Source organism: Acidobacteriota bacterium, assembly GCA_038040445.1.
GTDB lineage: Bacteria > Acidobacteriota > Blastocatellia > UBA7656 > UBA7656 > Onstottus_A > Onstottus_A frigus.
In genome coordinates, this window is record JBBPIG010000012.1 from 1 (window position 1) to 57,671 (window position 57,671).

Sequence of the window (57,671 nt, forward strand, 5' to 3'; positions counted from 1 at the left end):
TGCCTGCCTCTTCTAGCGCAACGCAAAGCAGGCAGGGATGCCTGCGCTCCCAGGTTGAACCCGCTCGGACCTTGATGCCACACCCAGCCATTTTCAAATCGATCGTCAAGCCAATCGCGGCAGCATTTGCGTTCATTCAGGGCGCGGGCGCGGCTGCGTGGACCTTTCCATCGGTGCTAGGCTCGGCGATGCTGATCGCCTGGGCCGCCGAAGCCGCGCAGTTTCTGATCTCGCAAGGGCTCGCTCTTGCAATGCTGGCGTGGCTTCAGACGTTGCCGGAGTTCGCCATCGAAGCGGTCATCGCCTGGCAAGCCGGACTTGTTGCCGGCGATCCCAATATCACTCCCTCGGTGAAGCTACACGCGACCTCTTTGATGACCGCGAACCTGACGGGGAGCTTGCGTCTCCTGGTTGGGCTCGGCTGGCCGATGATCTACGCCACCGCTGCGATCTTTTATCGCAGACAGAGCAAGAAGCGGCTCAGAGAAATCAAGCTCGAACGCGAGCACGCGATCGAGATAGTCTTCCTGCTCGTGGCTATCGCTTATTTCGCGGTGATCTGGCTTAAGGGCACGCTTAGCTGGGTTGATACAATAGTCTTGTCGGTGATCTACTTCGTCTATCTCTACTTTCTCAAGAAGATTCCGCCTCAGTCAGAAGAGAGGATCGAAGACCTGGATCGCATCCCGCGATTCATCCTGCGCCAGCGCCGGCCGCTTCGAAACGCGATGATCGGGGCGATGTTCGCGGGGGGCGGGTTGATTCTGTACTTCGCGGCGCACCCGTTTCTTGAGAGCCTGAAAGCTATTGCCATCGGGCTCGGGATTTCGACGTTCGTCTTTGTTCAGTGGGTCGCGCCTTTCTTGTCGGAGTTCCCCGAAAAAGTTTCCGCGTTCAACTGGGCGCGGCGGGTGACCAGCGCGCCGATGGCCTTGATGAATATGGTCAGCTCGAACATCAACCAATGGACGATGCTTGCTGCGATGCTTCCGATCGCATACGGGTTTGCGCTCGGCCGCGCGGATACAATTGATTTCGATTCGCATCAAGAGCTCGAGGTACTGATGACAATAGGACAGTCGCTGCTTGGCGCATTGTTTCTGGCGAACATGAAATTCACCTGGTGGGAAGCGGCGCTGCTATTCACCCTTTGGGCCGCTCAGTTCGTGCTTTCAGGATTCGAAAAGCCTATCGATCCGGCGATGCCTGACAACAACTTCGCGGTGCACGTCGCCGGATGGCTATCGATCTCAGCCGATCAGGTCCAAGGCTTCGCCCACCACGGTAAGGAAGTTATTACCGCTTTGTATTTTCTCTGGACGGGCGTCATCATTGCTATCGCGGTCAAGAGCCGAAGCCAGTTTGAAGCGTTTGCTGTTTTTCCAAAGCTGATGCGAGAGCATTGGTAGAGTGATGCGTGAAGAGTGATGCGTGATGCGTGACCGGATGGATGCTGATGAACGCGCACTTCCACCTCGTCCGGTCACGCATCACGCATCACGCATCACGTTTCACTCTTCACGCATCAATCCGGGGTCACAGTCATGATCAAGACCATCCTTGTGCCAACCGATTTCAGCGAGCACGCCCAGAGAGCCTTTGAAAGAGCGTCCGATCTGGCTCGGCAGCTCGACGCGAAACTCTACTTGTTGCACGTTCAAACAGGAAGCGACTTAAGGATCGCAGTCAGAGAGGGCTTGCTCGCCGGAACTTCCACTGACGAAGAGGTTCATAAAGCCGTGGAGCAGTTAACCGAGCAGCGCTTCTCCACGTTGTGCGGAGCCGACCCTTCACAACTCCCGATTGAACACACTTGCCGGCGAGGCGAGCCGGGCGCGGTGATTGTAGCTTACGCGAAGGAGATTGGCGCCGACCTGGTAGTAGTTGGAAGGCGCGGCGCGGGTTTGCTCGAAGAGATGCGCGAAGCAGTCATCGGGTCTGTTACTGAAAATGTTATCAAGAAATCCCCGTGCCCGGTTATGGTTGTCAGACGCGAACACTAGCCCGAACGGAGAAGATCGAGGATCGAAGATCGCGATCCTCCGTCCTCTATCCTCGATCCTCTATCCTCGATCCTCTATCCTCGATCCTCTATCCTCGATCCTCAACGCCCGGCATCTCATTCGCACCGGAGCGCGACCATCGGGTCGACCTTCGTTGCTTTGCGCGTGGGTACATAACACGCCACCATCGCGACGGTACCCAGCAACACCGAGATTCCCACAAAGGTGAGCGGATCGGTCGAAGTGACCCCGTACAGAATCTGCGCCATCGCCCGGGTCATCGCAAAGGCGCCTGCAAGTCCGATGACGATGCCGATGAGAGTTAGCGTCAATCCCTGGGTGATGACCAGCCTAAAAATATCTCGAGCCTGGGCGCCCAACGCGATGCGAATGCCGATCTCGTGAGTGCGCTGGGAGACGGCGTAGCTCATCACCGCGTAGATGCCTACCCCCGCAAGCACGAGCGCAAGCAGCGCGAAGACCGCCATCATCGACGACGCCAATCGCTTGGGCGACATTCGAAAAGCGATTACTTGCTCCATCGGTTGGACGTTGAAGACTGGCAGCGTCTTATCGAGCGCGCTCACTTCACCACGCACTGCAGAAGTGAGTTGCGCCGGGTCAGAGGCGCTGCGAATCACCAGGGATATCGAGCGCCATACCTCCTGCGTGTAAGGGGCGTAAATCTGCGCCTCGAGTTTGTCATCGAAGTCTGCATTCATCACATTGGCCGTCACGCCGATGATCGACACTGCCGGACCGCGGGGTTGTGCGAACTGCTGTCCGATGGGATCCTGGCCGGGCAGGAACTCGTTCACGAACGCTTCGTTGACCAACGCGACGCGCGGTGAATCGCCGCGATCCTGGCTGGTCAAGTTACGGCCTTTGATGAGCCGGGTACCGATGGCTTCGAAATAGCCGGGCGTAACCGGAGTGTACAGGACGTTTGGTTGCTTACCTTGCGGAAAAACGGTCTGCCCGATTCGCTCGATGCCATGGCTGTTGTTGAACCCGCCCATAGGCAGATTGCCAACCCCACCGACGCGCGTCACACCGGGCAACGCTTCGATGCGATCCAGAAGCTGGTTGTAGAAGCTGAGTCGCGTCTCGACCTTACCGTATTTTTCATTTGGCAGCGAAACTTCCATAGTCAGGACGTTTGTCGGCTTGACGCCGAGGTCCGATCGTAGCAATTCGACGAAGCTGCGAATCATCAACCCTGCGCCGATCAGCAGCACCAGCGACAACGCGACCTCCGCAACCACCAAAATGTTGCGCGCGCGATTGTGCGACGCCTTGCCCGATGAGCCTTTGCCGCCTTCTTTCAAAGCTTCGTTGAAATTCGTCTTGGTGGATTGCATCGCCGGAACCAGCCCGAAGAGCAGGCCGGTTAACACCGACACGATGAGCGTGAAGACGAACACTGTTCGATTGATGACAAGGTTATGCCAGCCGGGGATGAACTTGGAAAAATCGTCGGGGATGGCGCGTGAGAGCGCTCCTACGCCCCAGACCGAAACCAGCAATCCGAGCGCGCCGCCGGCCAGACTTAGAAGCAAACTCTCGGTGAGCAACTGGCGAACGAGCCGCCACCGGCTCGCGCCCATTGCCAATCGAATCGCGATCTCTTTCTGCCGGGATGCACCGCGCACAAGCAACAGATTTGCGACGTTGGCGCACGCGATCAGCAGTACGAAGCCGACAGCGGCCAGCATCACCGGCGCGTACATGCGCGAGCCGCGCGTTGCGTCTTCCGTCATTGAAAGGACGTTGACGCTTCGTCCGGCGTTGGTTTCCGGAAACTGCTCGGCCGCGCGCGCCGCAATCCCCTTGAGGTCTTCGCGAGCTTGTTCGCTGGTCACGCCCGGCTTGAGCAAGCCCATCACTTGCAGATAATGATCGCCGCGGTTGGTCAGGTCTTTTGCGTCGAAGACGATGGGCGCCCACATCTCGCCGCCGTTGAACGGATAGTTGAACTGCGGCGGCATCACGCCGATCACGGTGAAGTTCTTGCCGTTGACCCGGATGGTTTGGTTGACTATGTTCGGGTCCGCGCCGAAGCGGCGCTGCCAGAGATTGTGCTTCAGAACGACGACTTGTTGCTTGCCCGCCTGGCCTTCATCGGGCGCGAACGTGCGGCCATACATCGCCCGGACACCGAGCGCGTCGAAAAAGCTCGCCGACACGAGGTAACCCAAGAACCGCTCCGTCTCGTCGAGCTCGGTCAGATCGAAGTAGCGCTGGCTGATGGCAACAACCTGTTCGAAGGTTTGATTCTGCTCACGCCAGTCGTTGACGTTGGCTGGCGCAACCGAGCCGCGTTTGAAGCCAAGTTGCGGGTTGGCTTCCCAAAGCATCAGCAGCCGGTCCTGATTCGGAAAAGAAAACGGATGAAACAGCGTCGCATCCATAGCGCTGAACGTGGTCGTGTTGGCGGCGATGCCAAGCGTGATCGCAAGCAGAGCCACTGCTGTGAACCCGGGACTGCGCAGCAGCATTCGGATTCCAAAGCGGACGTCTTTGATGACAGTTTCCATAATCATATTTTCGATTTCCGATTGGCGATTGCCGATTGCTTCCGGCGCGCTGCTGAGATCCGCGAGGCCGCCATGATTGCGACCAGTTCGTTAGCGTCCTAAGCAAGGGCTCGACCTTGCCGGCGGGGAGAAGGCTTCCCCCGATGATCAATTCCATCCAAAAGGCGCTCTCATCAGCTTCTTCTTCTACGACCCCAATCTTGGCAATGAACTCCGCCCGCGATCGACCCCGACAGCAAGCTCGGTAGTTAGATCCGACTCCAGTGCCGCTGCGCACGAGTTGGTTGCCAATCGCCCGTCCTGAAACGGTCTTTGGAAGAGCCTCAACCAAACTCATAACTCTCAATGCAAATCTTTTTGTTCTCGCTTTCAGCTCGGCCTTATTCATTATGTTTCCGATTTCCGAGTGGCGATTGCGGATTGCTTGTTCACCTTCAGCGTGAAATCGGCAATCGCAAATCGGCAATCGGAAATCGGAAATCAATGTATCACTCATACCTGAGCGCGACCATCGGATCAACCTTTGCGGCTCTGCGCGCCGGCATGAAACAGGCTGCCAGAGCCACAACCGTCAGCAGCACCGCAGTGACAACGAATGTGATCGGATCGGTCGCGGTGACCCCGAACAAGAAGCTCGACAACAAGCGGGTCAGCCCGATCGCCCCGCCCAGCCCGATCGCGATCCCGATCACCGCGGGCAACATGCCCTGAGCAACAACCAGCTTCACTACATCCCCTGAACTTGCGCCCAACGCTACGCGAATCCCGATCTCGCGGGTGCGCTGCACCACCGAGTAAGCTACGACGCCATAGATGCCGATCACCGCCAGCACTAATCCTATCACTGCGAACAACCCGAGCAACGCGGTGTTGAACCGATCCTGCGCCAGCGACAGCGAAACGATCTGTTCAAGCGATTGAATATTGGTCACCGGCAGCAACGGATCGACGTTAAGCATCTCCCGCTTCACGGTAGACGTCAGAGTCAGCGGATCGATAGCCGTGCGTAAGGCGAACTTCATCGTCACATACTGGCGGGCTACCAGCAATACCTTGTCGGGCACTTGCGCCAACGGCACAAACACCGCGGCAGGAGCGGGCGAGCTTAGCCCGAATTGTTTCAAGTCGCCGACCACTCCAATAACCTGGCACGATCGGCCGTTCGCAGCGGAGCGTTGAACGATTAACCGCTGACCGAGCGGGTCGGCTTCCTTGAACACCTGACGCGCATATGTCTCGTTGACGATCGCCACCGGCTCCGAACCGGCCATGTCCGTCTCGGCGAACTCGCGTCCTCGTTTGATCGCCATCCGCATAACCTGGAAGTATTCGGGCGTGATCATGCGGTACTCGGTTGAGCGCTCTGAATTTGGGCGCCCCTCGACCTCGACCGTCAGATTGAGCCAGCGGCTCAGGGGCAAATTGCTGGTGACCGCAGCGGCCTCAACACCGGGTATCGCCTTGAGCCGTTCGAGCGACCGCTGGACATAGTCGGTGTGCTTGGCCGTCGTTTTGTATTGCTCGCCATTTGGCGCGACCTCGAAAGTCAGCACGTTGCGCGGATCGAAGCCGGGGTCAACGCCGCGCAAGCTGGCGAAGGTGCGAATCAATAAGCCGGCGCCGATCAGTAACACGAGCGCGAGCGCAATTTCCGACATCACCAACGCGCTGCGAACTCGCCCGCGATCATCGCCAATCGCTCCTTTTCCTCCACCCTGCTTGAGCGAGTGGTTGACGTCGACTCGAGCTGCTTTGATCGCCGGCGCCAACGCGAACACCAGACCGGTGAGCACCGATGCGCCGAACGCGAAGCCCAGCACTCGCCAGTCGAAACCGATTTCACCGGTCCGCGGAATCAGATCCGCCGGTATGAAAGCCGCGATCATCTCTACTCCCCATTGAGCCAGGAGCAACCCCGCAAGTCCGCCAACAAGCGCGAGCACGACGCCTTCGGTCAGCAACTGCCGCGCGATCCGAGACCAACTTGCGCCAAGCGCCTGACGCACAGCCATCTCCGAACCGCGTCCGGCAGCTTGCGCCAGTTGTAGATTGGCGACGTTGGCGCACGCGATCAAAAGCACAAAGCCAACCGCGCCCAACATGATCAGCAACAGCGGGCGCGCCTCAGCAGTCAGGCTTGCAAGATAGGGCTCGACTCCAATGCCGTCTTCCTGACGCCAGAGCATCTTTGGATACGCTTCGCCGAACCTGTCAAAGACCCCTTTCATATCTGCGACGGCTTGCTCTTGCGACACGCCCGGCTTGAGTCGCGCCAGCACGGTGTAGTTGTGCCCCTCCTCGCCGCTCGCTGGATTCGTCCGCATCGGGAACAGCAGGGCTGCCTGTGCGCCGTAGCGAAAGCTCGGCGGCATGATGCCGATGGCGGTGTAATCTTTGCCGTTGATCAAAACAGTCTTGCCGACCACCACCGGATCAGCGCCGAAACGCCTCCGCCATAAACCGTCGCTGAGAATAACCACTTGTTCGCCGTTGGGCGAATCTTCCTGTTCGGTGAAGTCGCGCCCGATAACCGGATGCACGCCAAGCACGCGGAAGAAATCAGCCGAGACCTTCACGCCGCTTACGAACTCCGGTTCATTCCCGCCCGACAAGTTCACGCCCGAGCCCATTCCGGTTGTCGCGGCGACGCCCTCGAATGACCGGCTGTGATCTCGCCAGAACACAAATTTCGGTTCGCTCGCGGCTGAAAGGGCCGACCCGGCCCTGGTGGGCGATAAAGCCATGATCCGGCCGGGTTCTGAATACGCCAGAGGACGCAACAGCACCGCGTTGACTACCGAGAAGATTGCCGTGGTCGCGCCGATGCCGAGCGCGAGCGTCGCAACGGCGATCAAGGTAAAGCCCGGCCGCTTGAGCAGCATCCTGAATCCATATCGCACGTCTTGCAACAAGGTTTCCATGATTCACCTTTTCTCAGGGTTCCGGGTTCAAGGTTCAGGGTTCCGGGTTCAGAGTTCAGAGTTCCGGGTCCACGGTTCTACGTTCTGACACTCGTCGAAGCTGATAAATAAAACGTCAACCCTGAACCCGGAACTCTGAACCCTGAACCTAGTTACTATTCACATCTGAGCGCCGCAAGCGGATCAATGCTTGCGGCCTTGCGCGCGGGGAGATAACCCCCAAGCAGAGTCGCCGCACTCAACAGCACCCCGGCTCCAACAAATACAATTGGGTCGCCGGCCTTCACGCCAAACAGCAGCGATTCCGTCAACCGGCCAAGCCCGTAAGCGGCTGGCAACCCGACCACAAGTCCCACCAAAGCCAGCACGACGACTTCTCTTAAGATGAGCCACGACACAATTCCCCGAGTCGCTCCCAGCGCCATGCGAATGCCGATTTCGCGGGTGCGCCGCGTCACCGTGTAGGCCATCACGCCGTACAGTCCGATTGAGGCAAGCAACGCCGCCAGCAGCGCAAAGCACAGCGAAAGAAACGTCAGGAACTTGTCGGCGAACAGCGATTCGTCTATTTGCCGTTCGAGCGTCTTTAGATCGAACACGGGCAGATTGCCGTCCAGTCGTTGCACTTCGCGCCTCAATCCCGCGGACACAGCACCGAGCTCCTGCCTGGTCTTCACGTAAAAAGTGATATTCCCAACCGTCTTGAACTGGGAGTAGGGCAGATAAACGAAAGGTCCCACCTTGTCGCGAACGGTGGCGTGCTTGTTGTCCTTCACCACGCCTACGATTTCGATATCCGGACGAACCTTGTCGCCCGCGCCGAAGGTAAAATGCGCGCCCATGGGGCTTCGATTGTCGAAGAAGCGCCGGGCCATGGATTCGTTGATGATCGCGACCTTCGAACTGCTCGTTGTGTCCGCCAATCCAAATTCGCGCCCTGCCAGAAGCGGAATCCCCATCGTGGAAAAGTAGCCGGGCCCGATCCAGTTCTGGTGGGCTTCCATCTCTTCTTCGTCCTGTGCCTGGTATCCTTCAACGGTGATGTTGGCGGACGAATTGCTGTTGGTGAACACGGGTATCACAGCTTCGCCAACAGACTCGACGCCCGGCTGTGATATCAGATTCTGGTGAAGCTGATCCAAAAATGCGATGGTGCGTTGCGGCGTATAACCATTCAGTTCGGGAGCGATTGAGAAGGCGACGAGATGATCGGCGCGCAGTCCGAGGTCGAGATGCTGGAGGTTGTTGAGACTCCTCGCAAACAGCCCCGCGCCCACCAGCAGCACCGTAGTCAGCACAACCTGCGAAACGACCAGCCCCTTGCGGAAACGCACCTGCGAGAGCCCGCCGGAAACGCTGGACCCTTGCTCGCGCAGCGTGCTTTCGAGGTTCAACCGCGTCGCCTTCATCGCCGGCATTAGCCCGAACAACAGCCCGGTCAAAACCGAAAGAGCGATGGTGAAGATGAGCAGCCGAAGATCGAGACTTGATGAGAGGCCAACCGCCCCGGTGCTTTCCGGAATAGCTCCAACCAGCAAGCTGATTGTCCACGAGGCGACCAGCAGCCCGGCTCCTCCTCCGATCACGGACAGCGTGAGACTCTCGACGAGAAACTGCCGCACCAGCCGCCAGCGACCCGCGCCTACCGCCATGCGTATGGCAATCTCTCGCTGCCGCGCAGCGCCACGAGCCATCAAGAGGTTCGCTACATTGGCGCAAGCGATCAACAACACCAGCCCTACCATGCCCATCAGCACAAGGAGAGGTTCCTTCGCATCACGCTGCAGAATCGGCCTGCCTCTCGAGCCAGGATCCAACAACATTCGCCTCTCAAGAAAGCGTTGCTGCATCTCCGAGGAAAACCTTCCCATCAGCGGAAGTTCTTCTTCGAGTATCTGGCGGTAGACCGGAGCGAGTGCATCCTCGCCCTGTGCAGGCGAAAGTCCCGGCTTCAACCTACCAATGATTGCGAGCCAAAAGTCCTTGTGGTCATTCAGCCCGTCCCAGTTCGGCGTCATCTGGGCTTTCATTGTTATGGGAATAAAAAGGTCAGGCGTTTGGCCGACCTGCACTCCGTCGAAACCGGAGCGCGCCACTCCGACGACAGTCATCAATGTTCCGTTTACGATAAGCGTCTTGTTGAGAATACCCGGGTTGGCTCCAAAGTGGCGGGTCCAGTAGCCGTGACTCAGGACGATGACCTGACCTTCGCCGGCAACGCGATCATCGTCCTGGGTGAATACGCGCCCAAGCGCAGGGCGAACCCCCAGAACGTCGAAATAGTTTCCTGATACCAGCTCGCCGTTGGCGCGTTCCGTCTGGCCTTCGCCCGCAACGCTCAGAGAAACCGCGAATCGCGCCAGCAGCCCCGCGAAGACGTTGTTTTTATCCCGCAGCTCTTTGTACAGCGGATATGAGAGTGAGGCGGCCCCATCGCCATCGCTCGACACTCGTCCCTGTTTTGGTCCGGGTGAGCGAAGCACAACCAACTCTTCCGGTTTCTCGACCGGCAAAAGCCGCAAGAGTATTTGATCGGCCAACGAGAATATCGCCGTGTTAGCGCCCAACCCGAGCGCCAGCGTCACAACGGACACGATCGTGAAGCCTGGATTCTTAAGCATCACTCGCAGCCCATAGCGAAGATCTTGCAAGAAATTGTGCATAGCCTCTCCCGGTTTTAATCGTGTCAGTCAAATCGGTTTGGCAAACCGTAGAAGCGCTCGCGATTCACTTTCGTTAGTGAGAGCCGAAACGCCCAGGTTGCACCAAAAACCGTATGCCTTCACTACCAAACGCCGTGCCACCCCGCCAGCAAAAAAGGGCCGCTCGGAACTCGACATGACAAAGTCCTTCCTGATGGTCTTGCTCCAGCCGTGTGCGATTATGGGATGGACATTCTCAAAATCAAAAAGCTCCCCTTCCCGTCGGCGGCCCACGGCCCCCAAACCAGCAGGTTCGCTCTGCGATTGAATTTCCTACTGAGCGTAGCTCGATCTAAGCTTGACGCCCCAGCGTCCGTTTTCTTTTGTCAGGATGTACAGCGATTCATATGTGCCGATTTTGCTCCCGTCGGCGCGATATCGCGTGAACTTCGTATCGACGTGAACCTTATCCCGAGACGCATGAATGATGCGCCGGCGATCCCACTTGCTGTGGTGCCAATCGCTGCCTGCTGAGGCCCAGACCCGCGCCGCATCCTGCATCCCGGGCCGCTCCAGTACTGTCATCTTGCCGCTGGCAAGACGATAGTGTGGGAAACTAAAGGTGCCCTCCCAGCCAGCGAGATCCTTTCGATTCCACGCGCTCATATAATCGTCCAGTACCTTTGTGACTTCAGCTTCGATCTGATGATCTGGACGATTCGTTTCATTCTGATGAGCGTAACCGGCTCCGGTCATCAGCCCGATGATTAGCGAGATGCTCATGATGGTTTTCATTCGGTGACCTCTCTTGAACGTGTGTGCGCTGGATTATGTCTCTTGGTGTTAGTTGTCGAATCTTCACAGGATTCTGTGTGTACCTGAGGTTCACTCTTCGAACATCAAGCTGATATCCCGAAAGCTCACGATTCCCTCGCCGAAAGTGAACGTTCCGTGATCTCGCATTTCTTCAGCAGCTCTCAGAAACGCGCCAAGCGCGACTCGAGAGAGCACGCTGCCGACGCTGATGCGCCTCACTCCGATCTCCGAGAGCTCGGCGAGACTTAGTTGAAAGCCTGCGAGTCCCATCAACACATTCACCGGGCGATCGACGGAACTGACTACCGCGGCGATATCTTCCTTGCTCGCAAGTCCCGGCGCATAGAGAACATCCGCACCCGCCTCCTGATATGCCTGAAGCCGCTTGATCGTGTCGTTCAGATCGCGCCTTCCGAACAGGTAGTTTTCTGCGCGTCCCGTTAACGTGAAAGGAAACGGAAGAGCGCGGGCGGCCTCCGCGGCGGCGCGGACGCGGTCAGCCGCCCGTTCCAGCTCATAGATAGGAACATCCCGGCGCGTCGTGGAATCTTCGATCGATCCGCCGACAAGCCCCGCCGCAGCGCCAAGCCTGATGGTTTCCGCGGCCGTTTCGGGATCATCCCCAAAGCCGTTCTCGAGGTCAGCGCTCACTGGCAGATCCGTTGCCGCGGCGATATCGCGCACGTGAGCAATCATTTTGTCGCGGCCGACGGTGTTGTCCCGCTGCCCGATGGAGAACGCGTAACCGGCACTGGTGGTCGCCAGGGCCTCAAAGCCCAGATGCGCAAGGAGCCGCGCCGTGCCAATATCCCACGGATTCGGAATGATGAACGCGCTGTCCCGTTCGTGAAGCGCGCGAAAATTGATTCCTTTTTCTTCTTGAGTTCGCATGATTTCTTCCTTCGAGCGACCGTCTCAGGAGAGCGCCGCCAAATGCTGCTCGATCCAATCCGTCAGTTCCGCTCGCGACAGTTCGCCGCCCGCGACTTTCATAAACACGGTTTCCTGTTCATCAATTTCGGCCTCGACCTCGAGGCCGTTTATTACGAGAAATACTTCCATTGCCGCGTGACCAATACGTTTGTTGCCGTCGTTGAATGGATGATTCTGAACCAATGAGTGAGCAAGCGCCCCGGCTTTCGCGGCCGGAGTTCGATACAGATCGACGCCATCGAAGGTCATCATCGGCTGTGCTACAGCAGATTCAAGGGCGTTCAGATCACGCAGGCCAGCGGCCCCGCCAGATTGAGAAATGACGAGGCGATGCAAATCCATCACCTGCTCGAGTGTCAGGTAGCGCATCAGGCAAGACGCCGATAGAGTTCGGCATTTTTGTTTAGAACATAGCTGGCTGCAGCAACAAAATCCTGGTCAAGTCGCACCAACATCTCCTCGACGCTGATCTGCGCAAGAGACTCCGGCGTAATACCTAACTTCTCGGCTGCCTCCTGGAGCTTGGAAGCAGTCTGATCGGGCAACTCGACTTCCAAAGTGTGCATAGCGCTACTCTACCGTACCGCGCCGACGCGTTCAACGTACGAGCCACTATGAATTCTCGATCTTGGCAGACAACATCTTCGCGACTTCGGGCGGCAGGCCAGTCGGATCAACCAACATATCGTAGAGCTTCAACCAGTGCGTGTGCGCAAGCTGATGCAACGCGAACGAAGTCTGCATTGCTTGCACGCGACCCTGCGCGTCTTCAGCTACATTCACTGCCTCTTTTGTCAGCTTGAGAGCAAAGAGCGATTTCGTTGTGATCTTCCTGGCCATCTCAATTGCGGCGTCTTGGAGCTTGTCGCGCGGAACGATCTGGTTGACCATACCGAGTTGTTTCGCCTCCGCTGCCGAAAACCAATCCGAAGTGAACAGCAGCTCTTTAGCTTTCCGCGCGCCCAGTTCCCAGGGGTGAGCGAAGAACTCGACGCCGCCGATGCCGAAGCTGACAACCGGATCGCAAAACTGCGCGTCGTCACTGGCGATGATGATGTCACACGGCCAGATCAACATGAGACCGCCGGCAACTACCTTGCCCTGGACCGCCGCGATAGTTGGCTTGGGAATGTTGCGCCAACGTTCGCAGAAGCCGAGGTAGATCTCCTTCTCGCGCGCCATCTGGGCTTCAGCGCCGGCACAGGTGAAGCCGCACCAGGTGCCAACTGTGCCGAATTCAGACATCTTCTGATAAGAGTCCCGTTCACGGAGATCATGGCCCGAAGAAAAATGCGGCCCGTTCGCCGCGATGATAATGACTTTGATGTTGTCGTCCTGCGCGGCAATATCGAAGGCGTCGTTCAGCTCGTAGAGCATTCTGGTGTCTTGAGAGTTTCGGGTTTCGGGTCGGTTCAACACGATACGAGCGATGTGCTCGGCTGGGTTCTCATACAGGATGGTCTCGAAATCGGTCATAGAGCCTCCAAAATCTCACTAGAGTCGAGAGCATGGTTCATCTATTGCTCCGTTCTTAACAGCGTCTTCGATCAAATTCAGCTCAATGATTGATCACGCTACCGATTTGCACGTCAATCGTCAATGGGGTCCTCCTACGCGCGGGTTGATGCCACCAGTGGCGTCCTGATTGAAAGCAAGAACCTTTAGGATTAAACTGGGCCAGCTTCTGGACCCTGAGGAAGGCTGATGGTCTCAGAGACAATCTCGCATTACCGGATCATTAAGACAATCGGCGCAGGCGGGATGGGCGAAGTCTATCTCGCCGACGACACAAGGCTGCGCCGTAAGGTAGCCCTTAAACTCTTGTCCTCTGATGTAACTCAAAAGCCAAATCTCTTGCACCGCTTCGAGCAAGAAGCTCAAGCCGCATCAGCACTCAATCATCCAAACATCCTGACAATCTATGAGTTTGGCGAAGAGAAGGGCACGCACTTCATCGCTACGGAATTCGTAGATGGCGAGACGCTGCACAAGAGAATAGCTCGCTCTCAGATGAGCATTCGCGAGGTGCTGGATGTAGCTGTGCAGACAGCCAGTGCATTAGCGGCAGCGCACGCAGCAGGAATAATCCATCGCGACATCAAGCCGGAAAACATAATGCTGCGATCTGATGGCTACGTGAAGGTGTTGGATTTCGGGTTGGCTAAGCTAATGCAGCGGGAGAAAGTGACGACGACAGAAACCGAAGTCCCGACGATGATGAACACAGCGCCCGGCCTGGTGCTCGGCACCGTCTGTTACATGTCACCAGAGCAAGCCAGCGGTCTTATGGATGTGGATGGGCGCTCTGACATCTGGAGTCTCGGCGTGGTGATCTATGAGATGCTCGCGGGCCGTGTGCCATTTGGATTTGAGGGGGCCACACCCACTCAAGTCATCTCACTTATTATCCAAAAGCAGGCCCCGCCGGTCAGTCAGTTCGCACCTGTGGTCCCCGAAGAGCTGAGTGGGATAGTCATGAAAGCTCTCGAGAACAAGAAAGAGGATCGTTACCAGAGGGCGGAGGATATGCTGGGCGATTTGCGGCGTCTGAGTAGGCAATTAGAGCGCGACTCCGAAGACGGGCTGACGGTGACGCTAGACTCAGCCGGCCGCGGAACGTCTCCGCAGCGTAGCGTGCCCACTCAGTCCGCAGCATCGCAGCATTCAAGCGCACTGATGATGCTATCGGATGTGATTCGCCGGCCACGTCTCTCGGTCGGCTCTTCTATTCTTGCTATAACGGTGACGGGACTGATCGTCTGGGCTGCCCTGTACTGGTGGCGACCTTCCCCGCATCAACCAACGGCTGAAGCGCGTTTCTGGTATGAGAAGGGAGAGCACGCGTTACGAGACGGCACCTACTATCAGGCGAGCAAGGCGCTTGAGCGAGCCGTCGAGCTGGATGACAAATTCGCACTCGCACACGCGCGATTGGCCGACGCATACGCAGAGATAGACTACACCGACAAGGCGAAAGATGAGTTGTTAGCCGCGTCATCGCTGGTGCCAGATCGATCCGCGCTTCCGAAGACCGACGCAAAATACCTGGATGCCATCGCGGCAACCGTAAGGCGCGAGTTCCCCGCCGCCATCGAGCACTACCGCACGATCGCGGAGCAAGCGACGGACTCGGAGAAACCGAACGCGTATGTGGACCTGGGCCGCGCGTACGAAAAGAATGAGAACATCGAGAATGCGATCGCGAGCTACCTTGAAGCGTCGAAGCGCGATCAGCAATCAGCAACGGCCCTCCTGCGGTTGGCAATCCTCTACGGCCGGCAACAGAATTTGAAAGAGGCCACAGAAGCATTCAATAAAGCCGAAGCGATCTATCAGGCTTTGAGCAATCTGGAAGGGGTCACGGAGGTGGTCTACCAGCGCGGCGTCCTCCTGAACAAAATAGACAAGCTGGCCGAGGCGCGCGTGCAATTGGACAGAGCCCTGGAAATAGCGCGGACCACTTCCAACAAGTATCAGGAGATAAAAACGCTATTGCAATTGAGCAGCGTCTCTTACAGCGGAGGAGATACCGCGCGAGCCAAACAGCAAGCAATGGAAGCGATAAATCTGGCGCAAGCCAACAACATCGAGGACCTTGCGACAAACGGGTTGATTGAGCTCGGCATTACATTTTTGCTTCGTGGCGAACAAGCGGATGCGGAGAAATATTTCAAACAGGCGCTTGACTTTGCGCAGAGGAGAAAGGCGCGTCGTAGCGAGGCGAGGGCTTTGATGATGCTAGGAAGCTTGAATCAGCAACGGCGCAATGCCGACGAAACAATACGCTACGCGGAACAAGCGCTCGCTTTTTATCAGCCGGGAGGGTATCGCAAAGAGACATCGCAAGGCCTTATCTTGCTGGGACGCGCCAATCAACAAAAGGGAGACTATGCGGCTGCACTCCAGATTTTCGAACAACAGCTTCAAGTTGCCAACGAACTAGGCGACCCATCGCAGGTAGCTTCTTCGCAGTTGAGTATTGGCCTCTTGCTTATGGAACAACAGCAGTACCCGGCGGCGCTTCCCCACTTCGATGAGAGTTACAAGATCGATGAGTCACTGGGGGCAAAACAAAGGATAGGAGTTGACCTGCTCAACCGCGGCACCTTGCTGTGGCTTTTGGGACGTTACCAGGAAGCGCGGGCCGCTCTTGATCAGGCGTTTTCCATAGCAGACCGCCCTGAGTCCGGCTATAAGCGATTGTTGGCAGGCGTGTACCTGTCATATGCCCAGATGGCGCTGAGTGAGCGGCGCTTTCCGGAAGCCAAGGCAAAGGCTCAACAAGCCTCCGAGGTAGCGGGTACGCAATTCGAGGAGTTAGCCCTTCAGTCCAGATATACAATTGGCTTAGCCCACGTACTTTCCGGTGCCCCTCAAGCAGGCAGGCCGCTGTGTGAGCAAGCAGTGGCAATGGCGAAAGAGAAGAGCAATCCCGGACTGCTTGCCAATGCGCTGCTTGCGCTTGCGGAGGTAATGCTCAAAGCCGGCGACGCCCAGAACGCATCAACGACGGCGCTGCAGGCGCAAGCGACGTTCGCGCGTTCAGGACGAAGAGACTCCGAGTGGCATGCGTGGTTGATTGCGGCACGCGCAAGCCAGCTCGCAGGCAACGAGCCGGTGATGCGTGATTACGCATCGCGTGCCGCCGGGTTGCTCTCAGAGCTTCAACAGAAATGGGGGCCGGAAGCATATGGCAGCTATTTGAGCAGACCGGATATTCAGTCCTGCCGTCAGCAGATAGACCAAATACTTGCGAAGAGCAAATGAACGGGCACCCACCTCAAACGAGAGACTTACATCATTCCGAATTGCAGAATTGATGGCTGCTCTGAAGTTGCCGCGCATCACTTTCGAACTCCGTCCTCATCGATCCCTGAATAGGCACCGGCCGGCCGCAAGCCGAGCCACGCGTCCCAACTCGGGGTCAGGAACAACTCGGCGTAGATCCTCTCATTCAAGCTCGCAACGTCGGAACTCACAGCTCCGCTCGCGAGCCACCGGTGAATCCGAGCGCGAAACACATACTCATTGCGAACGGTGTCTTCGGCAACCGCACGCTCAAGAGACGTGACTGCCGCTTGAAGCGAGGCGCCGGACAGCGATGGGTCTTTGAACAACATCAACGCGCGCGTCGCCTGATCCAAAGTCGCGTCCTCGGCGTGCAACCCGGCAATCATCGACCAGCCAGCGTCGCTTCCAATTGAGTCCAGCGACTTCGGATTGTCCGACATGCTGCGGAGTATGGGCCGCTCAACCATCACAGATTTGGAGATCGCAGCGGCGGCTGCCCTCTGAGCGCTCGGCGGGCTTGAACCGGCGCTCGCGGGTTTAGGAATCTCGCGCGACGGCGCCACTCGAAGGCCGGCTCGCTTCACGTCGATGAGCCACGCATTCTCTAATTCGACTAGTCGCGAGTCGTGATATCGACGCAGCGCGGAGTTGCCCTTGTCATCTGCTCGGAGCGCAGCCAGGCTCGCCGCGACCGAGGATGCGCGAACCAGCTCGCGCAAGAACGCTACCGGGCCGTAGAGACCGGGCAGCGCGTCGATCACGCGGCCATCGGAGTCGAGCACGTAGTGAATGCTGTTGCCGGTGAGCGTCCGTTCCATCTTGCGCCCGTCGCCAAAATCGATCGTCACTCGAGGGACCGGCCGCACCGATTGCCAGTGCAGAACGTAGCGTTCACGCAAGAGCTTGGACACCCGTTCGTTTGCATAGAGCGTGATTCGAAAGAGGCGGCTATTGGCGCAACTCAAATCTTCGTCCAATCTCCCGAGCAGTCGCAACGAGAGGATGGGCTTGCCTTGCGCTCGCGCGGCAGACTTAGCTTGCTCGAGGTCTGTGTACCAGTAAAGCCGCGACGCGTAGCAATCCTTCTGTTGGCAAATCGAGTCAAGCGCCGCCAGCACTTGATTGTTTTGCGCCGGCCGCAAGCGATCGCGCGAGTCGCCGGGTGTGTAAATCGCCGCTTCGATCTCGGGGCGATTCGCTTCAAGAAAGGCGCGCAATCCTTCAGGCCCCATCGATCGCAGCTCGGCAATAGCATTCGCTGATTCCCCTTTGTGAGCGGCTAGTGCTCGTCGCGCGATTGATTCCATCGAGTGCTTGGTTGATGAATCGGCCAGCGGCGTTGGTGGATCAGGCAGCGCTGTTGGTGAAAAGGCCAGCGCGGTGCTCGACATCGAAAGGGCAACGACCATCGCCAACAAGTTTTTTGGCAACGAGTGTCTTGGCATAAATTCTCTCCGATTGCGAATTGGGGTACGGGCGGGCAGTCGAATCTGCAAACGCGACCACGTCCGGCTTGTTCCGGTTTCTTAGCTTGTGGCTCCGATGTGTGAATCAGGCGGACAACATCGTCGGGACATGGGAACCATTCACCGCTGATTAGCATAGACGCGTGCCATCTTTTCTTTAGGGATGTATAGCACGAAGCTGCCTTGATCCCCAGGATGAGCAGCGGCTGCCAGCGCACGGGCCTCCTCAGACCTGTCATCGGCGAACACTTGCTCGCCAGCCACACAAATGAATTTACCCCGATACTTCTCGTAGACTTCCGTGGCGTGAGTTCGAAGCCAGGCAACGTTTCGATCAAGCTCCGCACGGCGAATCCGCGCCTTAGATACCTCTGCCGGATCGGTCACTTCTTCCATCACAATTGCTGAAGTTCTCTCCACGTCAACCCCCGAACCACAAGTGCATCAGAACCTTCGAAACGGAATCTCGCCGGACCCTTTTTGTGTGCGATGACTCCTCTACCCTACCTTTCATGCAATGAGTCGTCAACGCTACGCCGAGCCGGTCCAGCCGCTGTTCGTCTTTGCGCAGAGATGTAGGCTCGTTCGGCAAAACCGCTTGTAAAAAAGAAACCTAAATTCCCGGATCATCGCTTATAATGCCCGGCGAAGGCTTGGCAGACAAATCACCAAAGAAGGAGAGTCCCGGATGAAACCAACCAAGGCAGTGGGTATTTCTGTACTTATCTTGCTGGGGTTTCTGGTCGCCGCTACTAACCGCGTAGCTGCCCAGGGGACCAATCCTCAGTCCACCTCGAGCGACGGCCCCGTAGTCACAGCATACGGAGGAAACCTCGAGCTGGATGACATAGTTTGGGTTGAGGTCCAGCACCTCTCCGACTGGGCGGAAAAGAACGATGCCTCGAAACTCGTTCCGTATTTGAACGGCCGTGCGATTCGTGGGAACTATCCCGAAGAGATTCACACCGCAAAGAACCAACTCCAATTTCATTTACGGATCACACCTGAGAATAAAGCCGTCTGGGTCGATTTGCTGGGCGCACCGCAAGACATTCGCAAAGCGGTATCCCTTAGTGTGGGGCTGGAAGGTCAGTCGCCGTTCGATTCGGTCTTCGAGAATACCCCAGTCACCCTTACCGTGATTTCAGCCTGGTACGGGGTCGTCGCGTCGATCGTGGTTCTGGCGACGCTGGTACTACTGCTCTGGCTGGCGCGAACTACCAACCTCATCCGTGAGCCGGGCCCGGCGCCGGTCAGTGGAAAGCTCAGGCCTTACAATCTGGGCCGCACTCAGATGGCATTCTGGTTCTTCCTGATCGACGCATCGTACGTGGTCATCTGGCTGATTACCGCGTCGCTCGATACGATCACGCCGTCGCTGCTCGGGCTTATGGGGATTAGCGCCGGCACCGCTTTGAGCGAGGCCCTGATCGATTCCGGCAAGGACGCCGCGAAGACCGGGCAATTGCAGCAGCTCACTGCCGAGAAGCACGCGCTGGAGCAGAGCATCCCCGAGCTTCAGTCGCACGCCGCGGCCATTAACGCGAAGACCACAATGTCGCCGGATGATCTTACCAACCGCGACAGCTTGAACAGACAAATCCAGGAGAGCCGGACGAGACTTGCCCAGCTCGATCAGCAAATCAGGGCGCTCAACCCGCAAGCCTCAGCGGGCGCCTCCATAGGCTTTCTGCGAGACATTCTCGGCGACTCGAGCGGGTATAGCTTCCATCGTTTTCAGATTTTCGCCTGGACCATTGTGCTGGGGATTATTTTTGTCTCCTCGGTATACAACGGGCTGACCATGCCGGAGTTCAGCACGACGTTGCTTGGGTTGATGGGGATCAGCTCCGGGACCTACATCGGTTTCAAATTCCCTGAACAGAAGTAAGCCGAGCGCAAGGGGTCGATCCACCGGAGCGGGGATGACGGCGAGCCTATCCCGGTTTTAGGAGTCCCCGACCCGCAAGCGTGATTTTACTAGCATTCGGCGGCGCACTGTGATATATACCGCGCGTCACTCAAGCGGCTCGCACGATTTGCCGCCGGGATCTTCGGCAGGTCCGCCGAAGAAGCAGTGACAAACAATCAACAAAGCAGTTCGGGGAAACCGGTTCAAAGGATGCAGAAGCGGACGGAGGAACCGAAATCTGAGAGGGGCCTTTCAGGTAGTTGGTGACGTGGTTATCCCGCCGAAAGTAGGAATGACATCTACTTCAGTTCGGCATAACAATGGAGGAGCAATGAGCCATTCTCGAAATAAGTGGTGGTTGCTAATAGCCGGAACTTTGATAACTCTCGCATTCGCCTCGGTCCTGGTCGGTCAATCCAGCCGCGCGACCGGCGCGGCGGGCCTGGCTTTTCGAAACAGCGTGGACAAGCCGCCTCCCAACTGGCGCGGTCCCACCTTCAAGTTGAGCCACAACTACCCGCGGACAAAACCCAAATGCGAAGCTCCGTGGCTCAAGCGCCAGGTCTCGTTCACCTCTCCGAATCCGAAATGGGAGGATTGGGAAGGCTACGTGCAGGACATAATAGACTACGTCAAACAGGACCAAGTCTTTACCGATGGCTGGAACGTGGACGTCAAGGGTCAAACTCGCTGGTACCACGTGCCCTGGATGGCGTATGACGGCGAGCGAGGACGCGAGTTCGTGCACGGGTTGACCAATGAACTCTCCACCGCGCTCTCGAAGTTCATAGCGTTGGGCCGCGGAACCGGCAAGCACACTCTTCCCGGGGCGAAGCCCACGCCTCTTTTTGAAACGTGGTCCGTAGGCATGTACAACCCCTGCGGCGGGTGGTCGATAGGAAAGGTGTTTCCGCCGTCGGGCGAGCCAGCCACCTATGCGGAATCGGGCAAGAATTTCGCGCGGGGAATGCCGTTTCCTGAAGGCACGGTGGTCGTAAAGATTCTTAATACCACTGCAACCGAAAACGACGTCCCCTACTTGAAAGGCTCCACCACATGGAAGGCAAACGGCCACAAACAACACACGCCGACTGAATACTCTACTTGCGAGCGGCAGGTGCGAGACGTCCACCTGGTCCAGGTCGATCTAGCAGTCGTTGACAGCCGCTCTCCTACCCGTTGGGTGTACTCCACGCTAGCCTATGACGGCAGGGACTACGACGACAGCAAAAAAGGCGAGTCTATCTGGCGCCGGCTGCGGCCACTGGGCGTGCAATGGGGCAACGATCCAAAAAGCTTCCCCGCCGTCCCCGAGTCGCAAAGCCGGCCGCTGCAGGAGACGGTGCTTGCGCCCATCAATATATTCGAGCACTACGGCTGCCAGAAACGGCTGGCCGGCACGGTGGATCAGTCCAACTCGAGCTGCGTGAGCTGCCACATGGGCGCCTATGCCGCGCCGCCGCCCTACCTCAATCTCCAAGGGCAAACTGTACCGCCGATCTTCAACTTCTGCGGTATGTGCACGCAATACAATCCAGCGAACGCTCAGTACTTCTCGGACTACACGTATCCAGCTACATTCCCCGGAAATCAGTTCACGAGCGCGATTCCGCTCGATTCGTCCCTGCAACTGGCGGTGGCGTTCGCTCAGTATGCGACCTACAAGAATTCGCACGCGCTGCCGCTCGCATGTCCGGATGCCAGAAGCTCTCGCAGTTCCGATAGGCGCTAGTTTTTTCGAAAGGGACCATTCATGTCATCAACCCCTGAGACCGCCGGGCAATTCGCCGCCGATTTACGGTTCTGTCTGAACGGGTCAGACCTCGTCATCGAGTCAGTCGATCCCACGGTTCTGCTGGTGGACTGGCTGCGCTCTCCCAGCGTTGGTCTGACTGGCACAAAGAAGAGTTGCGCCCAGGGAGGCTGCGGCGCATGCACCGTGATGCTGTCCCGCTGGGATCAACCACAGGAACGTGTGGAATACCTGGCAATCAACTCGTGCCTTCGTCCGCTCTGTTCGTTGGATGGCATGGAAATCACCACCACGGAAGGCACGGGAAGCTGCCGCAGCAAACTCAGCCCCGTTCAGTACCGGATCGCAAAGGAGAACGGTTCTCAGTGCGGCTTCTGCACGCCCGGGTTCGTGATGAATATGCATGCGTTCCTCGCCACGAACCAGGAGCGGAACATGGGTCAGAAGGAGATCGAGGATCTCTTCGATGGCAACCTTTGCCGATGCACCGGGTACCGCGCGATTCTCTACGGCATGAAACACTTTGCCAGCGACTGGGGACCGGAAGACGAGGCCGGATGCTTGCACACCGTGGTTGACCCCGCCGAGCGCGTGCCGCATGCCCAGAAAGTGCACACATCTTTCCCCAGGGATTTGAAACGCCCTCCGCGCGCAGTGCACTACTCAAAGAACGGATACCACTGGTTTCGCCCCATCACCCTTGAACAGGTGCATGCCATCCTGGCCGAGCACGGGAGTATCGCGGAGGTGAAGCTCGTCGGCGGGAACACCTCGATCGGCGTGTACGACCGCTTTGTGGAAGATCCCCACGTGCTAATCGACATCTCCCAACTCGATGAGCTGCGTGGAATCGAAGTTGGGGAAGCCGGTCTCTCGTTCGGATCGGCAGTCACTTATGGCGAGCTCCTCAGCGAACTCGAGCGGCTGGTAGCAGACTCACCCCCCGAGCAACAGGCGGGCGTCGAAGCTCTGCGGTATATGGCGCGGCGGACCGCGGGCACGATAGTCCGCAACGCGGCTACGGTAGCCGGAAACACGATGCTGGTGGTGAGGCACATCCGGGAAGGCGAACCATTTCCTTCGGATATGTTCACTGCTCTCGCTTCGCTCGATGCCGCAGTCGAAGTCAGTCTCGACGGCGGAAAATCCATCGAGTTGCCGATCCTCGAGTTCGCTCACCAGTATCAGGATTCGAAGGAGCTACAAGACGGAGTACTGAAGCGCTATCACGTGCGGTGGACTAAACCGAATGAGTACGCCCGCACCTACAAGACTGCGCTGCGGGAAGAGAACGCGCATTCGATCGTGAACGCCGGCCTGCGGATCCGCTTCACCGATGGCGGCACGGTGGAAGACGCGGCCATCGTTCTGGGCGGCATCGGGCCGGTGGCCTTCCACGCGCGATCGGCCGAAAAGTTTCTGATCGGCAGGGCATGGGACGACAAGAGCTTGAAGCAAACGTTGAAGCGCGTGCGTGACGATGTTGCGGCGAATTTCAGGAAGAATCGGAAGCGCATGCGCGGGCTGCCCTATGAAGGATTCACCGAGGAGTACCGGACTCATCTGGCGGAGAGCTTCTTTTATCAGTTCTTTGTCCACGTTGCCGAGAAGCGCGCACCCGGCAGCATACCGCCGGACCTGCGATCGGCCGGCGAACGTCCCGTGCGCCCGGTCAGCAAGGGCAAACAGAGCTACGAAAAGTACAAGGACGAGTATCCGGTCGACCTGCCGCTCGTCAAGCTGGCCGCCTTCCTGCAAGCCACCGGCGAGGCGTGCTACACGCAGGACATCGCGGGGCCGGAGCGGACGATGGAATCCGCGGTGGTCACCAGCTCGCAGACGCTGGCCTCCATCGCCTATCGCATTCCCGACGGTGATAGCTATTGTCCGGTGGACGTCGACGGTCTGATTGCTTACTTAAAAACCCGGTATACCGGTTTTCAGGACTACGTCACTGCGAGCGACATCCCGAAAGGCGGCTCGCAAAGCGCTGAAGATCCCATCTTCGCAACAGACAAAGTCACCTACTTCGGACAGTGCATCGGCGTGGTGTTGGCAACAAACGAGCAACTCGCAATCGATATCGCCCATTTCATTTCAACCTCGTGCATCGAGTACACGCCGGCCGGGACCGCCATCCTGACCATAGCCGATGCCATTCGCAAGAAATCGATCTTCAAGGATTTGCCGCCGTATCCAGTCCACATCTGGAAGATTCGGCGGCCGGCCAGCGATATCTCGTGGACCAAAGCCGACAAGGCGGTCATCGACGGAATCCCCTGCCGGGTGGTCAGGGGGACACAGTTAAGCGGCTCGCAGATTCACTTCTACATGGAGACGCAGGCGTGCGTCGCCGTGCCGGGCGAGCGCGATGAGATGGTGGTCTACCCATCGAGCCAGAGTCCAGACTCCGTGCAAGGTGGCGTCCGCGGCATCCTGGCGGTCCCGGCCAGCCACGTCGACGTCAAGATCCAACGCGTGGGTGGTGGTTACGGCGGCAAGACCACCCGCTCCCCGTATGTAGCGTCCGCAGTGGCAGTCGCGGCCTGGAAGCATCATCGGCCGGTGCGGTTGGCCGTGCGCCGCGAAAACGACAGCGCAATGATCGGCCACCGCCACCCCCTGTTCAGTAAGTACGCCATAGCCATCGCCGATACCAGCGACCCCCACGAGAAGGGCCGCATCCTGGGTATCTCGACTGATTTCCATGCCGATGGCGGCGCTACCTACGACTGTTCGTTCGTGGTGATGGACTGCATTCAGCTCCGCTGCGACAGCGCGTACATGGTTCCCAACTATCAAACCTCGGGAGATGTCTGCCAAACAAACAAAGCGAGCAACACCGCAATGCGTTCGATGGGTTTGGTGCAGGGAATGCTGGCGCAGGAGGACGCGATTGAAGCGGCCGCGCACCGCATAGGGATGCTTGCCGAAGACGTCCGCGCAAAGAACCTCTACCAGCAAGGGCAGTTGACACCCTTCGGACAAGTCGTGGACTACTGTTATCTCGACGAGGTCTGGAAGCGCATAGCGAAGCTTTCCGATTTCGATCGCCGTCGCGCCAAGGTCGAGCAGTTCAACCAACAAAACCGCTGGCGCAAGCGGGGCATCTCGATGATTCCGGTGAAATACGGCAGTGGCTACAACGCGGCGTTTCTCGAGCAGGCCGGTGCGCTCGTGGAGGTCTATGACGAGGACGGCAGCGTCCTCCTGCGCCACGGCGGCGTGGAGATGGGTCAGGGGCTGCTGACGAAGGTCGCGCAGATCGCCGCGCGTGAACTGAACCTGCCGCTCTCGCTGATCGAGACCAGCGCGCTCGATACACAGGTGGTGCCCAATCCGATCAGCACCGGCGCCTCGACCGGCACGGCGTTCAACGGCGCCGCCGTCCAGGAGGCCTGCCGCGTTCTTCGCAGAAGGCTCGAGGATTACTGCCTCGACTTGCTGCAACAGAATGGGCCGGCGAAGTGCAAGAAGCAAGGCATCAACTTCTGGGACTACAGCGAAGGATGGAAGGCGACGGTTGAGGTCCAGGGTCACCCCACGCTGGTGTGGCTAAACATCGTCCAGGCGGCCGACAATGATCGCATAAATCTCTCTTCTCAGGTGCGCTTCGTGCAACAGGGCGGAGAAGCAATCGACTCCGGTTTGATCTTCAAGCAAGACGCTTCCAAACCGGTTTCCGAAACGGTCAATCACTTCACCGGGTTTACCTTCAGCGCTGCATGCACGGAAGTTGAAATCGATGTGCTCACCGGCGAAACCACCGTGCTGCGCGCCGACCTGGTATACGACATGGGCAAGAGTCTGAATCCGGCGATCGATATAGGTCAGGTCGAAGGCGCGTATGTCCAGGGTCTGGGATACGTGCTCACCGAGGATGTGATATTTCAACCGGACGGCCCCGCCCGCGGTGCGTTGAATACTGATAACACGTGGCGCTACAAGGTGCCGGCCACCACCACGATTCCGCTGGAATTCAACGTGGATCTGTTTCCGCGCTCGGATGCCCCGGAGGTCCCCGAGAACCCGTACGATCTGCTTTCGTCCAAGGAAGTCGGCGAGCCGCCGCTGGTACTGGCGATCACCGCGTACTTCGCGCTCAAGCACGCCGTCCTTGCCGCGCGGCGAGATCGTGGTCACCCGGAGTGGTTTTTCCTTGAAGCCCCGGCAACCGTTCAGCGCGTTCGCGAAGCGTGTCTGGTAGAAATCATCGATCTCAGAGTGTGAGCAGCAGAAGCATCGCCGGCCGAATAACTCTCGCGCTCAAGGAGCAAACATGAATCGAATCAAAAGACGTGACGTGCTCAAAGCCGGAGGCGCGGTGCTGGGAGGCGCGCTTCTGCAGAGCAAGACTAGAGCTCAGAATCGGCCTAGAGACTATCGGATCCTTGACTGTAAGTGGATCGAAAAAGTCATCGACGGCAACCGCGTACGGATGCGTACCTACAGCGGCGAGGTGCCCGGACCCCTGATCAAGACCCGACCCGGCGAGACCTTGCGGATTCGGGTGAAGAACTCGCTGCCGCCCTATGATTCCACGGGCTGGAACGGCGACCACAACGTTCCACATCAGCTCAATACCACCAACCTGCACCTACACGGCCTGGACATTCAGCCCCATTTGTTCGAGCCGCTGGGCACCGCCAATCCGCTTGCGGCAATGATCGCCATCGAGCCGGGCAGGCACTATGACTACAGCTTCAAGATCCCCGACGACCATCCACCCGGCCTGTACTGGTATCATCCGCACCATCACGGCTCGACCGCCGTTCAGGCGACCAGCGGGATGGCCGGCGCGGTGATCGTCTACGGCAACATAGATGAAGTTCCGGAGATCAAAGCCGCGCGCGACATTCACCTGGTGATGCAAGACCTCGGTCTTTTCCCGAGCGAGACGAATTCAAACGTATGGGTCTACGAGCCCAAGCAGAACGCCATCTGGCAGACATTCGGCGGCAACGTCACGATCTACGATCCGGCCACCCAGAAGAACACTCCCACGACGCTCAAAGGCGGTTTCTCGACCGGTGACTACGCGCTTCACTATTACCTGATCAACGGACAGGCTTTTTTCAAGGAAACGCACAACCAGAGCGCTCCGCAACAGCCAACCACCAAGCAGCTAAGCGTGCCCCGCTATACTCTTGCGCCAGGCGAAGTGGTTCGCTTCCGCATGCTCAACGGGTGCTCGGACAACATGATGCCCATCGTCGTAGAAGGGCACACCATGTACCTGGTTGCCCTGGATGGCGTCAATTTCCCGGCGCCTCAAGCGATTCCCACGCAGCCCATCACCGGCGCCAACGGGCAGGTTCTACTCGCTCCCGCAAACCGGGCTGAGTTTCTGATCAAAGCGAGCACGACCCCAAACATTTATCGAATCGTGCAGCTCGCGCAGAACCAGCAGTTCATCCAGAGCGACCAGAAGATCATCGCCGAGATCGAGGTGAAGGGCGCTCCCAAGGACATGCCGCTGCCGCAAAAGCTTCCGACTCCCTCTCGTTACTATCCACTGATTCAGCAGAATCAGGTCCAACAAATCCGAACGATCGCCTTCAGCGGAGCGTTTCCCGCAGTGATGAATCCTTACGTCGGCGGCGACTTCTCGATCAACAACACCCTGTACCAGGAAACTGCCGTACCCGAGGTGGTCGAACTCACGGGCGTCGAAGAATGGCAGATTCAAGTGGGTGACGCGCATCATGGCGGCACCGAAGGCCATCCCTTCCACATTCACGTGAACCATTTCGAAGTCATTTCGATCAACAACGTGAATCTGCCGCCCGGCACGATTCAAGACACGATCTGGGTCCCGGCCAATTCGACGGCGGTGATCAGGACGAAGTTCAAGCAGTGGACCGGCAAGGCGGTCTATCACTGTCACATTCTCCCTCACGAGGACACCGGGATGATGGCGAATTTCCTGATCGTCCCCAACACACCCGGCAAGCGGCGCGGCTCCGGCCACACTCGGACGCACGGAGGATAGAAGATAGAGGATCGAGGATCGAAGATAGAGGATAGAAAGGAAGCTATCCTCGATCCTCATCTCTATCCTCGATCGTCTATCCTCTATCCTCGATCTTCACGCGTCACGCTTCACTCGTATCTCAGCGCAACCATCGGGTCTACCTTTGCAGCTCTTCGCGCCGGCACGTAGCACGCTACCAGCGACACTCCCGCGAGCAGCAAAGCCACCACAACGTAGGTCAAGGGATCGGTTGCGCTCACACTGAACAGCAGACTCCGCATCACATAAGTCAACACGAGCGCTCCCACGAGACCGAGGCCGACTCCGGCCAATGACAGCTTCATTCCCTGCCCTACCACCATCGCCAGCACATCGGACACCCGCGCGCCGAGCGCCATGCGTATGCCGATCTCGTTCGTTCGATGGGCAACTGAATAGGACATCACGCCATACAAGCCAACCGACGCCAGGATCAGCGCGACAACCGCAAAGATGCCGAGCAGAGTCATCGTAAAGCGCCGCTGGGTCATCGAATCGGTGACCATACGTTCCATCGTGGTGACTCGGAACACAGGCAACTCGGGATCCACTTGCTGAATCGAGCCGCGCACGGCCCCAGCTAAACTTGCAGGCTCGGCCGCGGTTCGCGCAATCAGGAAGACGCCGGGCACCGGCAACTGGCGATGCGGTATGTAGTACTGAACCGGCGATTCTCCTTCAAGTCCCTTTGCCTTTACGTGGCCGGCCACGCCGACTACCTCTCGCCAGATGGGATTGCCCTGCGGGTCGCGCTGGAAGCTTATGCGTTTGCCGATCGGGTCTTCGCCGGCCCAGAACTTGCGCTCCATCGTTTCGTCGATGATTGCGACTTGAGGCGCATCCCTCACATCGCGATCGTCAAAGTAACGTCCTTTGAGGAGCGGAATCCCCATCGTCTGAAAGTAGGTGGAGCCCGCAAACCAACGATTGCCCCACGGCGACATTTCGCCCGGCGCAACCGTCCGCCCTTCAATGGAGAAGCTGCCGCTCGAGCCCGATCCGCTCATCGGCAAACTGGTGCATACACCGGCAGACTCGACGCCGGGCAGCGCTTTTATCTTTTCCAGCGCCTGTGCGAAGAAGGCATCGACCTGTTGCGGGTCTTTGTACCGGTTGGCCGGCAATGAAATCTGCATGGTCAGCACGTGGTCCGGTCTAAAGCCCGGGTTGACCTCTTGCAGCTTTTGAAAGCTCTTCAACAGCAGTCCAGCGCCAACCAGGAGCACCAGAGCCGCCCCCACTTCCACGACGACGAAAAGACCGCGCACGCTTCGCTGCGCCGAGCCGCTGCGGCCGCCTTCCTTCAACACCGCGTGCAAATCAGTCTTCGAAGTTTGCCATGCCGGGAACAGCCCGAACAGCACGCCGGTCAACAGCGAAACCCCGACGGTGAAAAATAATACGCGCGCATCGATGCCTATCTCATTCGAGCGCGGGATCCCGCCTTCGTTGAGCGATAGCAGCGCGCCTATTCCCCAATACGCGAGCGCCAACCCGATCGCTCCGCCGATGACCGCCAGCAGCACGCTCTCGGTGAGCAACTGCCGAATCACTCGCCCGCGCGCAGCGCCCAACGCCGAGCGAATCGCAATCTCTTTGTGCCGCAGCGCCGCCCGCGCCAGTAGAAGGTTCGCAACGTTCGCGCAGGCGATCAACAACACAAAAGCAACTGCCACCAGCAGCATCAGCAATTGCGGGCGAATCTCACCGACCGTGATCTCGCGCATCGAGCGAACCAGCAATCCCCAACTGCTCGGATCGTTCGCATCGCCGCCGCCAAAGTACTGCTCTCTCACGTTAGCCGCGATGGTATCCAATTCGGCCTGCGCCTGTGCGATCGTGACATTCGGTTTGAGTCTGGCGACGACAAACAAAAACTCATTTCGCCACCGTTGCGGGTTCAACTGTTCGGGAGTGAATCCGATCGGTGAATACAGGTCCGGCGCCTGGCCAGTTTCACGGCCGAACTGGAAATCTGGCGGCATGATACCGATCACTGTGTAGTTTTCGCCGTTGAGTCTGATGGTGTTGCCAACCAGATTGGGATCACCTCCAAAGCGTCGCTTCCACAATCCATCGGTGAGGACTACGACGCGATTATGTCCCGGCTGATCTTCTTCGGGCGAGAACACCTGTCCGCGCGCTGCTTCTACTCCAAGCGTGGGAAAGAAACTATGGGTTACAGCCATGCCCTGCAATCGTTCGGGATCACCCGCATCAGTCAGATTAACGGGCCAGCCTGTCCCAGCCGCCACCTCTTCGAATGAATCGCCGTGCTCGCGGTAGTGGGTATACCCACTCGCCGACACCCCGGCTTTGAGGTCGAGCTTAGGGTAGTTGTGATTGATCTGCACCAGCCGGTCCGAGTCTTTGTAGTTGAACGGGCGCAGCAGAATCGCATTGACGACGCTAAAAATCGCCGTGTTCGCGCCGATACCCAAAGCTAGCGCAATGACTGCAACCGCCGTGAAGCCGGGTTGCTTGAGCAGCATGCGCGCGCCGTAGCGAAGATCTTGAATCAGTGTTTCCATTATTCCTCCAGCTTTCGGGGTCCGGGTTCAGAGTTCAGGGTTCAGGGTTTCTGGTTTCTCGTTTCTGGTCTTTCGCTTCTGGCGTCTCTTTTCTGATATTGCTTACAAGACCGAACAAGAAACCAGAAACCCGGAACCCTGAGCTCTGAACACGGAACCTACTCGTATCTGAGCGCGATGATCGGGTCCACCTTCGTCGCCCGGCGAGCGGGCACGAAACAGGCTGCCAGAGCCACGCCTGTCAACACCGCCGGTATCACAACGAAGGTCAAAGGATCGGTTGCGCCGATGCCGAACAGTAACGTCGCCATCAATCGAGTCAGCGCGAACGCCGCCGCCAGTCCGATGCCGACCCCGGTGAGCGCCAGTATCATTCCCTGACCTACTACAAGCTTCAACACATCCGACTGTTGCGCTCCCAAGGCGGCGCGGATTCCAATCTCGTGCGTGCGTTGGGTAACTGAATAACTCATTACGCCGTACAGCCCTACGATCGAAAGAATGAGCGCCACCGCGGCGAATATGCCTAGAAGAAGCATAGAGAAGCGCTGCCTGGCCACGGATTCAGATACGAGCTGCTCGAGCGGTCTTATGCGCGAAACGGGCTGCTCTTTGTCAATCGCCAGCACCTCGCCTCGTATTGCCGCGCCGAGCGGCGCAAGGTTGCCCTCCGCGCGCACCACCAGAGTCATACCCGAGAACGGCATTTGTAGATACGGCTCGTACGTTTGCAGCGTTGTCGGTTGGGCCAGGCCATATTGCTTGACGCCGCCGACGATGCCGACGATCTCGCGGAAGACTTCAGGCCCTTGCGTTACGTGGATGCGTTGGCCGATTGGATCCTGATCGGGAAAGTATCTCTTTGCCATCTCCTCATTGATGACCGCTACTCTCGGCGCGTCCTTTTTGTCTTGCTCGGTGAACACGCGCCCCCTCATCAGTGGAATACCCATCGCCTTGAAGTAGTCAGGCGTAACCGCATAGTAGTTCGTGCTGGGGTCTTCGCCCGGAGCGTCAGGCGGCCGGCCTTGAATCTTGAAGCCGAGCAGATAGTCGCCCTGAATCGGAAGCGACTGACTCGCTCCAACTGCTACAACGCCGGGAAGCGCGGAAATTTTTTCGATCAACTGGGTGAAGAAAGCGGAACGCTGATCGTTCTGCGTGTACTTCCTCCCCGGCAACGACACGGTTACCGCCAGTGCGTTGCTGGGATTGAACCCTGGATTGACTTGCTGCAACCGATAGAAGCTGCGAATCAGCAAACCTGCGCCAACCAGCAGGAGAAGGGCGAGAGCAACTTCAGTAACCACCAGCGCCCCGCGAACGCGATGGTGCCCTCCTGTAGTGCCGCGCCCGCCTTCCTTGAGCGTCTCATTGAGATTCGGGTTGGACGCTTGCAGAGCCGGGACCAGTCCAAAGATCACGCCTGTCAGCAAGGTTACGAGCAAGGTAAAGCCAAGCACCCCAGCATCGAGCGTGACATCTTTCACACGCGGCAGGTCTTGCGGAGCGAGCGCGAGCAGCGAACCGATGCCCCACTTCGCGAGCAGCAATCCCACAGCTCCACCTGCCAGCGCCAGCAGAACGCTCTCCGTTAGAAGCTGCCGAGCCACGCGCCAGCGGCTGGCGCCCAGCGCCGCGCGAATCGCAATCTCTTTTTGCCGCACCGTTGAGCGAGCCAGCAGCAGGTTAGCCACATTGGCGCAGGCGATCAGCAACACCAGCGCGACTGCGCCCAGCAGCACGAGCAGCGCCGGCTTGATATCGCGCACGTCGTACTCTTGCATTGGGAAAACACTTATCCCCCAACCGGCATTGGTATCTTGATATTGCTCGGCCAAACGCTCCGCGATAGCGTTCATGTCAGTGCGCGCCTGCTCTGCGGTCGCGCCAGGCTTCAGGCGCCCGATCACAGAAAGGAAGTGCGAGCCGTGTGCTTGAGCGTCTCTGGCCGTGAAAGCTACAGGCGCCCACAGATCTGTTTCACGGTCGGGGAATCCGAAGCCCGCCGGCATGACGCCGATGACCGTGAAGCTGATTCCGCTGAGCGTTATCGTCTGGCCGAGGACGTTTGGATCAGCCGCGAATCGCCGCTTCCACAGACCGTTGCTAAGAATGACCACGTTCTCGCGGCCCGGTTGATCCTCTTCCTCGAGAAACGTGCGCCCGAGCGCCGGGATTGCGCCAAGCATTTCAAACAGGCCCGCTGAAACGCGCGCGCCGCGAAGCCGCTCCGGTTCCGCTCCTTCGCCAACCAGATTGTAAGCAGCGCCATTGATCGCAACGAGCTTCTCGAAAACCGTGTTCTGCTTCTGCCAATCGAGGAAGTTTCCAGGCGAGACACTAAACTCGGGAAACTGCGGCGGCTTTTTCTCCCTCACGACCATCAGCCGATCAGGGTCTTCGTACGGAATTGGACGCAGCAGAACAGTATTCACCACGCTGAAGATTGCGGCGTTGGCTCCGATGCCCAGAGCAAGCGCGATAACCGCCACAACTGCAAAACCGGGGTTCTTCAAAAGCATCCGAATGCCGTAGCGCAAGTCCTGCAATAACGTTTCCATTAGACCTCCGAGTTCAGTTTCAGGGTTCCGGTTCAGAGTTCCAGGTTCCGGGTTCGTAGTCCCGCCTTCAGGCGGAAGGTTGTCTAACTAGCTTCTACCAACGCGGCTACGAACTTCCGCCTGAAGGCGGGACTACGAACCCGGAACCCCGAACCCGGAACCACGAACCTATTCGTATCTTAGAGCGACCATCGGATCGACTTTCGTAGCCCTGCGAGCCGGCACATAACAAGCCAGCAGCGCAACGCACGTCAACAACAACGCAAGCAGCGCGAACGTTGCCGGATCGGTGGCGCTCATACCGAACAACAGACTCGCCATCAACCTGGTCAAGACGAATGCCGCGCCCAGACCGATTCCGACTCCGAGCAGCGCCAGCCTCATCCCCTTCTTCAGCACAAGACTGAGGATGTCGCGCCGCGGCGCGCCCAAAGCCAATCGCACACCAATCTCCGGAGTGTGCTGCACGACGAAATAAGCCAGCACGCCATAAATCCCCAACGTGGCCAGCAGCAGAGCAACGGCGGCAAAGATCACCAGCAGAGTCATGCCCAACCGCCGCATCGCAGTCTCCTGGCCAAGCACTTCATCCATCGTCCGAATGTTCGAGACAGGTTGATCAGGATCGATCGCGTGAATCGCCTCACGCACGGCTGCGGCAAGGCTCAACGGATCAACCGCCGTGCGCACGGCCAAATCGCGCGGCGCGTAGAACTGGTGATCCGGAATTTGACGCTGAGGCAAATACATCTCGGCCTTGACCGGCTCGTCGATTCCCATTTGCCGCACGTCGCCGGCGATGCCGGCGATAGTTATCCACGGCCTCTTAGTTTCCGGGCCGCCAAGCTTGAAGCGTTTGCCCACTGCGTCTCCACCCGGCCAATACTCGCGAGCCATTGTTTCGTTGACCACTGCGACGGGAAGTGTCTGCTCATTGTCGCCGTCGTCGAAATAGCGTCCTTGCCGCAGCGGGATGCCCATGGTCTTCAGATAGTCGCCGATTATCTGACGATGATTCGCGTCGTAGGACAGGCCTCCCGCGCGAGATTCTTCGACCGTGAGGCCCTCCGGGTAGAAGCCGCTCGTGCCGCCCTTCCACTCCAACGGAACTGTGGTGGCGTACCCGGCGGAGATGACTCCCGGCAACGCTTTCACGCGCTCGAGCACTTGATTGTAAAAGGGTGTGCGTTCATTTTGTTCGCGGTATTTGTATCGCGGCAGCACTGTTCGCACCGTCAGCACGTTTTGCGGCCGCAACCCCGAGTATTGATCGCGCAGCTTGAGGAAGGTTTGAATCAGAAGCCCCGCGCCAACCAGCAACACCAACGCCAAAGCGACTTCAGCGACGACCATCACGCTGCGCAGCCTGTTGCCTCCCGCGCTCAAGCCCGAGCGCCCGCCGCTCTGTTTCAACGCCTCGTGAAGATCGATCTTTGACGCTTGCAGCGCCGGGGCTAAGCCGAAGACGGCGCCGGTGACTAACGAAACAAGCAAGGTGTAGCCAAGCACTCGCAGATCCAGCTCGAGGTTGGTCGAGAGAGCCAGAGCATCGGGGATGAGGCGCTTCAAGAAGGCAAAGCTCCACCAGGCGAGCAACACCCCGAGCACCGCGCCGGTCATCGACAGGAGGATGCTTTCAGTCAACAACTGCCGCACGATTCGCGATCGGCCCGCGCCAAGCGCCAAGCGCACCGCGATCTCGCGCTTGCGACTCGCCGCGCGTGACAGCAAGAGGTTTGCGATGTTCGCACAAGCAATCAGCAGCACGAATCCGACTGCTACTAGCAGGACGAGCAGCGGGCGCCGCAGATCGCCGGCCAACTGCTCGCGCAGGCTCATCACGTAAGCGCTGATCCGTCCGGCTTCATCTGGATAGTCGCGCGCTATGCGCTGCTGAATCGTTTCAATGTCGGCATTCGCTTGCTGCAAGGTAACGCCTTGCTTCATTCGCGCGACAACCTGCAGGTAGTGACTTCCGCGCTGGGTCAATTGCTGCGAGGTGAAAGCCATCGGCACCCAGAGTCCGATCTCGCTTTCCAAAAACTGAAAGCCCGCCGGCATCACACCAACTACGGTGTGTTTATCGCCGCTAAGCAGAAGCTCACGCCCGATGATGCTTTGCTCGCCGCCGTAACGCTGCTGCCAGAGCCCGTAGCTGAGCACGACCACCTTGTTGGCTTCCGGCTTGTCGTCTTCCGGCAAAAAGACCCCGCCTAGGACAGGGTTGACGCCGAGCAGCGGGAAGAAACTAGCGGTCGCTCCATAAGCCGCGACTTTCTCAGGCTCGCCGTCGCCCGTCAGGTTAAAGCTGCGTTCATCAAGGGCGCCGATGTCTTCGAATACCTGATTCTGCGATTTCCAATCGGCGTAGTTGGCCGGCGCGGGCGTGTTGCGCGGGAACCCGGCGAATGATACGTCTTCCCAAACCATCACCAGGCGGTCCGGTTCATGGAAGGGCAACGACCGCAGCAACACTGCATTCACCACACTGAAGATGGCTGTGTTCGCGCCGATCCCCAACGCCAGCGAAAGCACGGCGATCGATGCAAAACCTGGATTCCTGGCCAGCATCCGACCCCCGTAACGCAAGTCCTGCAACAACGCTTCCATTAGTCCTCCGAATTCCCGGTTCAGGGTTCAGGGTTTCTGGTTTTTGGTTTCTGGTTTATGGTTCTTGGCTCCAGTCTCGTAACCAAAAATCAGAAAGAGACGCCCAGAAACGAGAAACCAGAAACCCGAAACTCTGAACCCGGGACCCTGAACCTATTCAGTTCCGAAGTAAGTGGCGCACCACGGCTTCAGGTTTCATTCTCGTCGTTAGAAATGATGCCTTGCTCGAATCTGACTTTTACTAGAGAGCAATACGCTAGTTTCACACTTGAGAATGCTCCGCTCGAAACACACCAATACCCGGACACGGATGCACCCCACGACATACCAATCTTCGTGCCAATAATTTCCGTTAGCTAAACCGCGTGAACAAGAGAGAAAGTAGCGCGCCGGTTTTTTGCCCGTGTGAGCCCATGTTCGATTCCGACAATGGCTTTCCCAAGGATGGACTTCATTAACATGACACTGAAGGTTAGCCTTGTATCAACCGAGCATTGTTGATAGTCTCGAAGAGTCAGCTACCCCGTCGACGCCTCGAGGTTCCTCACCCGCCGCACTTGCGCAAAGTGCTCTTGAATAGAAAACATAGGTAGCACCCGATGCTACCTATTCGAAATAACCGCTTACTGAAAGGAGTTTGTCACATGAGACGTTTTGCGTTAGCTCTTTCGATGTTTCTCTTAATGCTGTTGGCTTCGACGACAATATCGTCGGCCAAGGGTCCGAAGATCATCAACAATCACGCGTTTGGTTCAACGCCTAACATAACGATTAGAGGCGTCGAGGCGGGTGCCGCTCCCTGGGTCGTGGACAATGGCAAGGTGATGCTCGATTCCAAAGGCCGGCTTCGAGTGTTCGTTACGAGATTGGTTATCGGGGAAGGCGCTCTGGCCAACGGGGATCCGGTTCCGGCAAATGTGGTTGGAACCGTCGCAACAGTCACCACCGTTCACGCGGCTTTGACGTGCGGCGGGCCAGGCGGCGGAGTTCCATTCACAATCACTTCGACCGACGGCGTGCCGATCGACTCGGACGGCGACTTCGAGATAGACGCTCAAGTATCGATACCGTCTGTCTGCGCGCAGCCGATAGTGCTCATTCGAATCGGGACACCGGCAGCGCCGGGGCCGTGGATTGCGGCTTCGGAGCTCCCGGGAAACTAACTCTAGAATGCCGCCCAGCGCGCTTCTATCAAGTCAACCTGCGCGAAAATCGGGGGCGAGGAAACGTGCGATGGCAATGTTTCTGTCGCCCCCTTTGTTTCGCATGTCAACCTGGAGAGTTCTCGGTTTCACTTCGTGCTAAGATCACCTCAGACGGTGCCGCGTTCAAGGTTCTCGCGAGGCGTTATGCGCTCCCAGATCACGCGGCGGGTTGGCGAAGGCCTAAGAACAAGAACGTCGCCTGAGAATGTGAACTCTCGTCGCAAAACCTTCCCCACGCTGTCAGGGAGAACGTGGCCTTCAACGCGGTGAATGACGCTGCGGTTTACTTCGTCGACTTCGTATGAGCCGAAGAACGCAGTGAACTCATCGAGAGCCTCTTTGATTTCTTCGGCGGGCAGGCTTTGCCAGCCGGCCGATGAAAGCGGCGCGCGGTGTCGTTTCATGATCTGGACCGACATTCGACCCGATGAATCGTAGATGAGCAACCCCGCCGCATCCTGGCCGTAAGGGTGAACGACTTCGCCGTCAGGCCCATCTTCTTCGAACGCGACCAGTCGCCAGGCTCCAATGAATCTTTCCATTGGTGGAATTCTATTACAATACCAGTGTCGGTACCACACAGGGATCTTCGAAGACGTGGTCGGCGCAACACCTCGGTTGAGTTTCGCGGATTCACGCGGTGGGCTTCGGTGCCGTCCATAGGTTCGCTGGTTCAGATGACCGGCCCTCAACGCGCTGGCGTCGTCCGAAGCGCGGCTTTTGCCAGGTCGTCAAGCAACTCTTTCAGCGATCGCTTCACAACAGAATCGTCGCTCGTGTTGATCTGGAGAGCGACCCCGATCCGTTCTTTCGGATACCACCGCACCTGCGTGAAGTATCCGGGGAAGTAACCGCCATGGCCGTAAGCTTCGCCGAGCGGCGTCGGCTCGACCTCCACTCCGAGCCCGGAGCGCGAGCCTTTGCCCAGATCCGGCGCGTCAACTGTCGTGAGGACATCGGGCAGCAGTTTCCGACTGAACGCCCGCCCTTCGCAGAAGTCGGCGATCCAGCGGGCGAGGTCCCGTGGGTTGGTGACAAAGCCTCCGCCGCCCCACTCAAACCGGGGATCGAATGTGAGCGCGCCGCCGACGAGGATTTTGTCGCCGCCGAACGGATTCTTCGCCCCCGCGTAGCCGGGGATGAGTCCCGGAATCCTGGGTCGGTCCGCCGCAACGATTCGCGTCAGACGGAGCGGCTTCAGGATGCGGCGTCGAATCTCATCGTAGGCTCGCCTCCCGGTGACCTGCTCGACGACGAAAGCGAGCACCTGGTAATTGATGTCCGAGTACGAGAATGCTGCGCCTGCGGCGTTGACAGGCTTCGAGCCTGAGATCGACTTCACTGCTTCGAGCGGACTGCGCTCTTTGCCAGGCGACTCAACGAGCGCCTGCATGAACTTTTCGCCATAGCCCGGCAGCCCGCTTGTGTGGTTCAGGAGCATGCGCACAGTGATCGTGCTTGCGTTAGGGAGTTCGGCGAACCACGGCTCATTGCCCAGATACTTAGAGATCTTGTCGTCCAGCGAGAGCCGTCCCTCAGCGACGAGTTGCAGTGCGAGCGCCGCGAAGAGCGTCTTGCCCACGCTGCCCCCGTGCATGAGGTCGCTCTCTTTCATAGGGGTCTTCGTTTCGCGATCCGAGTAGCCGACCGCTACGGCGAACGAGTTGCCATCGGCGTAATAGACACCGGTGATGGCGCCGGGAAATCCGCTCTCGTTTCGGAAGTTCTCCAACACCCCTCGCACGTTTTCGCGCCGGGTCTTGACGCTCCGTTGCGATGAGGTCTGATGACGGTCAAAGGCCAGGGCCGAGAAACAGACGGCGAGAAGCGAGACGGCGAGCGTCGCGCGACGAAGAAAGATGACGAGCATAAAGAGTGTTTCCCCCGAGAGATATTTGATGGTGCGCGCACCCAAAAGCGATCGAGCATTACGTAGACAAGGACGTTGAGAACGGGCCGAGCGTTAACACAACCGCGCGCCTCCTAATTTTTTAGTTGACACGCGGAAAGGTTTGGGCCTACACTCCTAAAACACTAGGAGGGAACGCATGCCGCGCAAGAAGATAAAGCCGCTAACGCCGCTGGAGTTGGAAATCATGAACGTGCTTTGGGAGACGGGCCCCGCCAGCGTGCAGACTGTACAGCAGCAGTTGGCTGGCACGAGGGCTTATACCACGGTGCAGACGATGCTCAATGTGCTGCATCGCAAGGGCAAGGTCACCCGCGCGCTCGCAGACAAAGCATACCTCTACCGGCCCGCCGTGAGCCGCAGCCAGGCGATGGGACACGCACTTGGCGATCTGATCGACCGCATGTTCGGAGGTTCAGCCGAAAGCCTGGTGATGAGTCTCGTGGAAACGAAACGATTGACGCCTGCAAAACTCTCGCAGGTTCAAAAGCTTCTCAAAAAGGAGTCGCCTGATGAGCAGGATCAGTGAGTTTGCAATGCACTTCCTGGTTAACGCCGCCTGGCAGATAGCGGCCGTCGCGATCGGGGCGTCGATAGGCGCGCGCCTTTTGCGAAACACAGCAGCGCGTTACCGCCACGCGCTGTGGACCGCCTCTCTGGTGTTGAGTCTTGCGCTTCCGCTTTGGGGCCTCTTCGATTTTCAAAGAAACGCGCCGCTCCATATTGGAGAGCAGCCAGCCGGCGCTGTTCAAGCGCGAGAGACTCTAACCTCCACGCCAGTCCGCGCGCCTGCCCCGGTTGTCAACGGCCGTGCGGAAGCAAGCGGTATCCGGCTCGACGACTTACTCCAAACCCGGCGTCGTTCTGTGGTGACCTCATCGACTCTGGCGCTGGTGCTCGCGATAGCTTATGCGCTCTTCTTGCTCTACCGTTTGATCATATTGTGGCGCGCGTGGTTGCAAGCGCAAAGCTTTCGGCGGTCGGCTCGCGAGCGCGAACTGCCTGCCCTGATGGCTTCAGTCGCCGCGCGGTGTCAGGAAGCAGTTGGCCTTAAACGCGTCCGGCTCATGTTCTCGGCGAAGGCGACGACTCCGGCAACGCTGGGAGCCTGGAAGCCTGTCATCATCCTGCCGGCGAGCTTCTACGAAGAGACATCGGAGGAGACGCTAGCCACCATGCTCGGTCACGAGATGGTGCACATCGCGCGTTGGGACTTTGCGCTCAACCTCGTCTACGAATTCTTGTGCCTGCCGATCTCGTTTCATCCGCTCGCATACTTTGTAAAACGACATATGGATAGGACAAGAGAACTGGCCTGCGACGATATCGTGACTGAGCGACTGCTTGAGCCTGAGGCTTACGCGCGCTCTCTGGTGCGGGTCGCGAGCGCGCTAGTGTTGCCCGCCGGTCGCGCTCTAACGTTGGGCGTGTTCGACGCAGACATTTTGGAGGAACGAATCATGAAGCTCACACGAAACACGCGGCGACTCGGAGCGCGCGCCGCCCGGCTGCTCGCGCTCTGCGCTTTCTCATTGCTATGCCTGACCTGCATCGCTATCTCAACCTTCTCGTTTGATCTGCGAACGGACGGCGCGTCCGAGCACGCGACGGTAGTCGCGATCGATCAATCGGTGAACGAAACCCGCGCCGATGGTCAGTCGCGCAATCAATCTGACGCCCCCGCACAAGACCCAAACAGGACGACGATGACTCGCGCTGAGATAGCGCAGAGATTGAATTCAGTCAACGCACAAGTTCGCGCAGAGGCGGCGTGTTCTGCCGGGAAGAGTCACGCGGTGGAAGCCATCCCAATGCTCGTCGCGATGCTTGGAGACGACACCCCGATCTCCCAGCCTCTCAGATGCTGGGAGGAAGGCCAGTGGACTCCGGCGCTTGAAAGTTTCAAGCAGCCTTCGCCCGGCGAACAGGCTGCGATTGCTCTGGCGTCGATGGGAACCGCGGCGCTCGAACCTTTAACAAACGCGCTCAACGATTCAAACTCCAGCGTCCGGCGCAACGCGGCGTGGGCAATCGGCGAGTTGACGAACATGCGAGAGGGTGGACGCGCGAACGCAGTTCCGCCGTTAGTCGCGCTGCTTCACGATTCGGACGAATGGGTGAGAATGGCTGCGGCTCGCGCCCTGGGTGAGATAAGAGACGAACGCGCAACCGACGGCCTCATCACGCAACTGTCGGATGGTCAGTGGCAGGTCAGAAAGCTCGCCGTCTGGGCGCTCGGCGAGATGAAGGAGAAGCGCGCGGTAGAACCACTTTGCAATCTCCTAGAGTCTGATGCGGAGATCGAAGTGCGTACGACTACGGCGTGGGCGCTCGGCGAAATGCAGGACAGACGCGCGGTCGAGACTCTGTGCAATGTCCTACAGTCTGACCCGCAGGTCGAAGTGCGGGCGACCACGGCGTGGGCGCTCGGCGAAACAAAGGACAAGCGCGCGGTAGAGACTCTATGCAACGCCCTGTTGTCCGACGCGCAGGCCGGAGTTCGCGCAACCGCGGCGTGGGCGCTCGGCGAGATTCAAAGCCCCAAAGCCGTGTCCGCCTTGAAGCAGGCCCTCTCAGATCCGGGAAAAGGCGTGCGCGAAAAAGCTACGTGGGCTCTCTCGGAGATTGAGGACAGGGAGAGGTAAGAAGGCCGGCAGCTCGCTTGAAGTTTGGTTGTCCTAAGTTCAATTCTCTGCGCGATCTCTGCGTCGGCGTCTCTGCGGTGAGCGATCTTTCGGCGTTGGTTTTTACCGCAGAGGCGCCGAGGACGCAGAGGTTGCGCAGAGAAAACTCCTCAACTCACTCGCAGCGCAGCGCGGTCATCGGGTCGACTCGCGATGCCTTTCTTGCCGGGAGGTAGCCTGCAAGCGCCGCGACCGCTAACAGCAACAGGGTCGAAAACAAAATCGTCAATGGGTCAGCCGGCGTCAGACCAAACAGCAGACTCGTGACTAGTCGCGCGCCCGCGAGCGCGGCCGGCAATCCGATCGCGACTCCTATCAGCACCGGCGCCAGGCCCTCGCGCATCACCAACCTCAGGACCTCGCCGCGCCCCGCGCCCAGCGCCATCCGTATCCCGATCTCGTTAGTCCGTCTGGCGGCCGAGTAGGACATGATCCCGAACAGCCCGATGCAGGCGAGCAGCAGCGCCAGCAAACCGAAGAAGCTCGATAGCCGCGCGATCAGCTTCTGTTGAACGAGCGAGCGGCCTACGTGCTCGGACATTCGCACAGCTTCAACGATCGGCAGTTGCCGATTCACTTCCTTGATTGCGCGTCGAGTCTCGGAAACGATCGCGCCTGGGTTGCCGGTAAAGCTCACCTCGAAGTTACTCAGATAGTTGATGCTCTGAGTGTAAGGGTAGTAAGCCATCGGTTTGGGCTCTTCCATCAAGTCTCCGTACTTGGCGTCCTTTACGACGCCGACGACTTCGATGTCTTCGCTGTGTTCGGGACCGCCCAGACCGAAGCGTCTGCCCACCGCCGCGGAGCCAGGAAACAACCGATGAGCCAGTGCATCGCTGATCACCGCCACCTTGGGCGACGTTTCGGTGTCTTGTGCGCCGAAGCCTCGGCCCGTCAACAACGTCAGACCCATCGCTTCAAAGAAATCTGGCCCTACGCTGTTGTTGCGTATCGATTGCTGGGTGTTGTCGCCCGTCGAGTCTCCACGCGTGGATGCCGGCGACGTCCAGCCTCCCTGGTTGAAGGCGAACATAGAAAACGAAGCGGCCCGCACGCCTGGAATCGAGCTGACCCTCTCCTCGACATCTCGGTACAACTTCACAAGCTGCGAGTCCTGCTTGTAGCCAATCGAGTCGGTGTCGATCTGGAACAGCAGGACGTTCTCCTGATTGAAGCCGGTGTCCACGCGTTGCAGGTTTATCAGACTGCGAACGAAGAGCCCGGCGCCGACCAGCAACAGAAGCGACAACGCGACCTGCGAAGCAAGCAGCGCTTTGCCGAGCAGGCTTCGCGACATTGAGGACGCCGAAGCTCTGTTAGATCTCAGCGATGCACTCAGTTCGACTCGCGACGCGCGGATGGCCGGGACGGTTCCGAACACTACAGCCGAGAGCACCGAGACGATCACTGTGAACGCGAGGGCTCGCATGTCGGGCGCTACGTCGAGAGGCAACGCCTGAGGACCGGTAGACACCATCGATACGAGCGCTTCACTTCCCCACGATCCGAGCAGGATTCCCGCCGCTCCGCCGAGCAGCGCCAACAGAAGGCTCTCGGTAAACAACTGTCGTCCAATCCGCGCGGGACTTGCGCCAAGCGCTACACGCACAGTGAACTCCTGATTGCGGGCGGTGGCGCGCGCCATCAGTAGATTTGCTATATTCGCGCAGGCTATCAGCAGGACGACTCCGACTACGACCATGAGGATCTTTAGCGGCAGTGAGAATTCTGTACGCAGCGCGGAGAGACCGCGGCCCGCGGGTGTGAGTTCAATGCGCGCTTGCTGAATGTCCTGAAGGCGCTCGGCCGAAGGCTGCGGGCCCGCGTACTCGAGCAGAAGCTGCTTGAACAACAGATTGGTTTCCGCGCCCGCCTGCTCATCGCTGACGCCGCTTCTCAGACGCCCGATAAGGTACAGCGACTGAAACGACGGTTTGTCGAGACCCTTCCAACCGGGAGGCAACTGCGCTTCCATCGCCAGCGGCACCCAGATGTCGGGCGACTCGCCGACTGTCGTTCCGAAAAAATCGCGGGGGGTCACGCCGATTATTGTGTAAGCAGTCTGATCTATGTTGATCGTGCTGCCGATGACAGAAGGATCGCCGCCGAATCTGCGCTGCCACCAGGAATCGCTGGCAACCACAACGGGATGTCCGCCTGGAGTAACGTCTTCGTCAGATGTAAGCGTTCGACCAACAACGGCGTTGACTCCAAGCACGGAGAAGTAAGTGCCCGAGACCATCTGCGCGTTGATTTGTTCGAGGTCGCCGCTTGATTCGCGGGCGTGAACGACGCCGTGGACGCGGCTTGGCATACTATGCACCGCTGCAACATCCGAGAAGACCTGGTTGCGGCGGCGCACTTCGCGATAGAGCGGATAGGAGAAGAGGTCCCAACTAGAATCCGGGAATCCGATGGTGACGCCCGCCGACTCGGCTTTGCCAAAGAGCATGAGGCGTTCGGGTTCGTGGACCGGAAGGGCTCTAAGCATCACCGCGTCAATCAAGCTGAAGATCGCCGTGTTGGCGCCGATGCCAAGCGCGAGCGAAAGCACCGCCACCGCAGTGAAACCTTTCTGCTTGAGCAGCATTCGCAGACCGTAACGCAAGTCCTGAATCATCTCATCCTCCAATCGCCATTGTCGCCGCTGCCGCGCTTCGCGGAAACCGCTCATTACGCCGATCCCGAGACAGGGCTTCTAGATTCGAGAGGCCATCAGACCTCTACTACCTGTCATGCTTGCTGCCGGGCTTGCCGCCGGGCGACGTAATGGTGACGGGTCCGTTGACGGTGGAGAGCCGGATCACCGGCGTTGCGTCGCCAAACTGTATGACGGTTGGACGGTCCCAGGTCCGCACGGCCCCTTGGCACTGGATCGCTCTGCACTCGACGGGAGAATGCTTCGAAGCGTCCACACGCACGGATGACAGATAGTTCTCGGGCACCCTCAGCGTGAGCGGTCCGTTCTGTGTGCTGCCTTCAAGTTCTCCGCCTGACCACTGACTGCCATCCAGCACGATGGTAAGGGGACCATTCTGAGCGCTCAGGTGAAAGTCCCCGCCGCTGCCATTTACGGTAATCGGGCCGTTCTGGACGTCAGCTCGAACCTGTCCGCTCACATCATGAAAAGTGATCGGGCCGTTGTTGTTTCTGGCCTGGATGTTCCCGGAGAAATCGCTCACGCCAATAGGACCGTTGTTGGACTCCAGATCCAGGACCGCTCCATTTGGCGCTTGAATGAGCAGGTAAGCCATCCAATCCTGCGGGTTCGGCCCCTCGACCATGACTTTGCCATCCCGGATTGCGAGCTTGACTTGATCCAGGAGGGCTTGTGCCTCGCCTGCGTTGTCGCCCCCGGCTGCGAGGCACGCGGTGATTGAGTACTCGTCGCGATTCCAGCCCTGCACATGAATACCGCCGTTTTTGGTGGATCGGACCTGGAGCGTTGAGATCGCGGACCTGGGAACAGTCTGCACCAGTTGGGATCGAGCTGTTTCACCCCCGTCACCAATCCGCATTCTGACTTGCCCGCAATCGGTGATCGTCTTTTCGGGCCCGGTGGAGATGGTGGTGTTGCCGCTGCGTTTTCTCTCCTGCGCCCCGGCGGGTTCGAAGATCATAAAGGAACCAAGAACGAGAACCATCAAGAAGAGCATCGTCTTTCTCATCGCCAATCCTCCTATCTCTGACTAGCAAGTTTACCGTTTCGCCGTGAATATAGACGCTAGACGCCGCATAAGTGTTAGCCACAAAAAACTGAGAGTCTCGAGTCTCAAAATTCGAAGATTGAAAGCAAGCCAACAGCTAGACGACTGTGTTCGACTACCAATCTTCGTGCCAGCGTCTGTGACTCGGCTAAACGCTGCGAACACAAGGGCAAATCGCCGTGCGCCAATGTGTTCGGAGCGGTTCCGTTGTTCGATTCCGAGAAAGGGTTTCCCAGTGGTGGGCCGAGCTAGTCCGTCCCAACAGATTGCATGGACGGCACGCGCCCGAGATGCCGGAGTGAGCCGGAGGGCGCCCGCTTCTCGCTTGTCCGTCCGATATAGGCGAGCAGACTTTTATCTGTGGTTCGATAGTCATACCACTCCGGACGCCCAGTCCTTAAGGCTGCATCATTAATCCTCTAGAATTCTACTTCGCGCTGAACCTTACAATTTGCCAACTCCGCAATCAAGGTAGCGCTGGGTACGCAAACTCACCTGTGGCTTGTCAAGCAATCCCTCGATGATTCAATGGTCCGAAGGATCGCATGTTTCAATGCACGCCTCGAGGTAGCAGTTTGTGTCTCGCGGTATTAAACTATGAGCACTGTGAAAGCCTACGAAGAGATCATAGAGTTTATCGCGGCGGGCACGACGCCAGACACCGTTGTTTCATTTCGCCCGTCGCCAGCAACCAAGACGCGCGTTTCAGAGTTGATCCATCAAGAAAAGACAACCGGCCTTTCGGCCGAAGAGAAGTCAGAATTGGACAACTACATGCAGTTGGAACACCTGATGAGGTTGGCCAAGGCACGCGCTCATCAGTACGTCGCCAATGAGTAGCTACGTCAGCGAGGAATTGCGGCGGCTCGTTGCAAATCGGGCGGAGCGTCTTTGCGAGTACTGCCTGATTGGCGAGGATGACACATTCTTCGGCTGCGAGGTTGACCACATCGTCAGCCTGAAACACTCTGGCCCGACCGAAGCTATCAATCTTGCCTATGCCTGCTCCTTCTGCAATCGGAACAAGGGCAGCGATATTGCGTCTCTCTCGGGAGTAGCCGGCGAGCTGGTGAGGTTCTTCAATCCCCGAATCGATCTATGGTCCGAGCACTTTCGATTGGAAGGAAGCCTGATTGAACCACTGACGAGTGTTGGTGAGGCAACCGCTCGAATCCTGAAGTTTAACGAGAGCGAACGAGTTCTTGAGCGGGAAACGTTGATTGCAATCGGACGGTATCCGTCGAAACCAGCATCACTTCGTATGCGGAAGTAACGTACGATGCGCTCCTGATGCTCAGTCAGTCTATTCATACCTCAGCGCCACCATCGGATCGACGCGCGACGCGCGGCGCGCTGGAACAAAACAAGCCGCCAACGCAACAAAGACCAGCAACAAAGGGACTCCTGTGAAGACGACCGGATCGGTCGGGCTGACTTCGAATAGCAGGCTTGCAATCGCTCGTGTTAGAACGAGCGCGCCACCAACTCCGATTGCAATGCCGGCGGCGATGAGCAGCATACCTTCCCGTAGAACCAGGCGAAGCAGAACACCCGGTTGGGCTCCGAGCGCCAGCCGGATGCCAAATTCCTTCTTCCGGCTGCCGACATAGAGTGACATTGTGCCGTAGATGCCTACCGCTGCGAGCAGCAATGCCAACACCGAGAAGGACGCCAGCAGCAGATTCGTCAACCGCTGGCTATTGAGCGTTCGACCGATGACATCGTTCATGGATCTGATCGAGTACACCGGGATGTCGGGATCCAACCCGGACACCGCGGTCCTGACTGCACCGATGGTCGAGTTTGAAGGGCCGTCGGTTCTAATAACAAGCTTCGCCACCAGCGTCGGCGACTGCGAGAGCGGAGAATAAATGTGAGGCTGCAGCTTCTCCGCAAGCGCGTCTTGCTTGATTCCGCCAACCACTCCCACTATGGTCATCCATTGCAGATCACCAGTGGTCTCGACCCTTTTTCCAAGAGCGTCGCCATCCGGCCAATACATTCGCGCCAGCGTTTCATCTATTATCGCTACCGGTTGCGAGTCGCTTTTGTCTGATTCCAGAAAATCCCTTCCGCGCAGCAAAGGGATTCCCATTGCCTGAAGGTTCCCGGGCGTCATCGACAATAGCTGACCTTGGACCCCCTCATCACCAGTCCCTGGTTCGTGTCCTTCTACGATAAAGTTGTCAGTGTTGTCATCGCCGCCAAACGGGATACTCGTGGTGAGCCCTGCGGCGCGAACTCCCGGCAGGCTGCGCAGGCGATCGATCAGGCTCTGGTAGAACTGTAGTGATTGTTCGGGCTTCGAATATTTGCGAGCCGGAAGAGAGACGAACATCGTCAGCAGCTTCTCCGGATTGAATCCTAGATCGACAGACTGCAGACGCTGAAAGCTCTTCAGCAGCAGTCCCGCGCCGATCAGCAACACAAAAGAAAGCGCGAACTGCGCCGCCACAAGCGCGCTAGTTGACCGGCGGCTGGAGGTGCCGCCGCGTCCTCCTTCGTGCATTGCCGCAACCATCCCCATGCGATAGGCCCGCAACGCAGGCATAAGTCCAAACAGCAGCCCGGTCAGCAAGGCGAGACCGGCCGTGAACGCCAGCACGCGTCCGTCGACCGTCACCGCTTCGATTCTCGGTATTCCGTCGACGGGCATCCTCCCGAGCATTCGCACGCCTAGCCAGGCGAGCATCACCCCGCCCGCTGCGCCGATGAACGCGAGCACCAGGCTCTCGGTCAGGAGTTGCCTCGCGACGCGAGACGGGGTCGCGCCGAGCGCGAACCGCACAGCAATCTCTCTGACCCGCGATGTGGCGCGCGCCAAAAGCAAGTTCGCGACGTTGGCGCAGGCGATCAACAGCACCAGTCCTACTGCGCACAGCAAGATGAGCAGAGGCTTTTTTGTAGATCCGACCATCACCTGCTTCAGCGGCGTGACTATTGTCTTCAGAGCAGAGCCCTGGTCGAGCGGTATTCGGCTTTCGCCTATGTCGGGATGCTGGCGAGCGTAGTCCCAAAGCGCCGCCTTAGTTTCCGCCTCTGCCTCTGACAGCGATACACCTGGCCCAAGCCGCGCGATCGCTCTTAAGAAGTAGGGCGCGGTCCTCGTTGGATTCAGCGCGATGGGAATCCATATCTCGGTTTCCGGGCGAGGAAGGCTGAAGCCCGCCGGCATAACACCGACCACTTCGGTCGCGGTGCTGTTCAGGTTCAAGGATCGGCCGATTATGTTGGGATCGCCGGAAAACCGGCGCTGCCAAAAACCAAAACTGATAACGCAAACGCCATTGTTGCCGGGCGTATCCTCGCCGGCACGAAAGGCTCGTCCGAGGACCGGCGGAATACCGAGCACCTTGAAGAAATCGGCGCTGACGGTGCCGAGGGAAACGCGTTCCGGGTCACCATCTCCAGTGAGATTCGCGCCGCTGGTCGAATAAGCGGCCACCGCTTCAAGCGAATGTGTGTTGTCACGTAATGCGGCGAAACTCGCCTGCGAGAGATTCCAGGCGTCCAGTCCGAGTTGCCGTTGCGATTGTACCAACCTCACCAGGCGATCAGGCTGCTCATATGGGAGGGGGCGCAGGAGAATACCGTCAACCAGACTGAAGATCGCGGTATTCACGCCGATCCCAAGCGCGAGGGTAATCACAACGATTGCGGTGAAGGCCGGATTCTTTCGCAGCATCCGCAGCGCATAGCGCGCGTCCAGCCATACCTGCTCGATCGTCGCTCCCAAGCGTACGTCCCTCACTTGCTCCTTCACTTGATCGACCCCTCCAAAATCGATTCGCGCTGCTCGATATGCTTCGTCCGCGCTTAACCCACCGGCGACTTTCTCATCGATGAGCATTGCAAGATGCGCGCTCATTTCTTGGTCGAGCTCGCGCTCGGCGTGGTCTCTGTGAAACAGGTTCGATAACAGACTTCGAAGGCGATAGAACAACGGCATAATCAACTCCCATCAAGAGCCTGGTAGATTGTTCAACCTGCGGGCAGGTTGCCGGCACACAGCAGCAGGTTTACCAACCTGCTGTACACTATCCTGAACTTCGAACCTCAGCGCTTCGCGCTCGAGGCACTAAGTGAGACACCACTTCGGGTGAATCAAGTATCTTGACGCCCTTATGAAGTCGCTTCGAGTGCGAGGAAGATCGCCGCGGCAATCCGCTCCCAGTTGGCGGTCTCGGTTTCGAGATGCCTCCGGCCCGTCCTCGTCAGCTTGTAGTACTTTGCCTTGCGGCGGTTCTCCGATTCGCCCCACTCCGACGCAAGCCAGCCCTTCTCCTCGAGCCGGTGAAGCGCCGGAAAGAGCGAGCCCGGTTTGGGATGAAATGTTCCCTGAGTGATCTGATTAATGCGGTGCGCAATCCCCAGCCCATGATTCGGGCCCAGACCAAGCGTCTTGAGGATCAGCAGATCGAGCGTGCCTTGAAGAAGATCATCCGTGCCTCCCGACATAAGCTCCTCCTATAGACTGTCTGTAGGACATTAAGGCACGACCTATAGAATGTCAATAGGAGCTGGCTCGTATTTGACTCTCGCTGCTCGCCAGAGTTCCGGGTTCAGGGTTCAGGGTTCAGAGTTCCGGGTTCAGAGTCCAGGGTTCAGAGTTCAGAGTTGGGTTCCACGAACCCGGAACCCGGAACTCTGAACCCGGAACCGTTGAACGACGAACCCGGAATTCTGAACCACGAACTCTGAACCCTGAACCCGGACCCTGAACCTATTCATAGCGAAGCGCCGTCATCGGATCTACTTTCATCGCGCGGCGCGCTGGCGCCAAACAGGCTGCCAGAGCCACTCCCGCAAGGAGTATCGAAATGATGACGAAGGTCGCGGGATCGGTTGCGCCAACCGCAAAGAGCAGGCTTGTCAGCACCCTAGTCAACGCAAACGCCGCGGCAAGCCCGATCCCGACGCCAACCAGCGCCAGCGCCATCCCCTGTCCGACGACAAGCTTCAGCACGTCGGACTGCCTTGCGCCCAGCGCCATGCGAATTCCAATCTCGTGCGTGCGCTGAGTGACCGAATAAGACATCACTCCATAGATGCCAACCGCCGCCAACACCAGCGCCACTCCGCCGAAGATACCCAGCAACAGCATATTGAAGCGTCGCCGGGCGACTGAATCCGAGAGAAGCTGCTCCATCGTCTTGATGTCTGGAACGGGCAGATCCTTATCGACTGCCCAAACTTCGTTCCTCATCGCATTGGCCAGGCCCGCGGAACCCGATCCGCCGCGCACCACTATGGTCATAAACGGCCACGGGTCAATCGAGCAAGGCACATACAGCTCGGTCCTTGATTGAGAGTCCAACCCAAAGTGTTTCACGTCCGCGACTACGCCCACAATCTCCATCCATGGATCATCATCATCATCAATCCGCAAGCGCTTGCCGAGCGGGTCCTCATCGGGCCAGTACCGCCGAGCCATCGCTTCGTTGACGATGCCAACTCTAGCAGCGTCAACGGTGTCGCGGTCGGTGAAGTCGCGGCCTTTGGAAAGCGGAATGCCCATCGAACGGAAGTAGTCCGGACTTATCACCCGGTAATCCGCGCTGGGGCTATTGCCGGAGCCATCGTCCTGCCAGCGCTCGATCGTCAAACCGCGGCCGCTGTTTCCGGGCGTCAGCGGAAGTCGTGAAACTGCGCCGGCTGACTGCGCTCCGGGCAGAGACTGCAGACGCTGAATTACTTGCTGAAAGAAAACCGCTCGCCTCCGTCCATCAGGGTACTGTGCCGCCGGAAGAGAGAGACGCATTGTGAGAACGTCTCGACTGTCAAAGCCCGGATTCACCTGCCCCAGACGAACAAAGCTCTTGATCATCAGACCCGCGCCGACCAACAGCACCAGCGACAGCGCAATCTCCGAAACGACGAGCAGGCCGCGAACGCGATTGCGGCGCGCTCCCGCGCTTCCACCGCGCCCTCCTTCCTTGAGCGATTCGTTCAAGTCACCCTTCGACGCCTGCCACGCTGGAACGAGGCCGAATGCGACGCCGGTGACGAGTGAAACAGCAAGCGTGAACCCGAGGACCATCCCATCGATCCCAATATTCTGCGCTCCATAAATACTCGTTGGTATGAGCGAAACCAGCGGCCCGATTCCCCACAAGGCCAGCAGCAACCCTAGCGCTCCGCCGATCAGCGCAAGGACCATGCTTTCAGTGAGCAACTGTCTCACGAGTCTCAGACGATTCGCGCCGAGCGCCGTTCGAATGGCCATCTCCTTCTGCCGCGTTGCGGCTCGAGCGAGCAGCAGGTTGGCGACATTCGCGCAAGCGATCAATAACACAAAGCCCACTGCCCCAAGCAGCACCAGCAGTGCCCACCGCACATCGCCTACCTCGTATTCACGCAGCGTCGCCAGGCGCACTCCGCGCCCCATGTTCTCGTTCGGGTTTTGGTCTTCCATTCGGCGCGCGACTGCGTCCATGTCCGCGCTTGCCTGCCCGAGAGTCACGCCCGGTTTCAGGCGAGCTATTGCGCTGAGGTAGTGACTGTCGCGGTTGGCCGCCATGTTTACCGTGGGATTCAATACGTGCTCGGGCACGATTTGTCGAGGTGGAACCCAGAGGTCAGCTCCTTCGGGAAATCTGAACTGGGCGGGCATCACTCCGACGATGGTGAAAGGCTCGCCGTTGGTAGAAAGCTTCTGCCCGATGATGTTCTTGTCGGCGCCGAAGCGGCGCTCCCACAGACCCTGGCTTATGACGGCGACGCGGCTGCTGCCGAGGTTCTCTTCGCCCGGTTGAAAAACGCGGCCCAGGATCGGCTGGACGCCCAACACCGGAAACAGAGCGGCAGTAGTCACAACTCCGGATACGCGTTCGGGTCTGTCGCCGCCGGTCAGATTGAAGCTCTCTTCCCGGTAAGCCGCGATGTTTTCGAAGCTCTGATTCTGCTCTCTCCAATCCACGAAGTTGGCCGCAGCGATAGCGTCCAGGCTGCGTCGCTGCAAGTTGCTCTCGAACACCATCACCAATCCATCCGGATTCGGAAAAGGTAGAGAGCGAAGCAGAACAGCGTTGACTACACTGAAGATCACGCTATTCGCCCCAATGCCCAGCGCGAGAACAACAACTGCCACGGCGGTGAAAGCGCGGTTGCTTGCCATCATTCGAAGCGCGTAACGCAGGTCTTGCATGATTCTCCCCATTTCCGATTGCCGATTGCCGATTGCCGATTTCCGCGCTGCGGATGGCCAATTCTTAAGCGGCAATCGCCAATCGCCAATCGGCAATCTTCTCATTCGTATCTGAGCGCAACCATCGGGTCCACTTTGGTTGCCCGTCGAGCAGGCACGAAACAAGCTCCCAGAGCCACCCCTGTCAAAATCACAGAGACTAGAACAAAGCTCAGCGGATCGGTCGCACTTACTCCGAACAACAAGCCGGTCATCACCCGAGTCAACAGAAAAGCCCCGACCAGCCCTATTGCGATGCCGATCAGCACCAGCGACATTTCCTGCCTCAACACCACTCTCAACACATCCGAAGTCTGCGATCCGAGAGCCATGCGAACGCCGATCTCGTGCGTGCGCTGAGTGACCGAATAACTTACTACGCCATAGATTCCAGCCGCCGCAAGCACGAGCGCCACCGCAGCGAATATGCTGAGCACAAGCATGGGGAATCGCCTGGCCGCGACGGACTCGGACACACGGTCTTCCATCGTCAGGACATCGTCAACAGGCTGATCTTTATCTATGCCGCGAACCTCGCTACGAATCGCGCGTGCGGCGCTGCCTGCGTCAGTTGCAGTTCGCACTGCCAGATACATGCTTGCGGCGGGACGTTGGAGATAAGCAGCATAGAGCTCCGAGTGTCGCTCCTCATCAAGTCCCAGATGGTTGACGTCACCTACGACGCCAACGACTTCGCTCCACGGAGCATCGCTCCTCGTGCTGAACTTGATGCGCTTGCCAATCGGGTCCACGTCAGAAAAGAAGCGACGGGCCATCTCTTGATTGATGATAACCGCGCCGGAAGCAACTTGATTATCGCGTTCGCTGAAGAATCTTCCGCTGAGCAGGGGAATACCCATCGCCCGGAAGTAGTCGGGGCTTGCGGTGCGATAACCCGAGGCGGGATCAACGTCATCAACAGGCCGCGTATCGCCTTCGATTGCGAAATAGCGGCCTTCCTGTGATTGGCTCAAAGGGAGGGAATTGACTACTCCCGCTGCTTCCACTCCGGGCAAGGCGCCGACTCGCTCGATGACCTGCTCGAAGAATGCTCTCTGCTGCTCACTTTTGGAATACCTCTGCCTGGGCAGCGCGATAAGCATGGTAAGAGTATTCCGGCGATCGAAGCCCGGGTCGACCTGCAGCAATCGGATGAAGCTCTTTATCATCAGCCCTGCTCCGATCAACAGCACCAGGGCGAGTGCGACTTCAGACACGACAAGCGTGCTGCGAATGCGATTGCGCCGCATGCCGGCCGACGCGGTTCTGCCGCCCTCTTTGAGCGACTCATTCAGATCGGGCTTAGATGCCTGCAGTGCCGGCACGAGTCCGAAGACCACCCCCGATATCATCGAGACCGCAAGCGTGAATCCAAGCACCCGGCTATCAATGTTGATCTCGCGCGCGCGCGGGATGGTCTCAGGCATGATGGCGACCAGAAGATCTATTCCCCATAGCGTCAGCAGAAGTCCGGCGACTCCGCCTGCCACGGCGAGCAGGATGCTTTCCGTCAGCAGTTGCCGAACCAGACGGCTGCGACCGGCTCCCAGAGCCGATCTTATCGCGATCTCCTTCTGGCGCACGGCTGCGCGAGCGAGCAAGAGATTGGCGACATTCACACAAGCTATCAGCAGGACAAAGGCCACTACGCCGAGAAAGATCATCAGGGCCGGTCGGGATCTACCAACGACGTGTTCGTGCGCCGGAACGAGGTTTACTCCGCGGTCGCGATTTGTATCTGGATACTGCTCGGCAAGCCCGGCGGCGACGGAGTCCATCTCGGTCTGAGCTCGACCAAGCGGAACGCCCGGTTTAAGGCGGGCCATCACCGTCAGGTAATAACTCCTGCGCTCGTTATCGACCACCAGCGGCACCAACACGTTGGCCTTGGACAAGACCCAGCCCGACGGAGCCAGGAAGTCTGGCGCCAGAACACCAATGATAGTGTAGCTCTCGGTGTTGAGCGTCACCGGCTTCCCGATAACATCGGGATCAGAACCGAAGCGGCGCTGCCACAGCGCGTGGCTGAGCAGCACAACGCGATTCTTGCCAGGCTGCTCCTCTTCGGATAAGAAGCCGCGGCCAAGAGTGGGAGTGCTGCCTACAAACTCCAGCACCTCAGGAGAGACTCGCATCCCGGAGATGCGCTCGGGTTCGTCATCCGCAGCAAGGTTGAAGCTCTGTCCGCCGCACGCGACCATCGACTCGAAGACCTGATTCTGCTCCTTCCAGTCTCTGAATGCAGGGTACGAAACAACTCCTGTGCGGATATTGAATTTTGGGTTGGTCTCCCAGACCATCACCAGCCGATCAGCATCCTTGTAGGCCAGCGGACGAAGCAGCACCGCATTGACGACGCTGAATATGGCGGTGTTGGCTCCGATGCCGAGGGCCAGAGCTATGATCGCAACGGCGGTCAACCCCGGACTTCTAAGCAAGGTTCGAAACCCATATCGGATGTCCTGAAGCAAGCTATCCATAGCTATTTGTCCTTTCTTACCTGGAAGCGCAGGCATCCTTGCCTGCCTCGTTCCGTTACCGGCTATTCTCTTTCCCGCGCATGCAGAGATGCTCGCTCTCCCTGGCTCGACCGAGTGACTAAACAAATGACCAATGACACAGGGCTAAGCACCAAACTTTTCATTCGTATCTGAGCGCTACCATCGGATCCACCTTGGTTGAGTCTTCTCGACCGGCTGATCCATGGTGAGCGCCCGCTGCTTCCGCGCGCAACGCCAATCATGCGGATCGGATTAGAATCAATCGTCGTGCCCTATCGAATCTGAGCCATAACTGATAATTCGCAAGGGATCGAAGTGATCGGCCATATTCACCCTGCCGGTTATGGGACTGGCCCGTCCCGGATTCGTGAACCACGGTCCCGCGCTTGTGGGCTCGCGAGGGTGGGCATAGTATGTGACATCCTACAAAAGCAGTCAGCGATTGTTCCCGAGAGCGGCAGAGAGAAGACGGACCATGACGGATGCACCTCACCGAAAACGAAGACGCGGTTGGATCATTGGAGCAATGCTCGCCGTGGTCCTCCTGCTCGGCGAAGTGGCCATAGAGGTACTGAGCGATGACCTAAAGGAAATGCTTCGCCCCTATCGCATCTACGTATGGTCGGCGCTTGGGCTGGCGTTCATTGCGGCTATAGTTATGGCCATCAGAGAATCGCGCGCAAGCGACGATCCTTCTGCCCACGACCCGCTAGTCGAGCGAAACATCTCAGCGGAAGAAGTCAAGAACAGTACCTTCGTCACTGGCGATGAGAATGTGATTTCTGACCACACTCAGGGCGACGTTGTGCGCGGAGACAAGATCACCGCCAGCGATGTAGTTCACGGCGACAAGCACATCCACATCCAACAGGCCGGAAGTCCAGCGCTCTCTGCTTGGCATCAGCTTCCGTCGCCGCCGCGCGATTTCACGGGCCGCCACGAAGAGATAGACGATCTTTTGCGCGAGATGGAAAACGGCGTAACCATATCGGGCCTGCGCGGGCTGGGCGGCGTGGGCAAGACCGCGCTCGCGCTTAAGCTGGCCGACATCGTAAAGGACCAATACCCGGACGCTCAGTTCTATCTCGACCTCAAAGGCGTGAGCGAACGCCCACTCACCTCAGCGGATGCGATGGCCCACATCTGTCGAGCCTATCATCCAGAGGCGAAGCTTCCCGATCAGGAAGCGGGGTTGAGCGCGCTCTACAACTCGTTGCTGAACGGCAAACGGGCGCTGCTCCTGATGGACAACGCGAAAGATCGAGCACAGGTCGAGCGGCTCATCCCGCCTGCTGGCTGCGCGCTGATCGTGACTTCGCGGCAACGCTTCACTCTGCCGGGGCTGTACGAAAAAGATCTCGATGCGCTGCCAGCAGCGGATGCGCGCGAGTTGCTGCTGAGGATCGCCAAACGAATCGGTGATCACGCGGACGAGATCGCAAAGTTGTGCGGACGGCTGCCCCTTGCGTTGCGCATAGCAGCAAGCGCGCTTGCCGAGCGTAAGAACCTGTCTCCGGCTGATTACGTTCGGCGGTTGAGCGATGAAAAGCAGCGACTCAGTCACCTAAAGGAAGTAGACGTTGCACTGAGCGTAAGCTGCGAGATGATCGGCGAGGAGAGATTCGCGCTGTGGCGCAAGCTGGCGGTCTTTCCGAGCACATTCGATGACAGCGCAGCGTCGGCAGTGTGGGAGATGGAAGCGGATGCCGCAAAGGACGCGCTCGGCGATCTGCTGGCGTACAGCCTTATCGAGTACGACGAAGAGACTGGTCGCTATCATCTCCACGACCTTGCCCGAATATTTGCCGATGGGCGATTGAGCGAGGGCGAGCGTGATCTTGCGAAACGCCGCCACGCGGTGCATTACCGACAGGTGCTTAAACAGGCCGATGAGTTTTATCTGCAGGGCGGCGGCGCAGTCACACGCGGGTTGGCGCTGTTCGACAAAGAGCGCGAAAACATCGAAGCGGGATGGTCTTGGGCGGCGGCAGAGGCCGAGAGAGACGAAGAGGCATCGCAATTGTGTAGCAGCTATCCGAATGCCGGAGTATACGTTCTCGATCTGCGTCAACATCCGCGAGAGCGAATCAGGTGGCTGGAAGTTATGCTTGGATCCGCCCGTAGATTGAAGGATCGGCAAGCTGAGGGCTACGCGTTGGGCAACCTGGGCATTGCCTACGACGATTTAGGCGACGTGCACCAGGCGATTGAGTACCACGAGCAACAGCTTGCGATAGCCCGAGAGACCGGCGACAAGACAGGAGAAGGCAATGGGCTGGGCAACCTCGGCAGCTCCCACTACGCGTTGGGCGAGACACGCAAGTCGATTGATTATCACAAGCAAGCCCTTGCGATTGCGCGAGAGATAGGCGACCTCAGACTAGAAGGGAACGCTCTGGGCAGCCTCGGCGTCGTCTACGCTGCGTTGGGCGAGACGCGCAACGCGATTGAGTATTACGAGCAAGTCCTTGCGATCGCGCGAGCGGCAGGCGACCGCCAATCCGAAGGGACCGTGCTGGGCAACCTAGGGAATGTCTATAAGAATTTGGGCGAAGCGCGCAAAGCGCTTGGGTATTACGAGCAGGACATTGCGATAGTGCGAGAGACAGGCGACCGCAGAGGCGAGGGCATTTCGCTATGGAATATGAGCCTGAGCCTATATCAACTGGGTGAGCGCAGACAGGCTGTTGCCAACGCTGAAGCGGCGCTCAGGATTCTTGAAGAACTCGAATCCCCATCTGCGGATAAGGTACGCACGCAACTGGCCGAGTGGCGGGCTGCGCCGCAGCAATGAACACCCGAAGATCTTGCGACTCGGATTGTCCCTCTTGCACGGCGGGGCTATAATCGATCCGCAACTCATAAATTCGCCGCTGAGAGAAAGACTATGATTACCGAGACCCTGGGTTACTTTGAAATCGCGTCCAACTTGCCGCCCGCTTCGGAAGTTACTTTTCATGATGTCAGTTGGGATGAGTACGAGGAAC

Annotated in this window: 35 protein-coding genes and 1 pseudogene (1 of these 36 running past the window's edge); 14 read left to right on the plus strand and 22 right to left on the minus strand. The window is 58.4% G+C overall.

Annotation, left to right across the window (positions count from 1 at the left end):
* Together AABO57_14375 and AABO57_14380 are read left to right on the plus strand one after the other, a co-directional pair.
* On the plus strand, positions 1–1,409 hold a 1,409-nt coding region (locus AABO57_14375), incomplete at its 5' end, for a hypothetical protein (GenBank protein MEK6286922.1).
* A 135-nt stretch (positions 1,410–1,544) separates the two neighbouring features.
* Entirely contained in the window at positions 1,545–2,003 is a 459-nt protein-coding gene (locus tag AABO57_14380; protein MEK6286923.1) for a universal stress protein, read from the plus strand.
* A gap of 116 nt (positions 2,004–2,119) precedes the next feature.
* Here the strand turns inward: AABO57_14380 and AABO57_14385 are convergent, their stop codons facing one another.
* The 9 genes and pseudogenes from AABO57_14385 to AABO57_14425 all read right to left on the minus strand — a co-directional run bounded on the left by AABO57_14385 (position 2,120) and on the right by AABO57_14425 (position 13,328).
* Entirely contained in the window at positions 2,120–4,546 is a 2,427-nt protein-coding gene (locus tag AABO57_14385; GenBank protein MEK6286924.1) for an ABC transporter permease, read from the minus strand.
* A gap of 142 nt (positions 4,547–4,688) precedes the next feature.
* A pseudogene (locus AABO57_14390) lies at positions 4,689–5,036 on the minus strand (four helix bundle protein).
* Positions 5,029–7,461: an ABC transporter permease gene (locus AABO57_14395; protein ID MEK6286925.1), complete on the minus strand. Its 2,433-nt coding sequence runs from the start codon at positions 7,459–7,461 to the stop codon at positions 5,029–5,031. Before AABO57_14395 ends, AABO57_14390 begins: the two are co-directional and overlap by 8 nt.
* A gap of 155 nt (positions 7,462–7,616) precedes the next feature.
* Complete coding sequence (locus AABO57_14400) at positions 7,617–10,124, minus strand: ABC transporter permease (protein MEK6286926.1); 2,508 nt, start codon at positions 10,122–10,124, stop codon at positions 7,617–7,619.
* A 312-nt stretch (positions 10,125–10,436) separates the two neighbouring features.
* Positions 10,437–10,898 carry a hypothetical protein gene (locus tag AABO57_14405; GenBank protein MEK6286927.1) on the minus strand — a complete coding sequence of 154 codons (462 nt, stop codon included), beginning with the start codon at positions 10,896–10,898 and terminating at the stop codon, positions 10,437–10,439.
* A gap of 90 nt (positions 10,899–10,988) precedes the next feature.
* A complete protein-coding gene (locus AABO57_14410) occupies positions 10,989–11,810 on the minus strand; it encodes an isocitrate lyase/phosphoenolpyruvate mutase family protein (GenBank protein ID MEK6286928.1) in 822 nt (273 codons plus the stop codon).
* Between the two features lie 24 nt (positions 11,811–11,834).
* Positions 11,835–12,221: a type II toxin-antitoxin system death-on-curing family toxin gene (locus AABO57_14415; protein ID MEK6286929.1), complete on the minus strand. Its 387-nt coding sequence runs from the start codon at positions 12,219–12,221 to the stop codon at positions 11,835–11,837.
* The gene (locus tag AABO57_14420; protein ID MEK6286930.1) at positions 12,221–12,418 is read right to left on the minus strand and encodes a DNA-binding protein; all 198 of its coding nucleotides are present in this window, start codon (positions 12,416–12,418) and stop codon (positions 12,221–12,223) included. Before AABO57_14420 ends, AABO57_14415 begins: the two co-directional genes overlap by 1 nt.
* A gap of 46 nt (positions 12,419–12,464) precedes the next feature.
* A complete protein-coding gene (locus AABO57_14425) occupies positions 12,465–13,328 on the minus strand; it encodes an enoyl-CoA hydratase (GenBank protein ID MEK6286931.1) in 864 nt (287 codons plus the stop codon).
* Positions 13,329–13,556: 228 nt separating this feature from the next.
* On the opposite strand from AABO57_14425, the gene AABO57_14430 reads away from it, so the two are divergent.
* Entirely contained in the window at positions 13,557–16,619 is a 3,063-nt protein-coding gene (locus AABO57_14430) for a tetratricopeptide repeat protein (GenBank protein ID MEK6286932.1), read from the plus strand.
* Positions 16,620–16,696: 77 nt separating this feature from the next.
* Here the strand turns inward: AABO57_14430 and AABO57_14435 are convergent, their stop codons facing one another.
* Together AABO57_14435 and AABO57_14440 are read right to left on the minus strand one after the other, a co-directional pair.
* Positions 16,697–18,088 carry a hypothetical protein gene (locus AABO57_14435; GenBank protein MEK6286933.1) on the minus strand — a complete coding sequence of 464 codons (1,392 nt, stop codon included), beginning with the start codon at positions 18,086–18,088 and terminating at the stop codon, positions 16,697–16,699.
* Positions 18,089–18,229: 141 nt separating this feature from the next.
* On the minus strand, positions 18,230–18,529 hold the full coding sequence (locus AABO57_14440) for a hypothetical protein (GenBank protein MEK6286934.1): 300 nt from the start codon (positions 18,527–18,529) through the stop codon (positions 18,230–18,232).
* Between the two features lie 268 nt (positions 18,530–18,797).
* Between AABO57_14440 and AABO57_14445 the strand changes: the two genes are divergently transcribed.
* From AABO57_14445 to AABO57_14460, 4 genes are all read left to right on the plus strand, one after another.
* On the plus strand, positions 18,798–20,000 hold the full coding sequence (locus AABO57_14445) for a hypothetical protein (protein ID MEK6286935.1): 1,203 nt from the start codon (positions 18,798–18,800) through the stop codon (positions 19,998–20,000).
* Between the two features lie 352 nt (positions 20,001–20,352).
* On the plus strand, positions 20,353–21,753 hold the full coding sequence (locus AABO57_14450) for a hypothetical protein (protein MEK6286936.1): 1,401 nt from the start codon (positions 20,353–20,355) through the stop codon (positions 21,751–21,753).
* Positions 21,754–21,774: 21 nt separating this feature from the next.
* Positions 21,775–26,004 (plus strand): molybdopterin cofactor-binding domain-containing protein, encoded by a 4,230-nt coding sequence (locus tag AABO57_14455; GenBank protein ID MEK6286937.1) that lies wholly within the window; start codon positions 21,775–21,777, stop codon positions 26,002–26,004.
* Positions 26,005–26,053: 49 nt separating this feature from the next.
* Positions 26,054–27,766, plus strand: a complete 1,713-nt coding sequence (locus AABO57_14460; GenBank protein ID MEK6286938.1) for a multicopper oxidase domain-containing protein — start codon at positions 26,054–26,056, stop codon at positions 27,764–27,766.
* A 110-nt stretch (positions 27,767–27,876) separates the two neighbouring features.
* Here AABO57_14460 and AABO57_14465 read toward each other — a convergent pair whose 3' ends face one another.
* From AABO57_14465 to AABO57_14475, 3 genes are all read right to left on the minus strand, one after another.
* Positions 27,877–30,318 carry an ABC transporter permease gene (locus AABO57_14465; GenBank protein MEK6286939.1) on the minus strand — a complete coding sequence of 814 codons (2,442 nt, stop codon included), beginning with the start codon at positions 30,316–30,318 and terminating at the stop codon, positions 27,877–27,879.
* 158 nt (positions 30,319–30,476) lie between these two features.
* The gene (locus AABO57_14470; GenBank protein MEK6286940.1) at positions 30,477–32,882 is read right to left on the minus strand and encodes an ABC transporter permease; all 2,406 of its coding nucleotides are present in this window, start codon (positions 32,880–32,882) and stop codon (positions 30,477–30,479) included.
* Between the two features lie 168 nt (positions 32,883–33,050).
* The gene (locus AABO57_14475) at positions 33,051–35,492 is read right to left on the minus strand and encodes an ABC transporter permease (GenBank protein ID MEK6286941.1); all 2,442 of its coding nucleotides are present in this window, start codon (positions 35,490–35,492) and stop codon (positions 33,051–33,053) included.
* Between the two features lie 644 nt (positions 35,493–36,136).
* On the opposite strand from AABO57_14475, the gene AABO57_14480 reads away from it, so the two are divergent.
* The gene (locus tag AABO57_14480; GenBank protein ID MEK6286942.1) at positions 36,137–36,655 is read left to right on the plus strand and encodes a hypothetical protein; all 519 of its coding nucleotides are present in this window, start codon (positions 36,137–36,139) and stop codon (positions 36,653–36,655) included.
* Positions 36,656–36,804: 149 nt separating this feature from the next.
* Here AABO57_14480 and AABO57_14485 read toward each other — a convergent pair whose 3' ends face one another.
* Positions 36,805–37,239, minus strand: a complete 435-nt coding sequence (locus tag AABO57_14485; GenBank protein MEK6286943.1) for a lipocalin-like domain-containing protein — start codon at positions 37,237–37,239, stop codon at positions 36,805–36,807.
* Positions 37,240–37,385: 146 nt separating this feature from the next.
* Positions 37,386–38,567, minus strand: coding sequence for a serine hydrolase domain-containing protein (locus AABO57_14490; GenBank protein MEK6286944.1), 1,182 nt, complete (start codon positions 38,565–38,567; stop codon positions 37,386–37,388).
* Positions 38,568–38,745: 178 nt separating this feature from the next.
* On the opposite strand from AABO57_14490, the gene AABO57_14495 reads away from it, so the two are divergent.
* Together AABO57_14495 and AABO57_14500 are read left to right on the plus strand one after the other, a co-directional pair.
* Positions 38,746–39,135, plus strand: coding sequence for a BlaI/MecI/CopY family transcriptional regulator (locus tag AABO57_14495; protein ID MEK6286945.1), 390 nt, complete (start codon positions 38,746–38,748; stop codon positions 39,133–39,135).
* Entirely contained in the window at positions 39,119–41,251 is a 2,133-nt protein-coding gene (locus AABO57_14500; GenBank protein MEK6286946.1) for a M56 family metallopeptidase, read from the plus strand. The genes AABO57_14495 and AABO57_14500 overlap by 17 nt, the downstream gene beginning before the upstream one ends.
* Before the next feature lie 154 nt (positions 41,252–41,405).
* Here AABO57_14500 and AABO57_14505 read toward each other — a convergent pair whose 3' ends face one another.
* Positions 41,406–43,964, minus strand: a complete 2,559-nt coding sequence (locus AABO57_14505; protein MEK6286947.1) for an ABC transporter permease — start codon at positions 43,962–43,964, stop codon at positions 41,406–41,408.
* A 52-nt stretch (positions 43,965–44,016) separates the two neighbouring features.
* Positions 44,017–44,958 (minus strand): hypothetical protein, encoded by a 942-nt coding sequence (locus tag AABO57_14510; protein MEK6286948.1) that lies wholly within the window; start codon positions 44,956–44,958, stop codon positions 44,017–44,019.
* Positions 44,959–45,594: 636 nt separating this feature from the next.
* Between AABO57_14510 and AABO57_14515 the strand changes: the two genes are divergently transcribed.
* Both AABO57_14515 and AABO57_14520 read left to right on the plus strand, forming a co-directional pair.
* On the plus strand, positions 45,595–45,837 hold the full coding sequence (locus AABO57_14515; GenBank protein MEK6286949.1) for a hypothetical protein: 243 nt from the start codon (positions 45,595–45,597) through the stop codon (positions 45,835–45,837).
* Positions 45,830–46,270: an HNH endonuclease signature motif containing protein gene (locus AABO57_14520; protein MEK6286950.1), complete on the plus strand. Its 441-nt coding sequence runs from the start codon at positions 45,830–45,832 to the stop codon at positions 46,268–46,270. The genes AABO57_14515 and AABO57_14520 overlap by 8 nt, the downstream gene beginning before the upstream one ends.
* A gap of 30 nt (positions 46,271–46,300) precedes the next feature.
* Here the strand turns inward: AABO57_14520 and AABO57_14525 are convergent, their stop codons facing one another.
* The 4 genes from AABO57_14525 to AABO57_14540 form a co-directional block, all read right to left on the minus strand.
* On the minus strand, positions 46,301–48,946 hold the full coding sequence (locus AABO57_14525) for an ABC transporter permease (GenBank protein MEK6286951.1): 2,646 nt from the start codon (positions 48,944–48,946) through the stop codon (positions 46,301–46,303).
* A 173-nt stretch (positions 48,947–49,119) separates the two neighbouring features.
* The gene (locus tag AABO57_14530; protein ID MEK6286952.1) at positions 49,120–49,455 is read right to left on the minus strand and encodes a PadR family transcriptional regulator; all 336 of its coding nucleotides are present in this window, start codon (positions 49,453–49,455) and stop codon (positions 49,120–49,122) included.
* Between the two features lie 265 nt (positions 49,456–49,720).
* On the minus strand, positions 49,721–52,144 hold the full coding sequence (locus tag AABO57_14535) for an ABC transporter permease (GenBank protein MEK6286953.1): 2,424 nt from the start codon (positions 52,142–52,144) through the stop codon (positions 49,721–49,723).
* Between the two features lie 101 nt (positions 52,145–52,245).
* Positions 52,246–54,699, minus strand: a complete 2,454-nt coding sequence (locus AABO57_14540; protein ID MEK6286954.1) for an ABC transporter permease — start codon at positions 54,697–54,699, stop codon at positions 52,246–52,248.
* A 460-nt stretch (positions 54,700–55,159) separates the two neighbouring features.
* Here AABO57_14540 and AABO57_14545 point away from each other — a divergent pair, with 460 nt between their 5' ends.
* Positions 55,160–57,478 (plus strand): tetratricopeptide repeat protein, encoded by a 2,319-nt coding sequence (locus tag AABO57_14545; protein ID MEK6286955.1) that lies wholly within the window; start codon positions 55,160–55,162, stop codon positions 57,476–57,478.
* Between the two features lie 93 nt (positions 57,479–57,571).
* Positions 57,572–57,671 carry the 5' end (the start) of a Uma2 family endonuclease gene (locus tag AABO57_14550; GenBank protein MEK6286956.1) on the plus strand. 560 nt of this gene lie beyond the right edge of the window, so 100 of the gene's 660 nt are visible here — the first part of the coding sequence; its start codon is at positions 57,572–57,574; the stop codon falls past the right edge of the window.

What these genes read in the sequence shown, in the direction of transcription:
- AABO57_14410 (MEK6286928.1), bottom strand. Translation starts at nt 11,810, where the DNA reads ATGCGAACTCAAGAAGAAAAAGGAATCAATTTTCGCGCGCTTCACGAA.
- AABO57_14420 (MEK6286930.1), bottom strand. Translation starts at nt 12,418, where the DNA reads ATGCACACTTTGGAAGTCGAGTTGCCCGATCAGACTGCTTCCAAGCTC.
- AABO57_14435 (MEK6286933.1), bottom strand. Translation starts at nt 18,088, where the DNA reads ATGCCAAGACACTCGTTGCCAAAAAACTTGTTGGCGATGGTCGTTGCC.
- AABO57_14445 (MEK6286935.1), top strand. Translation starts at nt 18,798, where the DNA reads ATGAAACCAACCAAGGCAGTGGGTATTTCTGTACTTATCTTGCTGGGG.
- AABO57_14515 (MEK6286949.1), top strand. Translation starts at nt 45,595, where the DNA reads ATGAGCACTGTGAAAGCCTACGAAGAGATCATAGAGTTTATCGCGGCG.
- AABO57_14470 (MEK6286940.1), bottom strand. Translation starts at nt 32,882, where the DNA reads ATGGAAACGTTATTGCAGGACTTGCGCTACGGCATTCGGATGCTTTTG.
- AABO57_14450 (MEK6286936.1), top strand. Translation starts at nt 20,353, where the DNA reads ATGAGCCATTCTCGAAATAAGTGGTGGTTGCTAATAGCCGGAACTTTG.
- AABO57_14465 (MEK6286939.1), bottom strand. Translation starts at nt 30,318, where the DNA reads ATGGAAACACTGATTCAAGATCTTCGCTACGGCGCGCGCATGCTGCTC.
- AABO57_14475 (MEK6286941.1), bottom strand. Translation starts at nt 35,492, where the DNA reads ATGGAAGCGTTGTTGCAGGACTTGCGTTACGGGGGTCGGATGCTGGCC.
- AABO57_14405 (MEK6286927.1), bottom strand. Translation starts at nt 10,898, where the DNA reads ATGAAAACCATCATGAGCATCTCGCTAATCATCGGGCTGATGACCGGA.
- AABO57_14385 (MEK6286924.1), bottom strand. Translation starts at nt 4,546, where the DNA reads ATGATTATGGAAACTGTCATCAAAGACGTCCGCTTTGGAATCCGAATG.
- AABO57_14525 (MEK6286951.1), bottom strand. Translation starts at nt 48,946, where the DNA reads ATGCCGTTGTTCTATCGCCTTCGAAGTCTGTTATCGAACCTGTTTCAC.
- AABO57_14535 (MEK6286953.1), bottom strand. Translation starts at nt 52,144, where the DNA reads ATGCAAGACCTGCGTTACGCGCTTCGAATGATGGCAAGCAACCGCGCT.
- AABO57_14480 (MEK6286942.1), top strand. Translation starts at nt 36,137, where the DNA reads ATGAGACGTTTTGCGTTAGCTCTTTCGATGTTTCTCTTAATGCTGTTG.
- AABO57_14380 (MEK6286923.1), top strand. Translation starts at nt 1,545, where the DNA reads ATGATCAAGACCATCCTTGTGCCAACCGATTTCAGCGAGCACGCCCAG.
- AABO57_14485 (MEK6286943.1), bottom strand. Translation starts at nt 37,239, where the DNA reads ATGGAAAGATTCATTGGAGCCTGGCGACTGGTCGCGTTCGAAGAAGAT.
- AABO57_14490 (MEK6286944.1), bottom strand. Translation starts at nt 38,567, where the DNA reads ATGCTCGTCATCTTTCTTCGTCGCGCGACGCTCGCCGTCTCGCTTCTC.
- AABO57_14400 (MEK6286926.1), bottom strand. Translation starts at nt 10,124, where the DNA reads ATGCACAATTTCTTGCAAGATCTTCGCTATGGGCTGCGAGTGATGCTT.
- AABO57_14540 (MEK6286954.1), bottom strand. Translation starts at nt 54,699, where the DNA reads ATGCCTGCGCTTCCAGGTAAGAAAGGACAAATAGCTATGGATAGCTTG.
- AABO57_14430 (MEK6286932.1), top strand. Translation starts at nt 13,557, where the DNA reads ATGGTCTCAGAGACAATCTCGCATTACCGGATCATTAAGACAATCGGC.
- AABO57_14505 (MEK6286947.1), bottom strand. Translation starts at nt 43,964, where the DNA reads ATGAGCGGTTTCCGCGAAGCGCGGCAGCGGCGACAATGGCGATTGGAG.
- AABO57_14425 (MEK6286931.1), bottom strand. Translation starts at nt 13,328, where the DNA reads ATGACCGATTTCGAGACCATCCTGTATGAGAACCCAGCCGAGCACATC.
- AABO57_14530 (MEK6286952.1), bottom strand. Translation starts at nt 49,455, where the DNA reads ATGTCGGGAGGCACGGATGATCTTCTTCAAGGCACGCTCGATCTGCTG.
- AABO57_14495 (MEK6286945.1), top strand. Translation starts at nt 38,746, where the DNA reads ATGCCGCGCAAGAAGATAAAGCCGCTAACGCCGCTGGAGTTGGAAATC.
- AABO57_14455 (MEK6286937.1), top strand. Translation starts at nt 21,775, where the DNA reads ATGTCATCAACCCCTGAGACCGCCGGGCAATTCGCCGCCGATTTACGG.
- AABO57_14395 (MEK6286925.1), bottom strand. Translation starts at nt 7,461, where the DNA reads ATGGAAACCTTGTTGCAAGACGTGCGATATGGATTCAGGATGCTGCTC.
- AABO57_14500 (MEK6286946.1), top strand. Translation starts at nt 39,119, where the DNA reads ATGAGCAGGATCAGTGAGTTTGCAATGCACTTCCTGGTTAACGCCGCC.
- AABO57_14545 (MEK6286955.1), top strand. Translation starts at nt 55,160, where the DNA reads ATGACGGATGCACCTCACCGAAAACGAAGACGCGGTTGGATCATTGGA.
- AABO57_14460 (MEK6286938.1), top strand. Translation starts at nt 26,054, where the DNA reads ATGAATCGAATCAAAAGACGTGACGTGCTCAAAGCCGGAGGCGCGGTG.
- AABO57_14520 (MEK6286950.1), top strand. Translation starts at nt 45,830, where the DNA reads ATGAGTAGCTACGTCAGCGAGGAATTGCGGCGGCTCGTTGCAAATCGG.
- AABO57_14415 (MEK6286929.1), bottom strand. Translation starts at nt 12,221, where the DNA reads ATGCGCTACCTGACACTCGAGCAGGTGATGGATTTGCATCGCCTCGTC.
- AABO57_14510 (MEK6286948.1), bottom strand. Translation starts at nt 44,958, where the DNA reads ATGAGAAAGACGATGCTCTTCTTGATGGTTCTCGTTCTTGGTTCCTTT.